Annotated in this window: 54 protein-coding genes and 1 tRNA gene (2 of these 55 running past the window's edge); 24 read left to right on the forward strand and 31 right to left on the reverse strand. The window is 62.6% G+C overall.

The genetic code is table 11. The annotated features are described in order from the left end of the window. Nucleotides 1-1,092 carry the 3' portion of an MlaD family protein gene (locus TM49_RS15125; RefSeq protein ID WP_045682488.1) on the forward strand. Its footprint begins 279 nt before the window's first position, so only the last 1,092 of its 1,371 coding nucleotides appear in the window; the start codon falls outside the window, past its left edge; the stop codon is at nt 1,090-1,092. Nucleotides 1,093-1,369: 277 nt separating this feature from the next. Then, nucleotides 1,370-1,978 carry an ABC-type transport auxiliary lipoprotein family protein gene (locus TM49_RS15130; protein WP_045685307.1) on the forward strand — a complete coding sequence of 203 codons (609 nt, stop codon included), beginning with the start codon at nt 1,370-1,372 and terminating at the stop codon, nt 1,976-1,978. A 134-nt stretch (nt 1,979-2,112) separates the two neighbouring features. Here the strand turns inward: TM49_RS15130 and TM49_RS15135 are convergent, their stop codons facing one another. After that, on the reverse strand, nt 2,113-8,538 hold the full coding sequence (locus TM49_RS15135) for an apolipoprotein A-IV repeat region-like domain-containing protein (RefSeq protein ID WP_045682490.1): 6,426 nt from the start codon (nt 8,536-8,538) through the stop codon (nt 2,113-2,115). A gap of 495 nt (nt 8,539-9,033) precedes the next feature. Between TM49_RS15135 and TM49_RS15140 the strand changes: the two genes are divergently transcribed. The 4 genes from TM49_RS15140 to folK all read left to right on the forward strand — a co-directional run bounded on the left by TM49_RS15140 (nt 9,034) and on the right by folK (nt 11,203). Next, a complete protein-coding gene (locus TM49_RS15140; RefSeq protein ID WP_045682492.1) occupies nt 9,034-9,354 on the forward strand; it encodes a 2Fe-2S iron-sulfur cluster-binding protein in 321 nt (106 codons plus the stop codon). 19 nt (nt 9,355-9,373) lie between these two features. Beyond that, nucleotides 9,374-10,222 carry a dihydropteroate synthase gene (gene folP / locus TM49_RS15145; protein WP_045685308.1) on the forward strand — a complete coding sequence of 283 codons (849 nt, stop codon included), beginning with the start codon at nt 9,374-9,376 and terminating at the stop codon, nt 10,220-10,222. A gap of 119 nt (nt 10,223-10,341) precedes the next feature. Next, complete coding sequence (gene folB, locus TM49_RS15150; RefSeq protein ID WP_045682494.1) at nt 10,342-10,713, forward strand: dihydroneopterin aldolase; 372 nt, start codon at nt 10,342-10,344, stop codon at nt 10,711-10,713. Beyond that, nucleotides 10,679-11,203: a 2-amino-4-hydroxy-6-hydroxymethyldihydropteridine diphosphokinase gene (folK, locus tag TM49_RS15155; protein ID WP_082074762.1), complete on the forward strand. Its 525-nt coding sequence runs from the start codon at nt 10,679-10,681 to the stop codon at nt 11,201-11,203. The genes folB and folK overlap by 35 nt, the downstream gene beginning before the upstream one ends. On the opposite strand, the gene TM49_RS15160 is transcribed toward folK, so the two are convergent. The 4 genes from TM49_RS15160 to TM49_RS15175 all read right to left on the reverse strand — a co-directional run bounded on the left by TM49_RS15160 (nt 11,204) and on the right by TM49_RS15175 (nt 14,983). Then, nucleotides 11,204-11,755, reverse strand: coding sequence for a hypothetical protein (locus TM49_RS15160; protein WP_144409576.1), 552 nt, complete (start codon nt 11,753-11,755; stop codon nt 11,204-11,206). Between the two features lie 85 nt (nt 11,756-11,840). Further along, nucleotides 11,841-12,908, reverse strand: coding sequence for a YcjF family protein (locus tag TM49_RS15165; RefSeq protein WP_045682498.1), 1,068 nt, complete (start codon nt 12,906-12,908; stop codon nt 11,841-11,843). Beyond that, nucleotides 12,905-14,380: a YcjX family GTP-binding protein gene (locus tag TM49_RS15170; RefSeq protein WP_045682500.1), complete on the reverse strand. Its 1,476-nt coding sequence runs from the start codon at nt 14,378-14,380 to the stop codon at nt 12,905-12,907. The genes TM49_RS15165 and TM49_RS15170 overlap by 4 nt, the downstream gene beginning before the upstream one ends. Nucleotides 14,381-14,473: 93 nt before the next feature. Next, nucleotides 14,474-14,983: a SixA phosphatase family protein gene (locus TM49_RS15175; RefSeq protein WP_045682502.1), complete on the reverse strand. Its 510-nt coding sequence runs from the start codon at nt 14,981-14,983 to the stop codon at nt 14,474-14,476. A 365-nt stretch (nt 14,984-15,348) separates the two neighbouring features. On the opposite strand from TM49_RS15175, the gene dksA reads away from it, so the two are divergent. Then, nucleotides 15,349-15,768, forward strand: coding sequence for an RNA polymerase-binding protein DksA (gene dksA, locus TM49_RS15180; RefSeq protein ID WP_045682504.1), 420 nt, complete (start codon nt 15,349-15,351; stop codon nt 15,766-15,768). 64 nt (nt 15,769-15,832) lie between these two features. Here the strand turns inward: dksA and TM49_RS15185 are convergent, their stop codons facing one another. Further along, nucleotides 15,833-16,192, reverse strand: coding sequence for a flagellar biosynthetic protein FliO (locus TM49_RS15185; protein ID WP_045682506.1), 360 nt, complete (start codon nt 16,190-16,192; stop codon nt 15,833-15,835). A gap of 438 nt (nt 16,193-16,630) precedes the next feature. Between TM49_RS15185 and cckA the strand changes: the two genes are divergently transcribed. Beyond that, nucleotides 16,631-19,225, forward strand: coding sequence for a cell cycle histidine kinase CckA (gene cckA, locus TM49_RS15190; protein ID WP_045682508.1), 2,595 nt, complete (start codon nt 16,631-16,633; stop codon nt 19,223-19,225). 93 nt (nt 19,226-19,318) lie between these two features. Here the strand turns inward: cckA and TM49_RS15195 are convergent, their stop codons facing one another. Next, nucleotides 19,319-21,307, reverse strand: a complete 1,989-nt coding sequence (locus tag TM49_RS15195; protein WP_045682509.1) for a bifunctional 2',3'-cyclic-nucleotide 2'-phosphodiesterase/3'-nucleotidase — start codon at nt 21,305-21,307, stop codon at nt 19,319-19,321. A gap of 203 nt (nt 21,308-21,510) precedes the next feature. Here TM49_RS15195 and TM49_RS15200 point away from each other — a divergent pair, with 203 nt between their 5' ends. After that, entirely contained in the window at nt 21,511-22,092 is a 582-nt protein-coding gene (locus tag TM49_RS15200; RefSeq protein WP_052699870.1) for a GNAT family N-acetyltransferase, read from the forward strand. A gap of 4 nt (nt 22,093-22,096) precedes the next feature. Here the strand turns inward: TM49_RS15200 and TM49_RS15205 are convergent, their stop codons facing one another. Then, a complete protein-coding gene (locus TM49_RS15205; RefSeq protein WP_045682513.1) occupies nt 22,097-22,591 on the reverse strand; it encodes an Lrp/AsnC family transcriptional regulator in 495 nt (164 codons plus the stop codon). 219 nt (nt 22,592-22,810) lie between these two features. Between TM49_RS15205 and TM49_RS15210 the strand changes: the two genes are divergently transcribed. After that, nucleotides 22,811-23,458, forward strand: a complete 648-nt coding sequence (locus tag TM49_RS15210; protein ID WP_045682515.1) for a PadR family transcriptional regulator — start codon at nt 22,811-22,813, stop codon at nt 23,456-23,458. An 85-nt stretch (nt 23,459-23,543) separates the two neighbouring features. Here TM49_RS15210 and TM49_RS15215 read toward each other — a convergent pair whose 3' ends face one another. The 7 genes from TM49_RS15215 to TM49_RS15245 all read right to left on the reverse strand — a co-directional run bounded on the left by TM49_RS15215 (nt 23,544) and on the right by TM49_RS15245 (nt 30,506). Beyond that, nucleotides 23,544-24,110 (reverse strand): GNAT family N-acetyltransferase, encoded by a 567-nt coding sequence (locus TM49_RS15215; protein ID WP_045682517.1) that lies wholly within the window; start codon nt 24,108-24,110, stop codon nt 23,544-23,546. Between the two features lie 2 nt (nt 24,111-24,112). Continuing rightward, nucleotides 24,113-24,964 (reverse strand): 3-mercaptopyruvate sulfurtransferase, encoded by an 852-nt coding sequence (gene sseA, locus TM49_RS15220; protein ID WP_045682519.1) that lies wholly within the window; start codon nt 24,962-24,964, stop codon nt 24,113-24,115. A 35-nt stretch (nt 24,965-24,999) separates the two neighbouring features. Further along, nucleotides 25,000-25,722: an alanyl-tRNA editing protein gene (locus TM49_RS15225; protein WP_045682521.1), complete on the reverse strand. Its 723-nt coding sequence runs from the start codon at nt 25,720-25,722 to the stop codon at nt 25,000-25,002. A gap of 10 nt (nt 25,723-25,732) precedes the next feature. Next, complete coding sequence (locus TM49_RS15230; protein WP_045685312.1) at nt 25,733-26,764, reverse strand: cysteine synthase A; 1,032 nt, start codon at nt 26,762-26,764, stop codon at nt 25,733-25,735. Between the two features lie 99 nt (nt 26,765-26,863). After that, nucleotides 26,864-28,288 (reverse strand): cryptochrome/photolyase family protein, encoded by a 1,425-nt coding sequence (locus TM49_RS15235; RefSeq protein WP_144409577.1) that lies wholly within the window; start codon nt 28,286-28,288, stop codon nt 26,864-26,866. 60 nt (nt 28,289-28,348) lie between these two features. After that, on the reverse strand, nt 28,349-28,984 hold the full coding sequence (locus tag TM49_RS15240) for a DAK2 domain-containing protein (RefSeq protein WP_045682525.1): 636 nt from the start codon (nt 28,982-28,984) through the stop codon (nt 28,349-28,351). 181 nt (nt 28,985-29,165) lie between these two features. Next, complete coding sequence (locus TM49_RS15245) at nt 29,166-30,506, reverse strand: L,D-transpeptidase family protein (RefSeq protein WP_045682526.1); 1,341 nt, start codon at nt 30,504-30,506, stop codon at nt 29,166-29,168. A gap of 144 nt (nt 30,507-30,650) precedes the next feature. On the opposite strand from TM49_RS15245, the gene TM49_RS15250 reads away from it, so the two are divergent. From TM49_RS15250 to TM49_RS15265, 4 genes are all read left to right on the forward strand, one after another. After that, on the forward strand, nt 30,651-31,487 hold the full coding sequence (locus tag TM49_RS15250) for a DUF4432 family protein (RefSeq protein ID WP_045682528.1): 837 nt from the start codon (nt 30,651-30,653) through the stop codon (nt 31,485-31,487). A gap of 65 nt (nt 31,488-31,552) precedes the next feature. After that, nucleotides 31,553-31,891: a protein tyrosine phosphatase family protein gene (locus TM49_RS15255; RefSeq protein WP_045682530.1), complete on the forward strand. Its 339-nt coding sequence runs from the start codon at nt 31,553-31,555 to the stop codon at nt 31,889-31,891. Between the two features lie 84 nt (nt 31,892-31,975). Then, complete coding sequence (locus tag TM49_RS15260) at nt 31,976-32,320, forward strand: RidA family protein (protein ID WP_045682532.1); 345 nt, start codon at nt 31,976-31,978, stop codon at nt 32,318-32,320. A gap of 130 nt (nt 32,321-32,450) precedes the next feature. Continuing rightward, entirely contained in the window at nt 32,451-33,167 is a 717-nt protein-coding gene (locus tag TM49_RS15265; protein ID WP_045682535.1) for a ribonuclease T2 family protein, read from the forward strand. Nucleotides 33,168-33,170: 3 nt separating this feature from the next. Here TM49_RS15265 and TM49_RS15270 read toward each other — a convergent pair whose 3' ends face one another. Then, nucleotides 33,171-33,476 carry a BON domain-containing protein gene (locus TM49_RS15270; RefSeq protein ID WP_045682537.1) on the reverse strand — a complete coding sequence of 102 codons (306 nt, stop codon included), beginning with the start codon at nt 33,474-33,476 and terminating at the stop codon, nt 33,171-33,173. Between the two features lie 196 nt (nt 33,477-33,672). Between TM49_RS15270 and ettA the strand changes: the two genes are divergently transcribed. The 3 genes from ettA to metF all read left to right on the forward strand — a co-directional run bounded on the left by ettA (nt 33,673) and on the right by metF (nt 37,678). After that, complete coding sequence (gene ettA, locus TM49_RS15275) at nt 33,673-35,322, forward strand: energy-dependent translational throttle protein EttA (protein ID WP_045682539.1); 1,650 nt, start codon at nt 33,673-33,675, stop codon at nt 35,320-35,322. Nucleotides 35,323-35,748: 426 nt separating this feature from the next. Next, nucleotides 35,749-36,753, forward strand: a complete 1,005-nt coding sequence (locus tag TM49_RS15280) for an ArsR/SmtB family transcription factor (protein ID WP_045682541.1) — start codon at nt 35,749-35,751, stop codon at nt 36,751-36,753. A 4-nt stretch (nt 36,754-36,757) separates the two neighbouring features. Next, nucleotides 36,758-37,678 carry a methylenetetrahydrofolate reductase [NAD(P)H] gene (gene metF, locus TM49_RS15285; protein ID WP_045682543.1) on the forward strand — a complete coding sequence of 307 codons (921 nt, stop codon included), beginning with the start codon at nt 36,758-36,760 and terminating at the stop codon, nt 37,676-37,678. 58 nt (nt 37,679-37,736) lie between these two features. Here the strand turns inward: metF and TM49_RS15290 are convergent, their stop codons facing one another. Beyond that, nucleotides 37,737-39,617 (reverse strand): ABC-F family ATP-binding cassette domain-containing protein, encoded by a 1,881-nt coding sequence (locus TM49_RS15290; RefSeq protein ID WP_045682544.1) that lies wholly within the window; start codon nt 39,615-39,617, stop codon nt 37,737-37,739. Nucleotides 39,618-39,649: 32 nt separating this feature from the next. Continuing rightward, nucleotides 39,650-40,171: a DinB family protein gene (locus TM49_RS15295; protein ID WP_045685314.1), complete on the reverse strand. Its 522-nt coding sequence runs from the start codon at nt 40,169-40,171 to the stop codon at nt 39,650-39,652. 178 nt (nt 40,172-40,349) lie between these two features. Here TM49_RS15295 and TM49_RS15300 point away from each other — a divergent pair, with 178 nt between their 5' ends. Continuing rightward, nucleotides 40,350-41,018 (forward strand): glutathione S-transferase family protein, encoded by a 669-nt coding sequence (locus TM49_RS15300; RefSeq protein ID WP_045682546.1) that lies wholly within the window; start codon nt 40,350-40,352, stop codon nt 41,016-41,018. A gap of 106 nt (nt 41,019-41,124) precedes the next feature. Continuing rightward, a complete protein-coding gene (gene ndk / locus TM49_RS15305) occupies nt 41,125-41,547 on the forward strand; it encodes a nucleoside-diphosphate kinase (RefSeq protein ID WP_045682547.1) in 423 nt (140 codons plus the stop codon). Nucleotides 41,548-41,608: 61 nt separating this feature from the next. Here ndk and TM49_RS15310 read toward each other — a convergent pair whose 3' ends face one another. From TM49_RS15310 to TM49_RS15335, 6 genes are all read right to left on the reverse strand, one after another. Continuing rightward, on the reverse strand, nt 41,609-42,316 hold the full coding sequence (locus tag TM49_RS15310) for a DJ-1/PfpI family protein (RefSeq protein WP_045682548.1): 708 nt from the start codon (nt 42,314-42,316) through the stop codon (nt 41,609-41,611). A 100-nt stretch (nt 42,317-42,416) separates the two neighbouring features. Further along, on the reverse strand, nt 42,417-42,872 hold the full coding sequence (locus TM49_RS15315) for a molybdenum cofactor biosynthesis protein MoaE (RefSeq protein WP_045682549.1): 456 nt from the start codon (nt 42,870-42,872) through the stop codon (nt 42,417-42,419). A gap of 3 nt (nt 42,873-42,875) precedes the next feature. After that, nucleotides 42,876-43,130: a molybdopterin converting factor subunit 1 gene (gene moaD / locus TM49_RS15320; RefSeq protein WP_045682550.1), complete on the reverse strand. Its 255-nt coding sequence runs from the start codon at nt 43,128-43,130 to the stop codon at nt 42,876-42,878. After that, nucleotides 43,127-43,723 carry a CDP-diacylglycerol--glycerol-3-phosphate 3-phosphatidyltransferase gene (pgsA, locus tag TM49_RS15325; protein ID WP_045685316.1) on the reverse strand — a complete coding sequence of 199 codons (597 nt, stop codon included), beginning with the start codon at nt 43,721-43,723 and terminating at the stop codon, nt 43,127-43,129. Before pgsA ends, moaD begins: the two co-directional genes overlap by 4 nt. Before the next feature lie 93 nt (nt 43,724-43,816). Then, nucleotides 43,817-45,838, reverse strand: coding sequence for an excinuclease ABC subunit UvrC (gene uvrC, locus TM49_RS15330; RefSeq protein ID WP_045682551.1), 2,022 nt, complete (start codon nt 45,836-45,838; stop codon nt 43,817-43,819). Beyond that, nucleotides 45,835-46,599 carry an SDR family oxidoreductase gene (locus tag TM49_RS15335; RefSeq protein WP_045682553.1) on the reverse strand — a complete coding sequence of 255 codons (765 nt, stop codon included), beginning with the start codon at nt 46,597-46,599 and terminating at the stop codon, nt 45,835-45,837. Before TM49_RS15335 ends, uvrC begins: the two co-directional genes overlap by 4 nt. A gap of 326 nt (nt 46,600-46,925) precedes the next feature. Between TM49_RS15335 and TM49_RS15340 the strand changes: the two genes are divergently transcribed. Beyond that, nucleotides 46,926-47,570, forward strand: coding sequence for an outer membrane protein (locus TM49_RS15340; RefSeq protein WP_045685317.1), 645 nt, complete (start codon nt 46,926-46,928; stop codon nt 47,568-47,570). 61 nt (nt 47,571-47,631) lie between these two features. Here the strand turns inward: TM49_RS15340 and TM49_RS15345 are convergent, their stop codons facing one another. Both TM49_RS15345 and TM49_RS15350 read right to left on the reverse strand, forming a co-directional pair. Continuing rightward, nucleotides 47,632-48,087: an RNA polymerase sigma factor gene (locus TM49_RS15345; RefSeq protein WP_045682555.1), complete on the reverse strand. Its 456-nt coding sequence runs from the start codon at nt 48,085-48,087 to the stop codon at nt 47,632-47,634. Between the two features lie 103 nt (nt 48,088-48,190). After that, nucleotides 48,191-48,571 carry a COG4315 family predicted lipoprotein gene (locus TM49_RS15350; protein ID WP_045682557.1) on the reverse strand — a complete coding sequence of 127 codons (381 nt, stop codon included), beginning with the start codon at nt 48,569-48,571 and terminating at the stop codon, nt 48,191-48,193. Between the two features lie 136 nt (nt 48,572-48,707). Between TM49_RS15350 and TM49_RS15355 the strand changes: the two genes are divergently transcribed. Next, entirely contained in the window at nt 48,708-49,835 is a 1,128-nt protein-coding gene (locus TM49_RS15355; RefSeq protein ID WP_045685319.1) for an ATP-dependent DNA helicase, read from the forward strand. An 87-nt stretch (nt 49,836-49,922) separates the two neighbouring features. Then, nucleotides 49,923-50,675 carry a pyridoxine 5'-phosphate synthase gene (locus tag TM49_RS15360; RefSeq protein WP_045682559.1) on the forward strand — a complete coding sequence of 251 codons (753 nt, stop codon included), beginning with the start codon at nt 49,923-49,925 and terminating at the stop codon, nt 50,673-50,675. 16 nt (nt 50,676-50,691) lie between these two features. Here TM49_RS15360 and TM49_RS15365 read toward each other — a convergent pair whose 3' ends face one another. Next, a complete protein-coding gene (locus TM49_RS15365) occupies nt 50,692-51,573 on the reverse strand; it encodes an SDR family oxidoreductase (protein ID WP_045682561.1) in 882 nt (293 codons plus the stop codon). Nucleotides 51,574-51,714: 141 nt separating this feature from the next. Here TM49_RS15365 and TM49_RS15370 point away from each other — a divergent pair, with 141 nt between their 5' ends. Together TM49_RS15370 and TM49_RS15375 are read left to right on the forward strand one after the other, a co-directional pair. Beyond that, a complete protein-coding gene (locus TM49_RS15370) occupies nt 51,715-52,131 on the forward strand; it encodes a winged helix-turn-helix transcriptional regulator (protein ID WP_045682563.1) in 417 nt (138 codons plus the stop codon). Nucleotides 52,132-52,371: 240 nt separating this feature from the next. Continuing rightward, nucleotides 52,372-52,743, forward strand: a complete 372-nt coding sequence (locus tag TM49_RS15375; protein WP_158498647.1) for a DUF4189 domain-containing protein — start codon at nt 52,372-52,374, stop codon at nt 52,741-52,743. Between the two features lie 435 nt (nt 52,744-53,178). Here the strand turns inward: TM49_RS15375 and TM49_RS15380 are convergent, their stop codons facing one another. The 4 genes from TM49_RS15380 to TM49_RS15395 all read right to left on the reverse strand — a co-directional run. Beyond that, nucleotides 53,179-53,637, reverse strand: a complete 459-nt coding sequence (locus TM49_RS15380; protein WP_425283249.1) for a GNAT family N-acetyltransferase — start codon at nt 53,635-53,637, stop codon at nt 53,179-53,181. A gap of 77 nt (nt 53,638-53,714) precedes the next feature. Next, nucleotides 53,715-53,789 (reverse strand) — tRNA-Asn (locus TM49_RS15385). Nucleotides 53,790-53,939: 150 nt separating this feature from the next. Continuing rightward, complete coding sequence (locus TM49_RS15390; protein ID WP_045682566.1) at nt 53,940-54,599, reverse strand: hypothetical protein; 660 nt, start codon at nt 54,597-54,599, stop codon at nt 53,940-53,942. A 49-nt stretch (nt 54,600-54,648) separates the two neighbouring features. Continuing rightward, nucleotides 54,649-55,587, reverse strand: partial view of a mechanosensitive ion channel family protein gene (locus TM49_RS15395; RefSeq protein WP_082074764.1) — the final stretch only. It continues 996 nt past the right edge of the window; 939 of the gene's 1,935 nt are visible here — the last part of the coding sequence; the start codon falls outside the window, past its right edge — the gene reads right to left on this strand; its stop codon occupies nt 54,649-54,651.

Here is a 55,587-nt window from a genome sequence, read left to right on the forward strand (position 1 = left end):
GACACCACCAAGGCGAAGCTTGAGCTGCAGGGACTGACGGGCACTGGCTATATCGAGCTTTCGGCCAACGGTCAGGATGGCCCGAATATCCTGCAGCAAGCGCTGGAAGACGACAAGCCGGCCGAGCTGACGGCCGACAAGTCCAGCCTGTCGAACCTGCTCGCAACCGCCGACCAGATCATGCAGCGCATCGACAGCACGGTGACCGATGTCCAGAACATCGTCTCGGACGTCCGGTCGCCGCTCACCGACACCATTTCGAACATCGATACGTTTACGAAGGCGCTCGCCGACAATTCCGATGGAATCGGCAAGTTCCTGGCCTCCGTCGGAGACCTGTCCGATACGGTCGTATCGCTGACCCAGAAACTTGACCAGACGATCTCGACGATCGACGGCGTGGTCGCAGCGATCAATCCCGAAGACATCAAGAACATCGTTGCCAATGCCAACCGGATTACCGACAACGTCGCCAATGCATCCGGCAATTTCGACGAGATCGCCGCAAACCTGAACAGCGCGGTCGAGACCTATGCCGGCTTCGCCAAGAAGGCGCAGGATGCGCTCGACAAGGTCGACACCATCATCAGCTCTGTCGATGCCGCCAAGGTGGGCTCCTCGGTCGATGATTTCTCGGCGACGATGGCGGATGCGCGCGCGGCGGTGCAGTCGATCAAGGAAGTGGCCGACAGCGTCAACGCGCGCACCGAGAACATCGACACCGCAATCGACAATGTCAGCGAGATCGCAACCAAGCTCAACGACGCCTCGACCCGCGTGAACACCATCCTGGTGAAGGTCGACAAGCTGCTTGGCTCCGACAACGTCAATTCGCTTTCTGATCAGGCCCGCGATACGCTGGCGGCTGTCAAGGATGCGGCTGAGACGCTGCAGGCGCGGATCGGACCGATCACGGCTAATCTCGAGGAATTCTCGGGCTCGGGCCTGCGCGACGTCCGTGGCCTGGTTTCCGATACGCGGCGAACCGTCGATACGCTCAACCGCACCATCGAATCGCTCAGCCAGGATCCGCAGCAGCTGCTCTTCGGGCCGGAGGGCGTGAAGACCTACGACGGCCGCAACCGCTACTGATGGCGAACGCTGGCCGGTTCCTGGCGGGCCAGCCGGCGATTTCGCCAAAGGGGTTGAGATTTTGACGTTTTTTCTATTGAGTGGCTAAAACGCGACTGTCCGGAAGGGACTGCTGTCCTATGTATAGCGTAGGCCAGGCCTTGCCCTGGCATCACGCACCGCCTTGGCGGTCGGGATCATCATGGTGCTGTCGCGTTGCCTCCGGCTTGGTTGATGAAGCCTGTCGGTTTTTGAGTTCGGTATGCCGGGAAGGGTATTGGTCATGATGAGTGCGGCGATGGATAGGGCGAAGGGACTGGTGCTGCCGGTGCTGGGTCTCGGCTTTGCGCTTGCCGCCGTTACCGGCTGCGCCCGTGCACCGCGCGATACATTCGACCTGACGATGCAGACGACGGCGCTGACGGCAGAGGCCGCACGGCCGGCGGTCCGCACCCAGCTTCTGGTGCCAACGCCGAGCGCCATCGAAGCGCTCAGCAACCGCAACATCGTCGTGCGTCTCGGCGGCTCCGAGTTGCGCTATCTCGGCGGCGCCCAGTGGAGCGATCAGCTTCCAGCCGTCATCCAGTCCCGCCTTGTCGCGGGGCTTGAGAACACCGGCCATTTCGGCGGTGTCGGCATTCCGGGGCAGGGTCTGGCCATTGACTACCAGGTCGTTGTCGAAATCCGCGAATTCGCGATCGACGCCGTAGGCCCGGGCGCTGCCAATGTGGTGCTGTCGGTGAAGCTGCTTGATGACCGCAACGGCGTCGTGCGCGCCCAGCGGCTGTTCTCCGCAAGCGTTCCCGTGAACGCGTCAGGCTCCAACGGCACGCTGGTTGCGGCGCTGGACGAGGCCTTTGCCAGGACCCAAAGCGAGATCGTCACCTGGATCGCCGGCATCCTTTAAGCGAACGCCGTTTACACGGCTGCGGGTTTCCTGCAGCCGCCCGCCTATGTTCGGCCGGTTCCGGGTATTCCAGATTTTCTTGAGATCAGATGTCGCGCCGAGGCGTCCCGACGGGGACGCCTCTGACAACGACTTTACTTAAGCCGCCCGGATGCGTGGGCGAGCATGGTGTAGACCTTGCCGGTATCCGACGTCAGGTAGGCCTGCACGCCGGCGCGGTCGCGACCGTTTTTCATCACGTCTGAAAGCAGCTTTTCGAAGTCGGCGATGTAGCGGTCGACCGCCGTGCGGAATTCGCGGTCGCTTTCATACTTCGACTTGATGTCGTCGAAGGTCCGCTGGCCCTTCAGGGTGTAGAGCCGACGGGTGAAGATGTCGCGTTCGCCCTGCTGGTAACGGCGCCACAGCTCGACCGAAGCGTCGTGATCGATGGCACGGGCGATGTCGACCGAGAGCGAGTTCAGCGATTCGACCACCTGCTTCGGCTTGCGATCGGGCGCTGTCGGCTGGGCCGGGCGGCTTGCCGCGCCGCGGGCCGATTGGCCGGCTTCCTCGCGGGCCGCAGCGCGCAGCAGGTCGCTGATCCAGCCTTCGCCGCCCTGGGCAGCTGCCGGCTGGGCACGGGTCACGGCCTGGCGCGTTTCGCGGGCAGTGGCCGAGCCGGCCGTGCCGCGAAGGCTCGGAATGTCGTCGTCAACCTTGGGCATGGCAGCGGCGAGGGATCCTGCCGGCGGAGCCGAGAACGGGCGGATGGCCTCGCTGCGCGGCCGTTCTGCCGCGGCCGGCGCCGGCTTTTCGGCCGGTGGCGCGACCTGAGCGCGCGTGGCGCCTATGATCGAGGAAATGTCCTGCAGAGCGCGCACCTGATCTTCAACGGCGCGGCGCATGGCGGCAGCGCTTTCGCGTGCTTCCTCGGGCATTTCGTGAATGCCGCGCTTGACGGCATCGCGGGTGTTGTCGAACTCGGCGCGGATCTCGGTGGCGACACGTTCGATCTCGCGGGTTGCGCCGGCAAAGCGTGATGCGGCGTCTTCCACGGAACTGCGCATCGTCTCGCTCAGGCGGGCGGACATGTCCTCGGCCTCGCGGTTCGTCTTGTCGATCGTTGCCGTGATCGTCGCGGCAACCGCCTTCAGGCCGCTCTCGATCTCCTTCGAGCGTTCGGCGAGACCGGTGGAGAGCTCGCCCAGGGCCTGCTGGCGCTCGTCGAGCGTGCCCGCGAGGCCGGACTGGGCCTGATCGATGAGGTTCGAGGCGCGATCGAGGATACCAGCATGGCTCTCGATTTCGGAGACGAGACCGCGCACGAAGCTGAGCGCGTTCTGGCTGGAGGCATCGAGCCGCTCAACCTTGCCGTCGAGAAGCGCGCTGGTCTCGGACATCGCCTCAGCCGAGCGCTGGGCCGTGTCGCGCACGGACCGCGCGGTGGCGGAGAGATTTTCGTCAAGCGTCGACAGGTGCGAGGCGGCCTCGTCGACGACGCCTGCAAGTTGCTGATGGCTTTCGCCGAGGCGATGGCCCAGCGCCTGCACGTGGTTGGTGAGGTTCTGGCTGTCGCTGCGGAGCTGCTCGCTGCTGCGTTCGGTCGCAGCGGCGATTTCGGCGGCAGCCTCGCGGCCGGTTTCCCCATAGCGCTCGATCAGCGGACGCGCCTTTTCATCGATCAGCGCGTTGAGTTCGGCAGTGTGGCCGGAGAGCATCGAATTCATGCCGCGAGCGCGTTCGTCAAGCGCAGCGTTGACGGCCTGGCTGCGGGCTGCGATGGCGCGGTCGACGGCGCCAAGCGTTTCCTCAAGCGCGGCGAACTGGCCGCTGAGGCTGTCGCGCAGCGACTGTGCGCGCTCGGTCATCATCCGCTCGTTCTCGGCCAGGCTTTCCGACAGCGCATCCGCCGCACCGGAAAGGCCGACATTGATGCTTGCGCCGCGCTCGGCGAGCAGGGTTTCCGCCTCGCTCATCGTGTCGCGGATGGCAGCGATCTGGTTGTCGATGCGAGCGCTGGTCGCCGTGATGATTTCGGAGATACGGGCGCTGTTTTCGCTGGCGCTCTGGCCGGCAGCCTCGGCCTGGCTGGTGAGTTCACCCTGCAGGGCACGGGCGCGTTCGAAGATTTCCGAGCTGCTGGTTTCCAGGCCGGCACGGACATTGGCGTATGAGGCTTCGACCTGGCGGGTGAAGGTCTCACCGGTCACCTCGAGCTTCTGGCGCATGTCCTCGGCGTCGCGGTTCATCGCGGCGGCGGCCTCGGAAATGGTCTCGCGCAGACGACCGGCGAGGTTGCCGGCCTGGCGGTCCATCGTGCCGTTGACGTTTTCGAGGCCGGCATCGATGGCGCGCTCGAACTTGCCGAAGCGCTCCTCGATACGCGCGCTGCCATCATCGAGGGCGCCGGCGATCGCATCGCGGCGGCTGTCGAGCGACTGGGCCAGGCGATCTGCGGCTGCGGCACTGGCGTCATCGATGCGTTGCGCCTTGGCGTCGAGCATGCCGGAAAGCCGCTCGTCGAGCTGCTCGCCGGAAAGTGCGAAGGAGTTCTCGTGCGTCAACAGGGTCTCGTGCAGTCGGCCGGCAACGTTCTCAGCGGTGGCTTCGAAGCGTGTGGCATTGTCGTGCAGGACCTCCGAGATGCGACGCTCGGCCTCTTCGCCGGCGACGCGCATGCGATCCGCGGTGTCGTTGCCGGCGCGCTCGAAAGCGCTGCGCTGCTCGGCAAGCGAGGCCGAAAGCCGGCCCTGCAAGGCACTGCCGGACTGTTCGATCTCGGCGGCGTAGCGAGAAAGCGTGCCGTCGAGACGCTCGCCGGTTTCGTTGGCAAGATTGGCGAGGCGGTTGGTGCCGCTCTCGATCTCGCCGGCATGGCGGCCCAGGCTTTCGTTGAGGGCGCCGAAGGAGGTTTCCACCCGGCCGGTCATCGCATCGGCGGACTGGTTGATCAGCCCGGCAGCGCGGGTGACCTTGTCGGCAATCGCGCCGGCGGAATCGCGCAGGCTTTCATCCAGGCGGACACTCGACTTCTCGATCGTGTGGCGCAGCGAATCCTCGCGCGTCTCCAGCGACATTTCGAGCAGGCTGGAGGAGGCGGCAAGCGTGGTGGCAATGTTGGTGCCAGCCTCGGAGAGGGTTTCGGAAAGCGTCGAACGGCCACTCTCGATGGCGTCACCGAGCTGAACGGCGCCCGCGCCGAAGCTTTCTTCCAGACGACGGTGACCGTCGGCGTAGATATCGCGCAGGCTCGCCTCGCGGCTGGTGAAGGTCGCGGTGATGCGGCCGTCAAAGTCGGCAAACTTGTCGTCGAGCGTGGATGTACGGTTGTCGATGGCGCCCTCGAGCCGCTCGGCGGCCTGATCGTAGGCGCTGGCGAGCCGGCTCTGACCATTGTTGACGGCGCCCTCCAGCCGCGACGTCTGTGCCTCGATAGTCTGGCCAAGGGTTTCCTCGGCGGTCGAAAGCGTCGCGGTGAGAAGGATTGCCTGCTCGTTCAGGCGTTCGCCGAGGCGGTCTGCTGCCCCGGAAAGAACGGTGTTGATTCCGTTCTCGCCATCGCCGATCTGGGCATTGAAGCGCGCGAGCTGGGCGTCGAGCCGTTCGGAGGCGTTCGAAAGCGAGCCGGTGAGGCGCTCATTGCCGGCCGTGAAGGTACCTTCGAGACGCGACGTCTGTGCCTCGATGGTCTGGCCGAGGGTTTCCTCGGCTGTCGAAAGCGTCGCGGTGAGCAGGATCGCCTGCTCGTTCAGACGCTCGCCCAGACGGTCTGCTGCGCCGGAAAGAACGGTGTTGATGCCGTTCTCGCCATCGCCGATCTGGGCATTGAAGCGCGCGAGCTGGGCGTCGAGCCGTTCGGAGGCGTTCGAAAGCGAGCCGGTGAGGCGCTCATTGCCGGCCGTGAAGGTACCTTCGAGACGCGACGTCTGTGCCTCGATGGTCTGGCCGAGGGTTTCCTCGGCGGTCGAAAGCGTCGCGGTGAGCAGGATTGCCTGCTCGTTCAGGCGCTCGTTGAGCCGGTCGGCGGCGCCGGACAGCACGGTGTTGATGCCATTCTCGCCGTCGCCGATCTGGGCGTTGAAGCGCGCAAGCTGGGCGTCGATGCGCTCGGAAGCGTTGTCGAACGAACCGGCGAGGCGTTCATGACCGGTCGAAAGCGCGCCTTCCAGCCGCTCCGTATGGGATTGCAGGGTCTGACCGAGGGTTTCTTCCGCAGTCGAGAGCGAAGCCGTCAGCAGGATCGCCTGTTCGGTGAGGCGCTCGTCGATGCGCTCGGTGACGCCGGTGATGGCGGCAGTGATACCGCTCTCGCCCGTGCCGACGCGCTCGTTGAAACGCTCGAGCTGGGCTTCAAGCCGATCGGATGCACCGGAGAGCGAACCCGTGAGGCGCTCATGACCGCTCTTCAGCGTTTCATCGAGCCGCTCGGTCTCGGACTTCAGCGTCGCGCCGAAGGTTTCCTCGCTGGCGGAGAGGGTTGCGGCAAGCATGATCGCGTGTTCGTTCATGCTGTCTTGCAGGCGGTCGGCTGCGCCGCTGATGGTGGCGGTAATGCCGCTCTCGCCGTTTCCGACCCTGTCGGTGAAATCGGAAAGCTGGGCATCGATGCGGTCGGCTGCGCCGGAGAGCGAGCCACCGAGACGCTCATGGCCCGCACGCAACGATTCCTCAAGGCGCACCGTGCCGGCCTCGAGCGTCTGGCCGATGGTTTCTTCGCTCGTCGAAAGCGTCGTCGCCAGCATGATGGCCTGGTCGTTCATACGCTCGTTCAGCCGCGAGCCTGCATCGTCGAGAGCGGAACTGATCGTTGCTTCGCCGCTGGTGATCTGGGCGCCAAAGCGCTGCAGCCGCTCATCAAGCCTGGTCTCGGCATCGCCAAGAATGCCCGAAAGCGCGCTCTTCTCAGCACCAAGCGTCGCACCGAGGGTATCGGTGTGGCTGGTGATCGTCTGGTCGAGCATCTCGGTGCTGGCCGAAAGCGTCGCCGCCAGCGTCAGCGTATGGTCGCCCATGCGTTCGTTGAAGCGGTCGCTGGCTTCCGACAGCATCGCATCAATGCTGGCTTCGCCTTCGCCCAGCGCCTGCTGCATGCGGCCAAGACTGCCGTCGAGGCGCGATTCGATAGTGTTGCCGCTTTCCTCGAATCGGCTCGCAAAGCCATCGAGCGTGCTGTCGAGGCTGGCGCCAAGGCGGGAAACGGTGGTTTCGATACGCTGATCGACGGCGGCACTGCGCTCCTCGAACTGGCGGGCCATCGCCTCGTTGGTCTCGCTGAGGCGGCTGGTGAAGCGCGCTTCGGTTTCACCGATGGTCGCCGACAGGCCGGTGGTGACGCGGTCGAGCGCCTCCGACATGGTCTTTTCGCTCGAAGAGGCGGCCTCGAGCAGCGCTTCGGAGCGGCGGCCAACGGTTTCCGAAAGGTTCTCACCCGTTTCGGCGAGAGCGGCCGTCAGGCGTTCGGTGTCGTCGTTAAGGCGCGAGGCGGAGCCGTGGAAATCCTCGATCAGGGTGCGACCGCGTTCTTCGAAACGGCTGGAGAGGTCGTTGAAGCGCTTGTCGAAAAGCTCGGTCAGTTCGCCGTAGCTGCGGTCGAATTCCCCGCGCAGCGTGGTGGTACGCTTCTCCAGGAGCTCGCCGATGTTCGAGGCGGCGCGGCTGGCATTCTCGTCGATGATGGCGGCCCGGGTCTCGATCATCTCGGCAACGCCGGCGCCGGCGGTCGTGACCTTGCGGGTCAGATCGTCCATCACCGTACCGATTTCGCTCTTGAGCTGGTCGTTGGTGCCGAGGATCGATGTGCGGATGCGCGCGGCGTGATTGACCACGGCCTCGCGCTCGGCGGAAAGCTCCTGCACCAGGTTGCGGATGCGCAGCTCGTTTTCGGCGTAGCTGCGTTCCAGCGCATTCACCTCGGAATGGACGAGGTTTTCCAGTTCGGAGGCGCGGGCGATGGTCCGCTCGATGCCTTCGTTCATGGCATAGACTTCGCTGCGCACAGCCTGGCTGACGCTGCGGACCTGCTGAGCGGCATGCTCGTCCGGTTCCGACAGACGCAGCGCGACCTCGGCCATCGAGCGCGCGGCTTCCTGCATGTCGCGGGCGCGGGCGAGCATCATGTTGAAGGCATAGATGACAAAGACGGGCGCAAGCGTCAGCGTGGCCGCGACCCCGATGCCCTCGATCCCAAGGATTTCGGCGAAGGAGCTTGCATTGAAGATCTTCGAGCCGAGAACGACCAGGGTGCCGGCAATGCCGAGGCCGAGCCAGCCGGCGGACATGATCGTTGAGTTGCGCAGCGCTTCCATGGTGGAGCGGCGTTCGAAGGCGCGCAGCACGCGCTGGTTGGAAAACCGGCCAGGATCGTTGGCGGGCCGGAATTCCGGCGATTTCGGGCGGGCCGCGGTGGCGCGGTCGTTTTCCGGGCGCGGCGGACGGGCAGGGGTGTCTGCCGGGCGTTCCGCACGGGTTTCCGTCGCCGTCTTCTCACCAGCGTCGCCGTCGACATCGGGCGCCAGCGCATCTTCGAGTGCGTTGATTGCCTGCTCGTCGAGCGAAGAACCGCTTACTTGTTTCGCCATGGTACGCCTCGTGCCACACGGCCCGCTTCGCCACATTCCTGTCGCGAAGGCGGACCTGATACTCTCTCAATGGTTCAAACCGCGAAGTGTCCCCGCGATTCCCGCCAAAGCCCCTGAAATAGACCCCAAATGCCTTGCCGTATCGGCCTTTTCTCGCTCACAATCGTGTCGAGAGGCAGGCAAATGTCTTCTTTTTCAAAGGATTACCCACATTTTTCATCGCATATTCGCTTTTGCCATACAACACGCTCGGCCGCGCCGCCTGCTTCTGTCCCCCGCCAATGGTGGACGACGCGGCCAAAATGGCCTGCAAAAAGCAATCAAATTCCGGCGTTTAGCGAATATTAACCATAATGCGCCTTTTCACCCGCTTTGCAAATCGACCGCCGGCGGGGCAGGGGGCAGGTAAATCGATGGTGATCCCGCCGATATTGACTGAGGCGCTGGAATGAACGAAACACCGGGCTTCGGCAGACGAATGCAAGGCTTCCCGACATGCTCAAACTCAAGTTCATCGGCAATGACGAGACGGTCTATGACCTCGAGGTCAGCCCCGGCTCCAGCGTGATGGAAAATGCCGTGCGCAACAGCGTACCCGGCATCGAAGCCGAGTGCGGTGGCGCCTGCGCCTGCGCCACCTGTCATGTCTATGTCGATCCAGACTGGATGGCGAAAGTTGGCGAGCCCGAGCCGATGGAAGAAGACATGCTCGACTTCGCCATCGATGTCCGCGCGAATTCGCGGCTTTCCTGTCAGATCGAAATGCGTGACGAGCTTGACGGGCTGACCGTGCGCATTCCCGAACGTCAGGGTTGACGCCGCGGTGGACCGTCTGATGCCGTCAGTTTTCGCCCCCCGCCGATTGCGACTTGCGCACGGACGCACGCTGACGCTCGGCCCGACCGGCGTCCTGATGGCGATCGTCAACGTCACGCCGGATTCCTTTTCCGATGGCGGCCAGTTCGTGAGCGTCGACGAGGCCGTTGCCTTCGCGCTCGCGGCGGTGGCAGACGGTGCTTCGATCCTCGACATCGGCGGCGAATCGACCCGGCCCGGCGCGGACGCGGTCTCCGCCGCAGAAGAACAGGCCCGCATCCTTCCGGTGATATCGGCGATAGCGCGGAAGACCGATGCGCTGATCTCCGTTGATACCTATCGGGCCGAGACGGCGGAGATGGCGATCTCGGCCGGTGCGCATCTCATCAACGACATTGCGGGAGGCACGGCCGAGCCGGATATACTGCGGGTGGCGGCCAGGATGGGAGCCGCCTATTGCCTGATGCACACCAGCAGGCGCGCCGACAAGCGGGCCGATCCGCTGGAAGATCAGCTCGCCTTCTTGGAGCCGGCGCTTGCCGCTGCGCGAGCGGCTGGCATTTCCGACGACCAGCTGCTGATCGATCCCGGTTTCGGCTTCGGCAAGGACGGCGCGGAAAATCTCGACATCATGGCACATCTCGATGTGCTGCACCGCCTTGGTCTTCCGCTCCTCATCGGCACATCGCGCAAACGCTTTGTCGCGACGCTGAGCGGCGGCGATAATCTCTCCCGCGACTTCGGAACGGCGGCGACCACCGTGATCACCCGGATGGCCGGCGGCGCGGTGTTCCGCGTGCATAATGTCAGCGCCAACCGGGCGGCACTTGCTTTCGCTGACGCGATGATCGCGCGTGAGGCCGACTGAGGCCGTTATTCGGAAGGCTTCGCATCCATCAGGTTGCGCATGGGCCAATGGCGGCCTAGAACTGGCCGGCTCGGAAGCCGCACCCGCTTTCTTAACCTTCGCGTCCAGGGAGACCAGCGATGAACGGCCGCTACACCATCGTGCTCAAGAATTGCGCCTTCTTTTCCACCCATGGCGTGATGCCGGAGGAAGAGACGCTCGGCCAGCGCTTCTATGTCGATGCGACGCTGAATATCATCGATGAAAATGCCGTCCTGAACGATGACTTCTCCGCCGCCGTCGATTACGGCGAGGTCTACAAGGTCATTTCCGAAGTGGTGACGAAGCGTCGCTTCCGGCTGATCGAGGCGCTTGCCCACGCGATCGCTGTTGCTGTCTGCGACCGGTATGCGCCGATCCGCTCGGTCGAGATCGTCGTGCGCAAGCCGTCCGCCCCGGTGCACGGCCTGCTCGACTATGCCGAGGCGCGTGTCAGCTATGACGCGGGTTGAGGCTACTCTCAGCCTCGGTGCCAATTTGGGCGATCCAAAGAGCACGATGGCGGCCGCGCTCGTGTCGCTCGACGCCGTTGCGGATGTTCGTGTCAGCACGGTGTCTCGTCTTTACCGGACGCCGCCCTGGGGGCCGGTGGAACAGCCGCCTTTCATCAATTGCTGTGCGCTGGTTGCCACGACGCTCGCCCCCGACGCGCTGATGCAGCTATGCCTTGACATCGAGAAGAGGCTGAAGCGTGTCCGCGACGTCCGCTGGGGGCCACGCGTGATCGATATCGACATTCTGACCTATGGAGCTGAGGTGATCGATACACCGCTCATCACCGTGCCGCATCCGCGCATGACCGAGCGGGGTTTCGTGCTGGTGCCACTCGCCGAGATCGCGCCCGAACTGCGTGTGCTGGGCCGCACGATCCGGGACTGGCTCTCTGCGACGGATGTCACGGGGATCGAGCTGCTCACCGATGACGGGCACTGGTGGCGATAGCTATTTGATGGCGCCGACAGCGAGCGCGTCGGTTTCACGTTTCAGCGAAAGGCCAATGACGGGCACGAAGCGGGTGCCGCCCTTGATCAGGAGCGTGATGTTGAAATTCTCCGCATCCAGCAGGTTGGCGACTAGCGCGCCGGTCACCTTGTCGCGTTTCAGCTGAATCACCGCCTTGCCATCCTCGATCACACCGTCCGTCACATCGAGGCCTTCGCCTTCGCTGCCGTCCAGGAACTGGCCGCGATAGGTATCGCCTTCGCGGATGAAGACGGCGGTGACGGGGTGGGAGAACATGCCGGTGCGGCAGCGACCGTCGAGCCGGAAGCCGGTCCCGCCATCTTCGAGCGGCAGGCCGTCGAGCTCGCAGCGGAAGCGGGTGCCCTTCATCTTGCCCTCGACGATTTCACCTGGGCCAGACCACTTGCCGGCGACGTCGTTGAAGAAATCGCGATCGGCACGGTCGTTCGCCGTGGCGGATTGCGCCGATGCGCAGATGAGCGCGGCGAAGAGAGCAGCGGTGCTGATGAGGCGGGCATCGGAGCGAGGCATCGTGCGGTCATCCATGGTTGTGGAAGCCGCAGGATGGGGCGGAATGGTTAATGTTCGGTTTCGGCGGCGAGATCCGCCCCGCCGTTCAGGGTTTCGACAGATCTCGCTTCGTGCCGGGACCGAGGTCGGAGATGAAATCGGCCATGCTCGGCCGCTTCAGCGCGTTGAACGGCATCGGCCGGCAGAGATCCATCGCGGCAATCCCGATCCGCGCGGTCATCAGGCCATTGATGAGGCCTTCTCCGAAGCGGGCCGAGAGTTTCGAAGCAAGCCCGTGACCGAGCACCTGCTGCACAAGACTGTCGCCGACAGCGATGGAGCCGGTGACCGCGAGGTGGGCGAGCACGTCGCGCACAAGCCGGAACAGGCCGAGCGAACCCGGCCGGCCGCCATAAAGCTCTGCCATGTTGCGCACCAGCCGGATCGATTCATAGAACACATAGATAAGGTCGACGGCGGCCCGCGGGCTGATGGCGGTGACCACCGAGACCCGCTTCGAGGCGTTGAGAATGAGTGCCCTGGCCTTGAGGTCAAGAGGCCCCATCATCTCGCGCTCGCAAAAGCCAATCAGTTCCGGTGCGTCGACCACTTCGTCGTCCAGCTCGGCAAGCCGCTTGCGGCCGCGCGCGGTCTCGGCCTTGCCGGCGAGGAAGGCGGAAAGCTCTGCCGCCGCCTTGCGCGCTTGCCTGGCGTCGTTGCCGGCTTGGGCTTCGGCGATTTTCACCTTGATATGCTGGATCGCGCCCAGCCGCAGGATCGCGATCGTCTCGCGCGCGGCAACCACAAGTCCGGCGAAGACACCGACGCCGACGGCGCCGAGGGCGAGCCAGCCGAGCCAGGGGGCACGGGCGAACAGGCTGCGCACCAGGTCGTCGATCCAGAGCCCGAGCGCGAGCGTGAGCACGATGCTGAACGCGGCCATGGCGAGTTTGGTGAAGGAAAAGCCGCGCTTCTTCATCACCGCAACCGGCGGATCGAGCTCGTCGGCGGCTATCTCGGTGTCACCTCTGAGAAAGGGATCTTCGTCATCCGGTGTGACATGAATGCTTGGATCGTCGAAGTGCCGCGGCTGCCGCGGCGCCTCCTCGTTGCGATGCGGCCGGTCATCGCCGACATCGAAAGCGGCGGGGCGTCGGGGATCGTTGGTGCTCATGCCAGCCGGTCTCCCAGAAGGAATTGCAGGGCGCGGTCGAGCCGGATATGCGGCAGCGAAATGCCGTCCTCGGCATCGATGTTGATCTCGGGCGGGCGGAAGCGCACGGCGTTGACGTCGGCGAGTTCCTTCGGCGCCGCACCGCCCTTGCGCAGCAGCCGGAAAAACGCTTCGGGATTGGCGGGAAGGTCGCCGGGAAAAATTGCGGTTTTTCGTTTACCGTCAAATATTTCGGAGCCGATCTTCTCACCGGATATTGGTGTCCCGACGATGACGGGCAGGGTGGCTTCGCCGCTTTCGACGGTGGCCTCTCGCGTCGCCCGGACCGAGGCGATCGCCATCACTTCGATACCGGCGCCCGAGGCACCGATAGTCTTTGCGGCGTTATCGACCAGGCGGCGGGTGAGCTTCTCCAGCCGGTCATGGCTTTCATGGTGCAGGTGATCGGCCTTGGTGGCGGCGATCAGCACCTTGTCGATCCGCCGGCGCACCAGCGACGAGAGGAAGGAATTGCGGCCGGGTCGGAAGCAGGCGAGCACCTCGGTCAGCGCCCGCTCGAGGTCGGCGACCGCCTCGGGACCTCTGCTCAGCGCCTGCAGCGTGTCGACCAGCACGATCTGCCGGTCGAGCCGGGCGAAGTGGTTGCGGAAGAAAGGCCTGACGACGACCGATTTGTAGGCCTCGTAGCGTCGTTCCATCTGGGCGGCGAGAGAGCCGCGCTTCGGCTTGTCGGACCCAAGGCCAGGCAAAGGCGCGAAGGTGAGGGCGGGCGAGCCCTCGAGGTCGCCCGGCATCAGGAAACGTCCCGGCGGCAGCGTCGAAAGCGAGTGCTCGTCGGCGCGGCAGGCGGTCAGGTAGGCAGCGAATCGCTCATGCAACGCCTTCATGGTTTTCTCGTCCGCCGGCGCATCGTAGTCGAGCGATCTGGCAAAGGTGAGCCAGTCGTTGGAAAGCTTCGCCCGCGTTCCCGCCATTGCCTGCTCTTCTGTCTCTTTCGAGAAGCTTGCGAAATCCTGTCCGAGCAGCGGCAGGTCGAGTAGCCATTCTCCTGGATAATCAACGATATCGATGGAAATCCTGCCACGGGAAAAGAGGCGGTTCCAGCGGCTGGCACTTTCATATTCGAGCGTCAGCCGAAGCTCCGAAATGGCGCGCGTCGAATCGGGCCAGATACGGTCGTCAACGAGCCGGTCGATATGGGTTTCGTAGTCGAAGCGCGGGATCTGGTCGTCCGGCTGGTCCTCGAGGCGGACCGTCGAAAGTCGACCCGAACGCATCGCTTCGAACATCGGCAGCCGCCCGCGATGCAGCAGGTTGTGAACCAGCGAGGCGATGAACACGGTCTTGCCGGCGCGCGAAAGCCCGGTGACGCCGAGGCGCAAGGTCGGCTGCACAAGATCGGCGGCACGGTCGGTGATGTTGTCGAGCGTCAGTCTGGCATTGTCGCCGAGCGACGTATGGATGGGCGTCAAGTCTGGCTTCCTCGCGCATTTTCAAGGGTGCGGCTCGGGAAGCGGCACCTTGTTGATGCAATATAGGCAAGGCAGGCCGGGTATGAAAGGCAATCAGGGGGCGAGGAATTCGGTCAGATGCCATGAAGGGGCGTCGCCGCCTTCACCGGTGCCCGCATAATCGAGCACGGCAACGCCTGACGTCGGGTAGCCATAGGGGCAGGCCTTATTGAAGGCCTCGTAGCCGACCAGCATCAGCAGGGCTTCCTCGATGCCGGGATTATGGCCAACGATCATCACTGCGGCGGCGTCGCACTCTTCAATGGCTTCGAGATAGGTGATGGGAGCCGCCTGATAGAAGTCATCGAGGAACCGGCAGGTCGGCGAGCGGCCCAGCGCGCGGTAGGCGGCATCGGCCGTCTGCCGGCAGCGCATGGCGGATGAAGAAAGGATCAGGTCGGGCACGAATCCGTTCTGCTTCAGTCGCTTGGCCATGGCCTCGGCATCATCTGCTCCGCGCTTGGACAGCAGGCGTTCGTAATCACGAATGTTCGGCTCCGGCCACACGGCCTGGGCGTGCCGGACAAGATAGATCCGTTCGGGTGGCGGGCTGATTGTCGACATCTTTCTACTCGAGGCGGCGCGTCGCTGTTCTGCTGCGGGCTGAACATGCCCTTAGCATGAATGTCGCGCAAGCCCTTCCGGTTTTTTGGCTCGGGCGGCGGTCTGCGGGCGCTTTTTAGGTTTTCCACAATGATCATTTATGCGGCGCCCTCGGCCGTTTGCGAAACGATTTTAGCGCTTGATGAGCGCGGTTGCGCGGAATCGGCGTGGATTTCGCCCCGGTTGCGGCAAAATTGCATAAAATCCAGTCGCGGGGCCTATTTTTTTGACAGTTTTGTAACTGCTTAATTTTCAATCATAGGCTTGAATCGCGATATTTGTTTGGGATATACACCGCGCGTGGGGTGTTGTTCAGGAGAATGGCTTTGAACAAGAACATTGATCTTAGTAGCTATGTTCTCTCCGATGACGAAGAGTTCATGAATCCCAACCAGCGGGCCTATTTCCGCGCAAAACTGATCGCTTGGAAAAACGACATTTTGCGTGAGGCGCGTGAGACGCTCGAAAATCTGGCAGCCGAAAGCGCGAACCACCCGGATCTTGCCGACCGGGCTTCCTCCGAAACCGACCGTTCCATCGAATTGCGAGCACGCGATCGTCAGCGCAAGCTGATCTCCAAGATTGACGCGGCGCTGCGCCGAATTGATGACGGAACTTACGGTTACTGCGAGGAGACGGGTGAGCCGATCGGTCTTCGCCGGCTTGATGCGCGTCCGATCGCGACCTTGTCGATCGAGGCGCAGGAGCGCCACGAGCGACGCGAAAAAGTCTATCGCGACGAATGAACATCAAAAGGCCGCGTCAGTCACCTGACGCGGCCTTTTGATTTGCATCGTTGCCTTTGCGGCTTCAGGCCTGAGGGCCACTGGTTTTCGGTGTGGCTGTTTCGGCCGGCTGGCCTTCCGCGCGCGGATGGCGGGCGCCGATCGGTGCGGGAATCCGTGTTTCCAGCAACAGATCGTTCGGGCCGCCGATCATCACCAGATGTTCGACATTGTCGCGTCGGATCAGCACGATGCGTCGACGCGCATCGACGGCTGCGGCATCGACGACGAAGAGCCGCGGCCTGCGGTTCTTGCCGCCCTTGATGAATGGTGACGGCGGCCGGTGGCGCAGCAGGAACCAGATGGCAAGCACGGCCAGGATGATGACCCCGATCGCAAGCGTCGGGAAATCGAAAATGGCTCCGCTCCAGTCCAGGCTTCCCATCGCTATTCCTCTTCTCTTTCATGCGGCGCTCATCCTCGGGGAGGTGCGCAACCGCCAATGCCATCGTGCTTCTTCGAATTTACCACCGCCTGCCCGTGTGGCACGGGCGAAGCATGTATGGTCAGAGTAGCACGTGTTTCTTGCCGATTTGTCAACTCGCGGCGCTGCGAGAACACCGTCCGCTCACCCGAACGCGCCTTTGCGGGCCGAATTGCGGCACAAAACCCAATCTTAAGCTTTTGAACCTAACATTGCGGCTCCAGATTGGCATGTCGCGGGCATTGCCCGGCCTGAAAAGGGGCGCTAAAGCGATCAGGCACGGTTTCCCGGCGAAACCGCGACAAACAAACGACATCGGGCGTCGCAGAGGGGCGCAAACGGCACGACCGGGCGATCCCGACGGTTCGGTCACGACCGGTCAGATAAAACGAGGGTTTGATGGCAGACGAGGGCGGAAAGAGCTTCGAACCGGCGATTCAGCGCGGCTTGCGTGCCGGCACTGTCGGCCGGCTTGCCATGGTGCTGCTGATCCTGGCGGCAATCGTGGCGCTCGGCTATCAGTATCGCGGCTACCTGCCGGCGGACTGGCTGATGGCGGCGCTCGGCTTCTTCGCGATTTTCGGCGTTTTCTTCGTGCTGGCGGCGCTGCTCGGGCTCGTGCGGTTGTTCCCCTCTCACGCCACCAACGATTTCGCCGGTCCCTTTCTCGATCGGTATCCCGAAGCCGTTCTCATCACCGATCATCGCGATCGCATGGTTTATGCCAATGCGGCCTATGCGCGGCTGACCGGAGACGAGGCGACGCCGTCCGGTCTTGAAACGCTGCTCTCGGAAGAGCCGGAAGGCTCCGAGGTGCTCTATCGTCTGAGCCAGATCGTGCGCGGCGGCGTCAACGGTCAGGAGGAATTCCGTCTGTCGAAGCCGCTTTCCGGCAAGAGCGACGGCAGCGCCCACTGGTATCGACTGCAGGCCCGATTCGTCCCGATCGCCGACAGCCGCGGTCGCACCCACAATTACCACATCTGGCAGATCTCCGAGATCACCGAAGAACGGCAGGAGCAGGAGCGATACTTCCGCGAACTGCAGAAGGCGATCGACTATCTCGATCACGCCCCCGTCGGCTTCATGACATCCGATGCCGAAGACCGGATCCGGTACATCAACGCCACGCTCGCGGGCTGGCTCGATATCGACCTTGCCTCCTTCGTGCCGGGCACGGTGGCGCTGTCCGATCTCGTTGCGGGGGATGGCAATGCGATCCTTGATGCGCTGCAGGCGGGCCCCGGCGAACGGCTGAGCGAGACCCTCGACGTCTCCATGCGTCTTGCGTCCGGCCGGAACTTTGCGGTTCGGCTACTACACGACGTCTCCGGCGGACGTGATGGCCGCCCTGGCGAGAGCCGCACGGTGGTGCTGCGCCGCGAGGATGCGGACGAGCGCTCATCCGGCACGGGCGGGGAAGAGCGTTTCTTCAACGACACCCCGATGGCGATTGCCATCGTAGATCGCGCCGGCCGGCTGACCAGCACCAATACCCGCTTCCTGTCGATGTTCGCCGACAGCGTGCGGCGCGAGGATGTCGGCCGCGGCATGAAGATCGCCTCGATCATCGACGACGCCGACCGCGAGAAGATGAACGAGGCGCTCGCAGAGGCGGCCGACAGGCATGCCGAGATTGCCCCGTTCGAGGCGCGCCATGCCTCGGCCGATGACCGCCACTTCCGCTTCTTCGTGCATGCCGCTGCCGGCGCCGATGCGATGGCGCTGGTCTATGTCATCGAGATCAGCGAACAGAAGGCGCTCGAGGCGCAGATGAGCCGGACGCAGAAGCTGAATGCGGTGGCAACCCTTGCCGGCGGCATTGCCCATGACTTCAACAATGTCCTGACCGCGATCCTGCTCTCCGCCGACCACCTGCTGTTGCAGTCGCGTGCCTCCGATCCGGAATTTGCCGATCTCGTCGAGATCAAGCGCAATGCCAACCGCGCCTCGCTGCTGGTGCGGCAGCTGCTTGCCTTCTCGCGCCAGCAGACCATGCGCCCGGCCGTCGTCGACCTCACGGACGTCATCGATGAGATGCGGTTCATGATGGTGCGGATGACAAGCGGCTCCGACATCGAACTGGTGACCGATTTTTCCCGCGACCTGTGGCCGGTGAAAACCGACGCCGCGCAGTTCGGCCAGGTGATCACCAATCTCTGCGTCAATGCCCGCGACGCGATGCCGGACGGTGGCACGCTGACGGTCAAGACGCGCAACCTGCCGGCATCCGAAGTCTCTGACCTTGGCCTGCGCGAAGTGCCGGAGCGCGATTATGTGCTGGTCGAGGTCAAGGATACGGGCACCGGCATACCGCCCGAAGTGCTCGACAAGATCTTCGAGCCCTTCTTCACCACCAAGGACGTCGGCAAGGGCACCGGCCTCGGCCTCGCCATGGTCTATGGCATCGTCACCCAGTCCGGCGGTTACCTGCATCCGATCTCGGAAGTGGGCAAGGGCACGAGCTTCCTCATCCTGCTGCCGCGTCACGAGCGCGGCGAGGCGGTCGAGCAGGCGGAGACACCGAAGGATCATAAGGGCCAGCCGATCGCCGCTGCCTTCACCGAGGCGAACGAGGGTGATGCCGAAGCGCCGCGCGAAGAGGATATGGATCTGACCGGCCAGTCGGCCGTGGTCCTTCTCGTCGAGGACGAGGACGCGGTGCGCCGGTCCGGCAAACGCATGCTGGAAATGCGCGGCTTTACCGTGCACGAGGCCGATACCGGCGTGCATGCGATGGAAATCCTGAAGAAGCTCGACGGCGCCGTCGATATCGTCGTCTCAGACGTGGTGATGCCGGCGATGGACGGCCCGACGCTGCTGCGGGAGGCCCGCAAGGACTATCCGGAGCTGAAGTTCATCTTCGTCTCCGGCTACGCCGACGATGCTTTCGCGAAGAACCTGCCTGACGACGCTAAGTTCGGCTTCCTGCCGAAGCCCTACAACCTGAAACAGCTTGTCGCGGCCGTCTGGGAGATGCTGCGCGAGGGCTGAGGCGCCGATCGCAGCTTGCGGTGCTTAGCGCACACCAAAAAGGGCGACCCCGCAGGGCCGCCCTTTTGCATTCGGGGATCGCTATCGGCGAGATCAGAGAACGACGCGGTAGAGCGCAAAGCCGTTCTCGCCGTCGCCGGCGGTCTCGATCTTGGCGCCCTTGACGTCGTCGATGTACTGGGCGGCGCGTGGGCCGGTCTCGAAGACGGCGGTGGTGCCCGGCATCGGATCGAAGGTCCAGTTGAAGTCGGCGGTCGGGTTGATCGTGCCCTGTTCGACGATATAGCGGACGATGACGTCGCGATTGGTATCGGGGCCGACGAAGATCACGACATCGCCGTTGATGCCGGGGAAGTTGCCACCGCCACCGGCGCGGTAGTTGTTGGTGGCGACAACGAATTTCTGCTCGGGGTCGATCGGCTTGCCGGCATAGGAGAGGTCGACGATGCGATGGCTGTCGGGATTGGCAAGCTCACCGCCCTTCGAATACCGCGCCGGCTGTGACAGGTCGATGCGGTAGTTCACGCCGTCGATGACATCGAAATTGTAGGACGGGAAGTCCGGGTTGAGGAGCGGTGCATCCTGTGCGCCGTCGGCCACCTGGTTGAACATGCCGGCCGACATTTCCAGCCATTCCTTGACCTGTGCGCCGGTGATCAGCACGGCGCGCGTGGTGTTCGGGTAGAGGTAGAGGTCGGCGACGTTCTTGATGGCGACGTCACCGGCGGGAACTTCCGTATAATAGTCCGGACCACCGCGACCACCGGCCTTGAAGGGGGCGGCTGCGGAGAGCACCGGATAATCCTTGTATTCGCCGTCCTTCAGCATGTCCTTGGTGTACCAGGTCTGGGCCTGCGACACGATCTGCACCGAGGGGTCGTCGGCGACCAGAGCGAAATAGGACTGCAGCGGCGCCGCGGTCTTGCCGACGGGGGTGCGGACATATTCGAGCGTCGCCTGGTGATCGGCTTCCGCGGCGGCAACGACCTCCGGGTCGGACTCGACGTCGGCGACCACCTGGCGATCCTCGTTGCGGTGGTAGATCGGGCGTGCCTCGACCGTGAAGTCGGCAATCGTCCAGCTGTCGCCATCCTTTTCGAGGAGCAGGTCGACGAGGCCCATATGCGAGCCCCAGAACCCGGCCATCACGGCCGGTTTGCCCTTCAGCGTGCCCTTTCCGATGTCGGCGCCCTCGACGCCGGCGAAATCGTCGGAGCCCGGGAAGACGAGGTGCTGGTGACCGGTGAAGACGACGTCGATGCCGTCGACATCGGCGAGATAAAGCGAGGCGTTTTCCATCATCGGCGCGGGGCCGGTACCATCAATGCCGGAATGCGACAGCGCCACGATGATATCGGCGCCCTCCTGCTTCATCACGGGTACCCAGGCCTCGGCTGCTTCGACAATGTCGCGGGTGTTGGCCTTGCCCTTCAGGTTCTTCTCGTCCCAGACCATGATCTGCGGCGGCACGAAGCCGATGAAGCCGATCCTGACGGGGCTTTCATTGCCGTCACCGTCCTTGATCATCTTTTCCTTGATGATGTACGGCTTGAACATCAACGCGTCTTTGGTCGGATCGTCGGCGAGCTCGCCGGACGTCAGATTGGCGCAGACGTAAGGAAAGTTGGCGCCGCTCACGACCTTGTCCATGAAATCGAGGCCATAGTTGAATTCGTGGTTGCCGAGCGTGCCGGCATCATAGCCGAGCACGTTCATCGCCTTGATCACGGGGTGTACATCGCCGACCTTCATGCCGCGCTCATAGGCGATGTAGTCGCCCATCGGGTTGCCCTGCAGGAAGTCGCCATTGTCCATCAGCATCGAATTGGTTGATTCGGCCCGGATGCCATCGATGATGGTCGCCGTGCGCGCGAGGCCCATCGTGTCGTTCGGTCGGTCGGCATAGTAGTCGTAGGGGAAGACATTGACGTGGATGTCCGTGGTCTCCATCAGCCGAAGATGCGCCTGGTTGGCGGCGGCCCTCGCCGAGAAGGGATGCAGCATGACGAGGGCGGAGGCTGCGGTCATGCCGCGCAGAAGGCTGCGGCGCGAGATCGGCGGTAGAGCGGGATTCGGGTTCATGCGTCGGCTCCGGAGTTCTGGAATATCAGGCTGGTTTGCACCGCGTGTGTGACAGGCGATTGACACAGCCCATGGTATGAGCTGCGACTTTGTGACAGGCTAGCTCATCGGGTGGAAAATCCAAATGGCTTTTCGCGCGGAGGAAGAAATCGCCATGCGCCGGCCGGGCGAGAGCTTGGCAGGCGTCATGAAGGAGGGTGGCATTGGTCGGTAGTTTCACAATTCGGGATGCAAGGCGGGAGGATGCGCCGGACATCGTTAGGCTCATCAACATTGCCGGGCACGGCCTGCCGCTCTGGTGCTGGAGCCGGCTCGATGGCGGTGGTGAGGATGCCTGGCAGGCAGGCCGCGATTTCGTCGCGCGCGAGGACAAGGCGATCTCCTGGAAGAACGGCACGGTGGCAACGCTCGGCTCGGACGTTGCCGCGGTGCTGATCGCCTTTCATCTCGACGGCGACGCGCCGGGCTATGGAGCCGAGCGCGACCATCCGGTCTTTGCGCCGCTGAAAGCCCTGAAGGTGAGGGCGGCCGGTACCTTTCATCTGCATGTGCTTGCAGCCTACGCCGAGTATCGTGGCCGCGGGCTCGGATCTATCCTCATCGACAAGGCTGAACGGCTGTCGCATGGCCGCGATCTCAGCCTGATCCTCTCGGATGCGAACGGGCCGGCGCGTCGCTTCTACGCGCGGTTGGGGTTTGAGGAGGCCGACCGTCTTCCGATCGTCACCACGGACGACTGGCAGGCGGAAGGCGAAAACTGGCTGCTCCTCGTCAAGAAGGGGTGATCGTTCACCCCGCCGCGCCAGGCGGTTCGACGGTATCGTCATCGACGCCTACATTGAAGCGTTCGATGATCGGCCGCAGCGCGAAGGACGAGTTGATCTGCACCACATGCGGCAGGGCGGAGAGCCAGTCGCGGTGGATACGCTCGTAATCCTTGAGGTCCTTGGCCGCGACGCGCATGACATAGTCATATTCGCCCGAGACCATGTAGCAGACGATGATGTTGGGGCAGCGCTTCACCGCTTCCTCGAATTCGGAAAGCGTTCGGGCGAACTGGCCGGAAAGCGAAATGTGCACCAGCGCCGTCATCTTGTAGCCGAGCGCTTCCGGTGAGATTTTCGCGGTGTAGCCCTCGATCACGCCGCTCTTTTCCAGTATGTCGAGCCGGCGTGAGCACGCCGATGGCGACAGCCCGACGGTTTCGGCCAGTTCCGCATTGGTGATGCGGCCGTTACTCTGCAGCGCCCGCAGGATGGCACGATCAATGTCGTCGAGTTCCATCTTTCGAACTCCCTTCGATTTTTTCTCTTTATCGTCGAGCAATATACGAATTTGCGTCCGATACAAGGTGTTTTCCGCAAGGAAACATCAATCCGGCGGTGTGCGTTACCGATCCTTATCTGTCGCAAAAATATGATTTAGATATATCGAAACCACTTGCGGATCTGAGAAGTCGGACTATGTTTAGATATATCGAAAACATAACGGAAGGATTGTCACATGCGTGGCAGATTTGAACATTTCGACATGCGGGAGTTTCTCGCCATGGGGCGGGGCCCAGGCCATCGCCATGGGCGCGGCGGACCCGGCGGGCGCGGTTTCGGCGATGATGACGGCAATGGTCGCATCGGTCGCTTCCTCGGCCAGGGGCGCATTCGCGTGCTGGTGCTGCAGTTGATCTCGGAGGAGCCGCGGCACGGCTACGAGATCATCAAGGCGATCGAGGAAATGAGCGGCGGCTTCTATTCGCCGAGCCCGGGCGTCATTTACCCGACGCTCTCCTATCTCGAGGAAGGCGGCTATGTGGTCGCCGAAAGCGAGGGCAACAAGAAACGCTACTCCATCACCGAAGAGGGCAAGACCTACCTCGACGAACAGGAGCCGGAAGCGGCGATGGCGGTGAAGGCGCTGCAGATGGTCGCCGAGCGGCTCAAGTTCCGCCAGAAGAAGTGGGACCGCGCCAGGGGCGGCGGCAATCTGCCGAAGAGCGTCGAAGCGGCCTTCCTGAACCTCCGCGAGGTGGTCGACCGCAAGCTGGAAGAAGACGAGGCTGCCGCCGGTACCATCGTGCGCGCTCTGCTCGACTTCGCCGAAAAGCTCGAAGACGACGACCTCCCGTCAGGCTTCGCGCCGCCGCGGGAAAGCTGAAGCGGGAAGCAAACATCATCGATCTCTCCCCTTGGGGGGAGATCGATGATGGCAAAGTTCTGCCGGCCCTCTTCGGGCGCCCAACCTAAAGCTTGCGTGCAAACGCCAGGAGCTCGGCGTCGCTCAGCGGCGTGATCTCGCTTTCATAGGTCGAAACCGGGGAAAAGCCGAACTGCTGGTAGAGCTGGAGTGCGCGCGGATGGTCGAGATTGTTGGTCTCGGTCACAACCTTTTCCGGCTTGTCGGACCAGATCGCCTTCAGCCCCTGCAGCAGGAACCATTTGCCGACGCCGAAGCCGAGCGCGCGCTCGAACAGGCCGAAATGCACCAGTTCGGTGATGCCGTCGTCCTTGCGATGGTATTCGTAGAAGCCCGCCGGTGCGCCCTCCAGGTAGAAGACGGTGATCGTCGTCCGGTCGTTGTGGATGGTTTGCGAGAGTGTCTCGTCGCTCATCCGCAGTCTGTCGACCCACTCCCAGCGCGTGCCCACCTGGCGGTAGAGAAAGCGATAGAAGGGCAGCGGAATTTCCGGCACGCGCATCAGCGCGATATGCAGGCTCGACGGCGCGATCATGTGCGCTTTCGGCGGCGCCGTCATTTCCAGGCGGGTGACATGAACACGGAGCGGGCCGGGCTTCTCTTCTTCCTGCATACTCAGGCCTTTCCGGTCACAATGGCGGTATCGTCGCGGCTGCCCCATTCCGACCAGGAACCGTCATAGAGCGTGTTGTCGGCGTGCCCGACGCTTTCAAGCGCGAGCGTGATGATGGCGGCCGTGACGCCGGAGCCGCAACTGGTGACGACGGGGCGGTCGAGATCGATGCCGGCCTCGTCGAACATGGCGCGAAGCTCTTCCACCGTCTTGAACTTTCCATCCTTCGAGAAGCTGCCGGCGGGCAAGTTGCGGGCGCCGGGCATATGGCCGGAGCGCATGCCAGGGCGAGGCTCAGGTTCGACGGCCTCGAAGCGGCCGGCGCCGCGCGCATCGGCGATCTGGCGTTTGCCGGAGCCGACGATGTCGCGCATGGCCTCGAAGGAGGTCACGCGTTCGTCGCGGAAAGCAGGGATGAAGGTCTTGGCCGGTCGCGCCGGCGTCTCGGTTTCGAGGGGGCGGCTCTCGGCCTTCCAGCCGTCGAGGCCGCCGTCGAGAGCGTAGACGTCCTCGGCGCCCATGATCCGCAGCATCCACCACACCCGCGGCGCGGCGAAGAATCCGGGGCCGTCATAGACGACGATGGTATCGCCTTCCCCAATGCCGAGCCGGCCCATTTCAGCGGCGAAGAATTCTGGTGCGGGCAGGGTGTGCGGCAGGCCGGATTCCTTGTCGGCGATCTCGTCCTGATCGAAGAACACGGCGCCGGGAAGATGGCCGGCGGCATATTCCGCCTTGGCGTCGCGCTGATGGGCGGGCAGGTACCATGACGCATCGACGACGGCAAAGCCGGGCGAACCGAGACGCTCGGCGACCCAGTCCGGCGACACCACGAAACGGCTTTTCGAACTCATCTTGCAAAACTCCTCAACATGACCCCGGCCTCGTCTCACGCACCGAAGCGGATACGGAAGCGCCGGTTTTCACGGCCTTTCTTTTCGATCTTGCCGATATGAACCGCGCCGACGGCGGCGGTCGAGCGGACATGCGTGCCGCCGCAGGGCTGGCTGTCGACGGCAGCGTCTTCGCCGATGCAGATCAGCGAAACCCGCCCGAGCCCCATCGGCGGTCGGACGTTCTTCGACTTGACGATGTCCGGATTGGCGGCGAGGTCCGCATCGGTGATCCATTGCACATAGATCGGATGATCCTCCTCGACCAGGCGCATCATCGCGGCTGTCACCGCCTCCTTGTCGATGGTCTCGCTCATGTCGAAATCGACGCGCGATTCGTCCTCGCCGACGGACGCCCCCGTGATTGGACAAGGACAGACGACGGAAAGAAGATGACAGGCGGTATGCATGCGCATCAGCTTTTCGCGGCGCGGCCAGTCGATCTCGAGCGTCAGGGCATCGCCAAGGGCGGGCGGCGTTTCGCCGTCCGCCGGCACATGCAGGATGGTGTCCTTGGCTGCGCCGTGGCGGGTGATGTCGAGCCTGATCGAGCGGCCGTCAGCGCTGTGTGCGACGCCGGTATCCCCCGGCTGACCGCCGGAGGTGGCGTAAAAGCAGGTCCGGTCCGTTTCGAAGGTTCCGTCTTCATGCACTGCCGTAACCACCGCATCGCATTTCTGGAGATAGAAGTCGTCGCGGTAGAGGGCATCAACAGGCATGGAACACTTTCTATTCGAACGGGACGGCAATCTCCGTGTTGGCGGCGATCCAGCCCGGAATGGGCAGCCCCTTTTCCCTGAGGAAGGTGGGGTTGAAAAGCTTCGACTGATACCGGTTGCCATAGTCACAGAGTACGGTGACGATGGTGTGGCCGGGACCGAGCGTGCGCGCCAGGCGGATAGCACCGGCTATATTGATGCCCGATGAACCGCCAAGGCACAAGCCCTCGTGCTCGACGAGGTCGAAGATCAGCGGTAGTGCCTCGCTGTCGGGGATGCGGAAGGCGAAGTCCGGGGTGAAGCCTTCGAGGTTGGCAGTGATGCGACCCTGGCCGATGCCCTCGGTGATCGAGCCGCCTTCGCTCTTCAGTTCGCCGTTGGTGTAGTATTCGAAGAGCGCCGCACCATCAGGATCGGCGATGCCGATCTTGATGTCCTTGTTCTTTGCCTTTAGCCCCATCGCCGTGCCGGCGAGTGTGCCGCCGGAGCCGACCGCGCAGATGAAGCCGTCGATCTTGCCGCCGGTATCGCGCCAGATTTCCTCGGCGGTGGTCTCGATATGGGCATCGCGATTGGCGGTATTGTCGAACTGGTTTGCCCAGATCGCGCCGTTCGGCTCGCTCTTTGCCAGTTGCTCGGCAAGCCGGCCGGACAGTTTCACGTAGTTGTTGGGGTCGCGATAGGGCTTGGCCGGCACCTCGACAAGCCTGGCACCGAGAAGCCGGAGCGCATCCTTCTTCTCTTCGGCCTGGGTTTCCGGAATGACGATGACGGACTTGTAGCCAAGCGCATTGGCAACCATGGTGAGGCCAATGCCGGTGTTGCCGGCCGTGCCCTCGACGATGGTGCCGCCGGGCGCGATCAGGCCGCGCCTTTCCGCGTCGCGGATGATGTAGAGCGCCGCGCGATCCTTGACCGACTGGCCGGGATTGAGGAATTCGGCCTTGCCGTAAATGTTGCAGCCCGTGGCCTCGGAGGCCGCCTTCAGTTTCACCAGCGGGGTGTTGCCGATCAGGCCGATCACCGAATCAGAGGTGTTCATGGTCATAATGATCCTTTTTGCTGCCTTTCTTTGAGCGCTTCGCCCGCGCGTCGGCAAGGCATGACATTTCACGCCGCGCCGGTTTTGCGCAAAGGCTTTTCAGCCCTTCACCGCTTCGAATGCCGAAAGCGCGCGCTTGCGCGCCTGCTTGTGATCGACGATCGGCTTCGGATAGTCCTTGCCGAGCATGATGCCTGCCTTGTCGAGGACGTCGTCGGGCGCATCGAAGGGGGCGTGGATGTGCTTTGCCGGCATCTTGGCAAGTTCCGGCACATAGCGGCGCACATAATCGCCCTGAGGATCGAATTTCTCGCCCTGCAGTACCGGGTTGAACACCCGGAAGAAAGGTGATGCATCGGCGCCGGAACCGGCCACCCACTGCCAGTTGGCCGGGTTGGACGCCGGGTCGGCGTCGACCAGCGTGTCGCGGAACCACTTCTCGCCCTGGCGCCAGTCGATCATCAGGTCCTTGATCAGAAAAGAGGCGACGATCATCCGGACCCGATTGTGCATGATGCCTTCGCGCCAGAGCTGGCGCATGCCGGCGTCGACAATCGGGTATCCGGTCTGCCCGCGGCTCCAGGCACGAAAGCTTTTCTCGTCGCTTTTCCACTCAAAGGCATCAAAGCGGTCGTTCCAGTTCTTGTCGGCAAGATCGGGTGAGTGGAAGAGCAGGTGGTGGCAGAAGTCGCGCCAGACCAGCTCCTGCAGGAATTTCTTCCGGTTTTCTCCCGAAAGACCCTTCGTTCCGTCAACGGCATGCCAGACTGTCGCCGGCGAGATTTCGCCGAGCGCAAGGTGCGCGGAGAGCATCGAGGTCGCTTCCTTCGCCGGCTGGTCCCGGCCTGCGGCATAGTCGTCAGCGACGGCATCGATGAAGTGGGCCAGGCGTTCGCGGGCGCCGTCTTCTCCGGGCGTCCAGATCTCGCCGAAGGCCGAGGCCCAGTCGGGCTTTCCCGGATAGAGGTTCCAGTCCGCGAGGTTTTCCGAAGCCGGGGGCTTGGCCACCGTCGTCAGCTTCTTTGGAGCATCGGCCGGATCGGGCACATGCACAGTCTCGACGAAGGCCTTCCAGAAAGGCGTATAGACCTTGTAGGAACCGCCGGTCTTGGTCATGAATTTCGATGGTTCATGCAGGATCTGTCCGGCAAAGCTTGCGACCTCGATGTCGTCACCGAGCAAGGCCTTCTTCGCCGCCGTATCGGTCTTGATGCCCAGCGGCTCGTAGCGGCGGTTCCAATAGACGGCGGTGGCGCCGGTCTCCGCGATCAGCGACCGCAGCACCGCGAGCGGCGCGCCGCTCTTGAGCAGCAGTGGCGCGCCGCGTTTCTCATAAGCCTCTCCAAGCCGCGCAAGCGAGCGCTCCAGCCACCAGGCCTGGGCACCGCCAAGGGGGCCGTTGCCGTCATCCTCGCGGATATAGACGGGGATGACGGGACGGTTATCTTCGCAGGCAGCGAGCAGGGCGCGGTTGTCGGCGATGCGGAGATCCTTGCGGATCCAGAGAATGGCAGGCTTTGGCATGGTTTCGGGCAGTCCGTTTCAACTGCCCATGATCTAGGGCGCACCACCGAAAAGTGGAGGTTACTCCTCTTCGGCGAGCGCGTAGCGCATCGCGCGAATGACCAGAACCGCCGATGCCGCGCCCGCATTCATCACCTTGTCCGGATGGCCGAAGGGCAGGGCGTCGGAGGGGCTACCGTCATGCTCAGGCTCTGCACCTTCAAGCGCTGCGCCGGCGGCGGCCCAAAGACAGTCGTTGAGGCTCTCTCCCGCGTTTTTAGCCGCGCGGTAGGCATCGAGCGCCGGCTGCCAGGCATCCACCATGTTCTTGTCCGGATCATGGGCCTCGCCGTGGGCGAGGATGCCGCCGGCCATCGCCTCGAAGGCGCGGTCGAAATCGCTCTCCTGGATGACCTTGCGGCCCGGAAGCGTGCTGCCGGCGCGGCGGAAGGCCGAGGCATAAAGCCGCGCCGAATGGGAATCGATGGTCAGAAAGGTCTCTGCCGCCATGTCGAAGACGCCGGCAGGCGTAATTCCGTTGGGATCGAGCGCGGCGAGTTTGCGCTCCATCGCGGTGAAGGCCGCCGTCATGACTTCGCCGTGATCGCCGTCACCTGAAATCGTGTCGAGGCGGCTCAGCCACAGGGCGTGGCGGGAAACGGAAACGGCTATTTCTGAAAACATGCCGATAATGTCAAAGGAGGTGATGTCGCTCATCTTCTTCGTTTGGTTCGGGAGGAAACCGGTGGGCCTTGGCCCGTCAAAATCGCTAAAATCGGAGTATCTGACGCTCAAAAAAGGCGAGGTCTTCTTGTAAAACCTACCCCATGAAGAAGGATTTGCGAAGAGACATTAGGTCAGTTGCACGTAAAAGATGATACCGCCGCGTGAACGGGCTTCAGTCGACGAATTCGACGGTTACCCCGGGCTTGACCATATGCGCGAGCTCAGTCGCATCCCAATTGGTCAGTCGCACGCAGCCGTGGCTCGATGTCTTGCCGATCTTTTCCGGATCCGGCGTGCCATGAATGCCGTAGCTCGGCTTGGAGAGCGCAATCCAGACATTGCCGACCGGGCCGTTGGGGCCGGGATTGATGGTCAGTACGCTGTCATTGTTGCCCTGCTTGAAGTTCTTCTTCGGGTCGTAGGTGTAGGTCGGGTCGATGGCGATCCGTTCCACGCTCACCGTGCCGGAAGGCGAGGGGGTATCCGAGGAGCCGATCGTTGCCGGATAGGCGGCAATCAGCGCGCCGGCCTCGTCATAGGCGAGAACCTGCTTCTTGGCCTTGTCGGCGATGATGCGGGCAACGCTGCCTTTCTTGGATGCTCCGGGATTGACCACCTTCACCGTCGTGCCCGGCCGGTTGAAATCGGCATCCGGATTGAGCGACTTCAGCAGCCGTTCGTCCATATGGAACTTCTCCGCCAGCATTTCGGTCACGGAGGTGTAGGACATGGCCGAAAGCTGGGCCTTCTCGCCGTAGTCGCTCGGGATGCTGGCGACATAGGGGCCGGCCGCATCCTCGGCGGTGATGGTGTAGGTGGTGATCGGCAGGCCACCATCGAGCGACAGGGATGCGAGGATCTTCTCGCTGTCCGCGTTCGGGTCGAGCGTCGTGCCGGTCGCTTCCTCGTAGGCAGCAAGCGCCTTCTGCACGTTGTCGCCCATGCGGCCGTCGATGACGCCCGGCGAGAAGCCGGCGCGATCGAGATAGACCTGCAGCGCCGCGACGTTCATGTCGAGCTTGGCGGGCGCAATGGCCTGGCGGGTTTCGCTGGTCTGCGGCGCGGCCTGCGGCAGCGGCTCGCCGCCGAAGTTGCCGGAAGCGGAGCCATTCCAGCCGCCATTGCCGTAATTGTCATTATTCGGATAGGTGTAGGCCCCGTAGCCGCCCTGCGGAACCTGCCAGCGGGCATTGCGCGAATCGCGCTGCCAGCCCCGGCTCTCCGGTGTCTGGCCAGGGGGCTGGCGACGAACCTGCTGATAATCGCGGGCCGTCATCTCGGTGGCCACAAGGTCGCCATTCGCATCGAGCAGCGTCTGACGACCATAGGCATCGCGTCCCATGACGACGCTGCCATATTCCGGGATATAATCGAGGAGCGTGCCATCAGGGCGCACGAGAAAGATCTCGACGCCGTTTCGGTAGATCGGCTCGTGCGCGTCGGCTGGGGCCAGCGGAGCTGCCACCGCCAGAAGGAACGGAATCGTGTACAACGTTGCTTTTCGAATGGTCATGGTCGTTTTGCTGCTGTTTTCCGAGCGCCCTTTCGCCTAGTTTCGCTTTCGACAGGCTGTCGTCTAAGGGCTGAACGTCCGCTGAACGCGCTTGTTTCATTAGGCCCAAATCATGGTTAAATTTAGCTTTACGGCAGATGCGAGATGATTGATTTTTTCACCCGGAACGGTCCGAGGATTGCCCTCGACCCGACCTCCGTCATGGATATCGGTGCCTGCGTCGTCGCAGGGGTCGATCTTTCCCCCAAGCGCGCCATTCCGGATGACGGCGATCCGCGCATCGATCATTCGCTCGAAGGTTTCCTGTTCACCTGCGGCCCGGACCATATCCGTCATCCCGAGCCGATCGAGGGGGATGAAGACCGGTTCTTTCCGCTGCATGGCTCGGCTTCGGCCAGCCCGGCCATCGTCAAATCATTCGAGACCGGCGACGAGGGCGCCGAGTGCGTTGCCGCAATCCCGGTGAAGACGGCGAATGGCGGCGACATGCTGATCGAGCGTGTCTGGACCATTGATGCCGACACCGGCGTGTTGTCGCTCACCGATACCGTGATCAACAAGAGCGATGTGCCGCTGCCGGCGATGATGATGTATCATATCAACTTCGGCGCGAAGCACTTCGACGACGGCGTCCGACTTGAAAGTGCGTCGCTGGAGGAGGGGAGCTTGCCCTGGCGCTTCGGCGAGGGCGAGCACGGCATTTTCTGCGTGCCTGCCGTGGCCGAGGATGCGGACTGGTCCGCAGTCCGGCTTGGGCCCTTCGAAGCGTTGGGCGGACGTTCCTTCCACCTTGCGACCGACACCCGGACACTGCCCTTCCTGCAGATCTGGCGCAATCAGCAGGAGCCAGCGCACATTCTTGGCATCGAGCCAGCCTCGCATCGCTGGACGAGCCGTCGCAAGCTTCTCGAGGCCGGCGAACTTGCGCTGCTTGCCCCGGGCGAAAGCAAAAGCTTCGCACTCAGAATCTGGTTCGCCTGAGGCGAACCTTGCAATATCGCGCGCTTCGCCTACCTTCGGGCCACAATCAGAGAAAGGGTCCCGCTATGGATATCCGTCAGATCGATGACAGCTACGCCGTGACCGGCCAGATTACCGCAGACGAAATTGCCGAGATCAAGGAACTTGGCTACCGCTCGATCGTGTGCAACCGCCCTGACGAGGAAGAGGCTGGTCAGCCGTCCTTCGCCGAGATCTCCGCCGCAGCCGAAGCCGCAGGTCTGCACACCGCGCATGTGCCCGTCGGCGGCATGGGGCTGACGCCGGATGCTGTCACCGGCATGGTCGATGCGCTGGACGAGATGGAAAAGCCGGTGCTCGCCTACTGCCGCTCAGGCGCCCGCTCGACGCGCATCTATGAGGCCGCCGAGCGGCTGCGCGGCTGACACCGCCTTTGGTCTTCTTCCTCCGCAGTCCGCATATCAGCGGGCTGTGATATCTTTATATTTAACATTGAAAAGAGCGCATAAATGTCTGTAAAATACGTGAATTCCGGTCCTTTGATGTCGGCTGCCGTTGTCCATGGCAACACGGTCTATCTCGCCGGCCAGACCGGCAAGGGCGCAACGGTCACCGAGCAGGCGAAGGATTGCCTGGCCAAGGTCGATGCGCTCCTCGCCGAAGTCGGTTCCGACAAGTCGAAGCTTTTGCAGACGCTCGTCTATCTGAAGGACATGTCGGACTTTGCCGAGATGAATGCCGTCTGGAAGGATTGGGTCGTTCCCGGCCATACGCCGGCGCGCGCTACCAGTCAGGCCGACCTTGCCGCACCGGAAATTCTCGTCGAATTCACCGTTACGGCCGCTCTCGACTGATCAGCGGCAGCATTTGCCGCCGAAATGGCCCGGAGCATATCCGGGCCATTTTTCCGTGAAATGTATTAAAACTGTGCGGCCGAAAGGCTAGTCTGCGTCGGAATTATATCAGGGAATCGGGGGGGCGAGCATGAAACTGAAGGCAGCAATAATCGGAATTTCGCTGACGGCAATGGCGGCGGTGCCGGCGATGGCCCGCGAAACCGCAGCAATCCTGGCCGTCAGCTGGCAGCCGGCCTTTTGCGAAGGCCATCAGGACAAGCCTGAATGCAAGAGCCAGACGGACAGCCGTTACGATGCCGGCCATTTCTCGCTGCATGGCCTCTGGCCGCTTGGCGACAATTATTGCGATGTCGCGGCAGACGTCCGCGCCGAAGACGAGAACGGCAACTGGAATGCCTTGCCGGCGCTGTCGCTCAGCGATGGTCTGCGGGAAACGGTTGCGAAGGTGATGCCGGGCACGCAATCCAATCTTCAGCGCCATGAATGGGTGAAGCACGGCACCTGCACCCGGTTCACGCCGGAAAACTATTTCCAGACGTCGGTCGACCTTCTCGAGCAACTGAACGGCTCGGATGTCGCCAAGCTGTTTCAATCGAGCATTGGCAAGGAACTCTCCGCCGACGAGATCGCCAAGGCTTTCAACGGTGCTTACGGGCGCGGTGCCAAGGATCGCATCAAGATCAGCTGCGTCACCGACGGTGATCGGCAGTTGATCGACGAGATCACGATCGGCCTCTCCGACAAGTATGCGCCGGGAACGTCTCTTGAGGACCTGATACAAGGGGCCGGCAGCACCTCGATCGGCTGCCCCGGCGGCATCGTGGACGCCGCCGGGTATCAGTAAGGATCAAAGGGAGCGGCTCTCGCCCTCGGCGTTGAGCTGCTGGTCCTTCACCCTCAGCACATTGCGCACCCGGTCGATACCTTCGACCGCAAGCGCGATTGTCCCGGCGGTGGCGATTTCCTCTTCGAGCGCCACTTCGCCCATCAGCCGCGCTTCACTGCCGACGACCGCGACCTTGACTTCGGTGGCGTCCACCAGGCCCGAGGCGGCAAGGGCCGAGGCCACTGCGTCCTCCTTGCGGGCCTCAGCGTTCCATTCCTCGGTGTTTTCGACCGGCCGGCCGAAGAAAGCGGGTTTCTTCTGAAGCATTGTCATATCCTTCCAAAAGATCGTCTTGGCAAATCAACGTCTGGGGCGCTGAAATGTTCAGCCACAGGTGCGTGGTCCAGAAAATCGATCGTGAAAGTGGCATTTGGCCGTGCTTCCATTGTTTCCGGAGCGGCTTTCGCATAAATAGCGGCCCAAGCATCCGCCGAAGCATCCATTGACGGGAAGCAGGAAAGACATGGCACGACAGTTCATCTACCACATGGCCGGGCTCAAGAAGGCCTATGGCGCCAAGAAGATTCTCGAAGACATCCATCTGTCGTTCTACCCGGACGCCAAGATCGGCATTCTCGGCCCGAACGGCGCCGGTAAGTCGACCGTCTTGAAGATCATGGCCGGCCTCGACAAGGAATGGACGGGCGAAGCCTGGCTCGCCGAGGGCGCGACACTCGGTTACCTGCCGCAGGAACCGCAGCTCGATCCCAGCAAGACCGTGTTCGAAAACGTGATGGAAGGCGTCGCCCACAAGAAGGCGATCGTCGACCGCTACAACGAACTGATGATGAACTATTCCGACGAGACCGCGGACGAGGGCGCGCGGCTTCAGGACGAGATCGACGCACAGAACCTCTGGGATCTGGAAAATCAGGTCGAGATGGCGATGGACGCACTGCGCTGCCCGCCCGGCGACGCCAATGTCGAAAACCTCTCCGGCGGCGAAAAGCGCCGCGTCGCGCTCTGCCAGCTCTTGCTGCGTCAGCCCGACCTGCTGCTCCTCGACGAGCCGACCAACCACCTCGACGCCGAGACGATCGCCTGGCTTGAAAAGCACCTGCGCGAATATCCGGGCGCGATCCTGATGGTCACCCACGACCGCTACTTCCTCGACAACGTCACCGGCTGGATCCTCGAGCTCGACCGCGGCCGTGGCATTCCCTACGAGGGCAACTACTCGGCCTATCTGCAGGCCAAGGCCAAGCGTCTGGCGCAGGAAGCCCGCGAAGAGGGCAGTCGCCAGAAGGCGCTGTCGCGCGAGCAGGAATGGATTGCCTCCAGCCCCAAGGCCCGTCAGGCCAAGTCGAAGGCCCGTATCCGTGCCTATGACGAACTGGTCGCCTCCGCCGAAAACCGTCGCCCCGGCGATGCCCAGATCATCATTCCGGTCGGCGAGCGACTTGGCAATGTGGTCATCGAGGCCGAGAACCTGTCGAAGTCCTTCGATGGCCGCGTGCTGTTCGAAGACCTGTCGTTCAAGCTGCCGCCCGGCGGCATTGTCGGCGTCATCGGTCCGAACGGCGCGGGTAAATCGACGCTGTTCAAGCTCATCACCGGCCAGGAAAAGCCCGACGCCGGCGACATCCGCGTCGGCGACACCGTCGATCTCGGCTATGTCGACCAGAGCCGCGATTCGCTTGATGGTAGCAAGAATGTCTGGGAAGAGATTTCCGGCGGCAACGATATCATCAAGCTCGGCAAGTTCGAGATGAACTCGCGCGCCTATTGCGGCGCCTTCAACTTCAAGGGCGGCGACCAGCAGCAGAAGGTCGGCAACCTCTCCGGCGGCCAGCGCAACCGCGTCCACCTCGCCAAGATGCTGAAGTCGGGCTCCAACGTTCTCCTCCTCGACGAACCGACCAACGACCTCGACACCGAGACGCTGGGCGCGCTTGAGGATGCGCTGGAAAACTTCGCCGGCTGCGCCGTCGTCATCAGCCATGACCGCATGTTCCTCGACCGCCTCGCCACCCACATCCTCGCCTTCGAGGGCGACAGCCATGTGGAATGGTTCGAGGGCAACTTCGAAGACTACGAAGCCGACAAGATCCGTCGCCTCGGCCCGGAAAGCGTCAACCCGAAGCGGGTGACCTACAAGCGGCTGACGCGCTGATCGTCGAATTGCTATAGGGGCCGCCTTCGGGCGGCCTCAGGCTTCTGTCAAAACCAAAGGCGCTTCGGTTTTGTCTCCGGCGGACATTGCCGGAGCATCTAGTCCGCCTCGGCCGTCGAGCAAAAAAGGCTTAGCGAGCGCACGTCTCGCGGCCTGGATCCTCGGGTCAAGCCCGAGGATGACCCGGAGCGTGGGCGACGGGCTTTTGAACAGGTTGGAGCCCGCCTTTGAAGCGTCTCGGGCTGCTGACAAACCTATCCATTTTACGAGCGTCATCCTCGGGCTTGACCCGAGGATCCAGGCCGCATGCGGGCGGCCTCTGGCGTTTCGGCTCCGACTTTCGTCTGTGGTATGCTGCATCCAGGCTTGCGCGACTGTGCCTAATGATATAAACATATCTTTATATCTTGATGAAGGCGGAGCGGGATGGCGAAGTTTGGGCTGGAGACATTGGTGGATGTGCTGAAGGCGGTGGGGGAGCCCACGCGGCTGAGGCTGATCGCACTTCTCGCCGCGGGCGACCTGACGGTCTCCGATCTCACCGACATTCTCGGCCAGTCGCAGCCGCGCATTTCCCGCCACCTAAAGCTCCTCGGCGAGGCCGGCCTGATCGATCGCTATCAGGAGGGCGCCTGGGCCTATTTCCGGCTGAAGGAAGAGGGCGGGGCGGCGGGCCTGGTGCGTGAACTGCTGAAGCATGCCTCCGAGGATGATTCCGCGCTCCGCCGCGATGCCGCGCGGCTTGCGGCGGTCAAGGAGGCGCGCGCGGAAAAGGCGCAGGCCTATTTCGCCCGCCACGCCGGCGAGTGGGACGAGATGCGGCGGCTGCATATTTCCGAAGCGGAAGTCGAAGCCTGTCTTGTGAAGCTGATCGGCACCAAGAGGGTCGAAAGCGTGCTCGATCTCGGCACGGGCACCGGCCGCATGCTGCTGCTTTTGAAGGATGTCTACCGCCGCGCTGTCGGCGTCGACGCGAGCCGCGACATGCTTTCCGTTGCTCGCGCCAATCTCGACGCCGCCGGCCTGACGCGGGCCGTGGTGCGTTTCGGCGACATTCTCAATCTGCCTCTGGAGAACGAGGATTTCGATCTCGTCATCGTTCATCAGGTGCTGCATTTCCTGGAGAATCCAGAGGTCGCGATCCGCGAGGCGGCGCGCGTGATGCGGCCGGGCGGGCGGCTCGCGGTTATCGATTTCGCGCCCCACGATCTGGAGCACCTGCGCGCCGAACACGCCCATTTGCGGCTCGGCTTTTCCCATCAGGCGATGTCCGACTGGATGCGGGCGGCCGGCCTTGAGGTCGATCAGGTGGTCGATCTGCCCTTTGCGGGCGATGCCAAGCGGTCGCTGACGGTGACCGTCTGGCTCGCCCATGATCCGCGCGTGCTGATGGCGGCTGCGGACGAGAACACATTTTCGAGGAGTGTCTGAACCAATGTCTGAGTTGAACCCCTCGCGCGAACGCGCGATCGGCTTTTCGTTCGAGTTTTTTCCGCCGAAGACACCCGAAGCGGAGGCTGGCTGGTGGCGCGCGGTTCAGGCGCTGACGGCCTATGAGCCCGAGTTCGTGTCGGTGACCTATGGCGCCGGCGCGACCAGCCGTGCCCCGACCTTTGCCGCCGTCAAGCGCCTTCTCGACGAGACCCCGCTCGTCACCGCCTCGCACCTCACCGTCGTCAAGGCGACGAAGGCAGAGGTCGATGAGGTGGTCCACAGCTTCAGGAACGCCGGCGTGAAGCGCTTCGTGGCGCTGCGGGGCGATGCGCCCGGTGGCGTTGGCGCAGCCTATCAGCCGCATCCGGGCGGTTACGAAAACGGCGCGGCGCTGGTTGCCGGGCTGAAGGCGATCGACGACTTCGACATTTCCGTCTCCGCCTATCCCGAGAAGCATCCGGAAAGCGCCGACCGCGCCGCCGATATCGCCATGCTCAAGGCCAAGGCCGACAACGGCGCCGACCGGGCGCTGACCCAGTTCTTCTTCGAAAACGACACGTTCGAGGATTATCTCGGTGACGTCCGCCGGGCCGGCATCGAAATCCCGGTCGTGCCCGGCATCATGCCGGTGCAGAACATCCGCCAGCTGCGCAATTTCGCGGGCCGTTGCGGCGCTATCATTCCCGACTGGATGGCACGTCGTTTCGAGGGCTACGAGGATGATGCCACGGCCCATTTCGAGATCGCCGCAGACCTTGCGGCCGAACAGGTGCTCGACCTGCAGAAGCGCGGGCTTACCGAATTCCATTTCTACACGATGAACCGTTCGAAGCTGATGGAAGCGGTGTTCGAGCGGCTCGGCATCGGGCCGAGGATTGCCGGCGGCGTTGCGGGGGCAGAGCTGCGGTCCCCGGCCGTCTAGCGGGTTCGGAACTGGAAAATGTCGGCCGGCCCTGAGGGCCGGCCCCGGATTCTATGCCTCAATCGGCCATTCCGGCCTCGTATTCGGCGGAAAGCGTCAGCCATTCTTCTTCGGCCTTGGCGAGTTCCGCGACCGCGTTGGCGCGGGCCTGGAGCATCACCTTCGCCTTTTCCGGCGCCTTTGCGTAAAGTTTCGGATCGGCGAGATCGGCGTCGAGCTTGGCGACGATCTCGGTGATCTTGGCGGTCTTGCGCTCGGCCGTGTCGATCTTCTTCTTCAGCGGCGCCAGCGCCGCCCTGCGGTCGGCGGCGGATTTGCGCTGGACCGATTTCGACTTCGGCTCCTCCGGCTCGACCTTCGCGGACTTCTGCTTGCCGCCGGAGACGATCAGCGTGCGGTAATCCTCGAGATCGCCGTCATAGGTCTTCACCGTGCCGCCATGCACCAGCCACAGCCGGTCCACGGTCGCCTCGATCAGGTGGCGGTCGTGCGAGATCAGGATCACGGCGCCCGGATAGTCATTCAGCGCCTGCACCAGCGCGTTGCGGCTGTCGATGTCGAGGTGGTTGGTCGGCTCGTCGAGGATCAGCAGGTTGGGCGCATGGAAGGCCGCAAGGCCCATCAGCAACCGCGCCTTCTCGCCGCCTGACAGATCGCGGGCGGGCGTATCCATCTTCTCCGTCGCCAACCCCATCTGCGCCACACGGGCGCGCACCTTTGCCTCCGGCACGGTCGGCATCAGCTTGCGCACATGGGCGACCGCGCTTTCATCGGGCACGAGGTCGTCGATCTGGTGCTGGGCGAAGAAGCCGGTCGAAAGGTTGGGGGCAAGCTTCAGCGTGCCCGATTCCGGTTTCAGCCGGCCGGAAATGAACTTTGCGAAGGTCGACTTGCCGTTGCCGTTGGCGCCGAGCAGCGCAATGCGGTCGTCATTGTCGATGCGCAGGTTGAGGTCGGTCAGGATCGGCTTGCCCGGCGTGTAGCCGACGGCGCCATCCTCGATAGCGATGATCGGGGAGGCGGGTTGCTTTTCCGGCTCAGGGAAGGAGAAGCCCTGGACATGGTCCTCGATGACCGCAGCGACCGTGCCCATCCGCTCCAGCGCCTTGACGCGGCTTTGCGCCTGGCGGGCCTTGGAGGCCTTGGCCTTGAAGCGGTCGATGAAACTCTGCAGGTGCTTGCGCTGCGCCTCATTCTTGGCGCGCGCCTTCATCTGCAATTCGTCGGCTTCCGCCTTCTGCCGCTCGAACTGGTCGTAAGAGCCGCGATAGAAGGTGAGCTTGCGCTGATCGAGGTGGATGATGGCGTTGGCGGCCGTGTTCAGAAGGTCGCGGTCATGCGAGATGATGATGACGCTGTAGGGATAGCGGCGGATATAGTCCTCCAGCCACAGCGTGCCCTCGAGATCGAGATAGTTGGTCGGCTCGTCGAGGAGCAGAAGGTCGGGCTCGGAAAACAACACCGCAGCAAGAGCGACGCGCATCCGCCAGCCGCCGGAAAAGGAGGAGGCCGGACGCTTCTGCGCGTCCTCGTCGAAGCCGAGGCCGGAGAGGATGCTTGCGGCCCGCGCTTCTGCCGAATGCGCGCCGATATCGACGAGCCGGGTCTGGATATCGGCAATGCGGTGCGGATCGGTGGCGGTTTCCGCCTCCGTCATCAGGGCGGCGCGCTCCTTGTCGGCGGCGAGCACGATCTCGATCAGAGCGTCCTCGGTACCCGGCGCCTCCTGCGCCGCCTGGCCAATGCGTGCCTTCTTCGGCAGCGAGACGCTACCGGTCTCCGGCGACAGCGCGCCGGTCAGCACCTTGAACAGCGTCGACTTGCCGGCGCCATTGCGGCCGACAAGGCCCGCCCTCATGCCATCGGGGATGGAGACGGAGGCGTTTTCAATCAGCAGGCGTCCGGCGATGCGGACGGAGAGGTCGGATATGGAAATCATGACCGCGGTTTTGTCTGAAACCGCGGGACTTTTCAAGCGGCGGCTTGCGCGAACGGCTTTCCTTCATCGGTTCGCAGGAAATAGATGAGATCGAGGGCCAGAGAGGGGCGGTCGAGGACGGTCAGCATCATGTGGATCTGGCCGCGATGATGGGTCTGGTGGTTGAAGAAATGGGAAAGCGTGATCGCGTAGCGGTCGGTGTAGAGCTGGGGCGGGTTGCCGCGCTTGTAGGAGAACGTGCCTTCGACGGCGTCTCCCAGCCCGCCAATGAACGCCACGATGTCGGCGTCAGTCTGTTCCCGCGCTGCCCGCAGTCCGGCGAAATCGTCGTAGAGAATGGTGTCGAGCGCGCCCGGCGCGGGGTTCTCGCCGGCAAAGCGCGCCAGCCACAGCCGGTCGGCAAAGAGAACGTGGTTCAGCGTCTCGTGAACCGAGCGAAAGAACGCGCCGAGATCGCGGCGATACTCCTCATCGGAAAGTGTAGCGGCGGCGTCATAGACAAGGCGGTTCGCCCAGGTGTTGTAGGCGGCAAACATGCGGTAATGCGACGACATCATAGTCCCTCCATTCTGGGATCATGATAATCCCAAGCTGATGCAGGGCGCTCATGAATTCTGCAGATGGTGACATTCATTGTGCTGATGCAGCGTCATTTGCCAGGGCAATATGCCCCCTGCTGCTTGAATTTGATCGGAATGCGCGACACTCTTTGCCCACAACAGGGAGTTTACCATGAGCCGTATCCTCTATTCGCTCTGTGGCGCCGATGCCTCGGCGCCGTTTTCCCCGCATTGCTGGAAGGTCGTTCTGGCGCTCAGGCACAAGGGGCTGGAGTTCACAGAAAGGCCAGTCGGCTTCACCGAAATTCCGAAAGTCGAGAACGGCTTCTCGAAGACGGTGCCAATTCTGAAGGACGGCGACGCCCTGATATCGGACAGCTTTGCGATCGCGCTTTATCTGGAGCAGACCTATCCGGACGCACCTTCCCTGTTCAAAGGCGAGGGCGGGCTTGCCATGGCGCGTTTCGTGGAAGCCTGGTCGCTATCGACGCTCCATCCCGCCGTGACACGGATTGCGCTGAAAAACATCCACGACCGGTTGGCGCCCGCCGACCAGGCCTATTTCCGCGAAAGCCGTGAGGCGCGCCTCGGCGCCACGCTGGAAGAGGTGGCGACCGGCCGCGAGGCCGCCATTGCGGCCTTCCCGGAGAAACTAACTCCGCTCCGCAATATGCTAAAATTTCAGCCGTTTATCGGCGGAAGTGAACCTCTTTTCTCAGATTATATCGTCTTCGGTGCGTTCAAGTGGGCGAGCCAGACAGGCAATACCGAACTGCTGGATCCGAACGATCCCGTGACCAACTGGTACGAGCGGGTGGAGGCTTTCACCGAAAAAGGCTGACGGAAGGGCGAAAACCTGGACATCACGGTTGTTCCGACGCTTCCATTTTGCCGAAAAGCCCTCTATACAGCGGCGAAATTTCCCCGAATGCCAGAGGACAATTGATATGGCTATTGAACGCACTTTCTCGATGATCAAGCCTGACGCCACCAAGCGCAACCTGACCGGCGCCATCACCAAGGTCTTCGAGGACAACGGCCTCCGCGTCGTTGCTTCCAAGCGCGTGTGGATGGCAAAGCGCGAGGCCGAGGCCTTTTACGCCGAGCACAAGGAACGTCCCTTCTTCGGCGAACTCGTCGAATTCATGTGCTCGGGCCCGACCATCGTGCAGGTTCTGGAAGGCGAAAACGCCGTTCTGAAGAACCGCGAGATCATGGGCGCCACCAATCCGGAAAAGGCCGACGAAGGCACGATCCGCAAGACCTTTGCCCTCTCCATGGGCGAGAACTCGGTTCACGGCTCCGATGCTCCGGAAACCGCCAAGCGCGAAATCGGCTTCTGGTTCTCCGAAACCGAAATCGTCGGCTGAAGCCATTCATTCCGGCATTTCTGCCCCTTTGAAACCCGCGGTTCTGCCGCGGGTTTTTTCGTCAGCCCTTGCGGGCGTTGAGGCGTTCGGCGGCGCGCTCACTGGCGGAGCGGCGGCTCGACTGGAACATGTGCAGGCGAGCGCGGACGCTGTCGACGATCTCCGGCGGGGCGGTCTTCGGCGAGCCGCAATTGTAGGGCGGCTGCGGGTCGTATTCCATCTGCAGCTGGATGCGCTGCGCGGTCTCGCGGTCGCTCAGTTCCTCGACCACCTTCAGGGCGAAGTCGATGCCGGAGGTCACGCCGGCGCCGGTGATCCGGTTGCGGTCGATGACGACGCGCTCTTCCACCGGCGTCGCGCCGAAGAGGGAGAGATGATCGAGCGAGGTCCAGTGGCTGGTGGCCTTGTAGCCCTTCAGCAGACCGGCAGCCCCCAAGACCAGCGAACCGGTACAGACCGAAGTGACGAGCTTGCAGCCCGGCGCGATGCGGCGCAGGAAGTTCAGCGTCTCGTCATCATCCATCAGCGCGATCTGGCCGGGGCCGCCCGGCACGCAGATGATATCAAGGCTCTCACACTGGCCGAAGGTCATGTTGGGCAGGATCCTGAGGCCACGATCGACGATGACCGGGTCGAGGTTCTTCCACAGGAGCTTCACCTCGACACCCTGCATCCGGTTCAGCACATCCGCGGGGCCGAACAGGTCGAGCTGGGTAAAACCGGGATAGAGGATGAAGCCGACTGTGCAGGACGCGGCGCTGGCTGGCATGATGGTTCTCTTTCGGTGTGGAGCATCAAATCGTTTTGAACAAGGATAGTGCTTCCGTTCTGAAGGGCAAGGTCGACGATAGACGGCAATCGCGACGTTTTTATTGCCAGCGTTTGCGGGCGGTCTCGTCCGCCTCGCGCGCGTCGACCCAGCCGCCGTCACCACCCGCAGCAAGATGCTCCTTCTTCCAGAAGGGGGCGACGGTCTTGAGGAAGTCCATGACGAAACTGGCGCCGTCGAAGGCGGCCTGTCGGTGACTTGCCGCGGCGATGACCAGCACGATGTTGTCACCGGGCAGGATGCGGCCGTAGCGATGAATGGCGGTGATGCCCAGAAGGTCGAAGCGGCGCACGGCCTCTTCCGAGATCCGCGTGATTTCGGCTTCCGCCATGCCTGGGTAATGCTCAAGCTCGAGCGCGGACAGCTTGCCCTTTTCATCGCGACAGTGGCCGGTGAAGCTGACGGTCGCGCCGATGTCGGTACGGCCTTCGGTCATGGCCCGCAGTTCGGCGGTGATATCGAAATCATCGGGCTGCACCCTGACGGTGACGGTCATGGCTCAGCCGCCCGTCATTGGCGGAAACAGCGCGATTTCCCGCGCCGCACCGAGCTTCTCGTCATGTTCGGCATGGACCTTGTCGAGGGCAACGCGGATGACGTCGGGCTCGCAGAGCGCCACGGCGTAGTTGTCGCCGCGGGCTTGTAGGAAGGTCAGAAGATCGCTCACCTTCTCGATATCGTCGGGAAGGGCGATTTCTTCCTCGGCCGTGCCGATGCGTTCGCGAACCCAGGCGAAATAGACGAGCTTGGTCATCGTTCGGCCTCCACGACATGTTTCAGCCCGGCGCGGAAATAGTCATAGCCGGTATACATGGTCAGCGCGGCCGCGACCCAGAGCAGAACAATGCCGGACTCTGTCGTGTACGGAAATACCTTGTCGCCGGCCGGACCGGCGAGCAGCAGGCCGATCGCGATCATCTGGAAGGTCGTCTTCCATTTGGCGATGCGGGTGACCGGCACGGAGACCTTTAGGCCCGCGAGATATTCCCGAAGGCCGGAGACCAGCACCTCGCGGCAGAGAATGATGATTGCCGCCCAAAGCGACCAGCCGGCAATGGTGCGCTCGACATCGGCGGCGAGCAGCAGCAGGCAGGTGGATACCAGAAGCTTGTCGGCAATCGGATCGAGCATCCGGCCGATATTCGAGGTCTGATTCCAGGCGCGCGCCAGATAGCCATCGAAGAAGTCGGTAATCGAGGCGATCAGAAAGATCGTCAGCGCCGCCCAGCGGGCGAAATCGGAGCTGGAGAGCTTTCCCTCAAGGAAAAAGCACAGCACGATGAGCGGCACGGCAAGAATGCGCCCATAGGTCAGGAGATTGGGGAGATTGTAAGCTTTCGATGCCATGGCGTCTTCCGTCCTGTCGCATCTCGCCGGATCGGGGCCGATGCGCTTTCCGTCACACATAAACCTTTGACGCGCCGCCGCAAGCGGTGCGCGTCAATTTGCGCCACCTTCGTGGAAATGATCATAGATCAATTTCGCCATGGCCTCGGAAATGCCCTCGACGGTGGCAAGGTCGCTGAGGCCGGCGCGCGAGACGGCCTTGGCCGAACCGAAATGCTGCAGCAGCGCACGCTTGCGCGAGGGACCGATGCCGGCAATCTCGTCGAGCGGGTTCTTCACCATTTCCTTCTTGCGCCGTGCCCGGTGCGAGCCGATCGCGAAGCGATGCGCTTCGTCGCGCAGGCGCTGGATGAAATAGAGCACCGGATCGCGCGGCGGCAGCGAAAAATCCGGCTTTCCATCCATGAAGAAACGCTCGCGTCCCGCCTCGCGGTCGGCGCCCTTGGCGATGCCGATCGCCGTCACCGCCTGGCGGATGCCGAGTTCATCGAGAATGGCGCGCACCGCCGTCATCTGCCCCTGGCCGCCATCGATGAGGATGACATCGGGCCAGGCGGGGAAGGGGGCATCGTCATCGGGCTCCGGCGCTGCGGCGTGGTCGGGGATGCCATGTTCCTTGATCAGCCGCGTGAAACGGCGGGTCATGACTTCGCGCATCATGCCGAAATCGTCGCCAGGGGTGATCTCGGTCGATTTGATGTTGAACTTGCGATACTGCGCCTTCACGAAGCCCTCGGGCCCCGCGACCACCATGCCTCCGACGGCATTGGTGCCCATGATGTGGGAGTTGTCGTAGACCTCGATGCGGCGCGGTGGCCGGTCGAGGCCGAAGGTCTCGGCAAAGCCTGCGAGCAACCGGGACTGCGTCGCGGTTTCGGAAAGCTTGCGGCCGTGGGCCTCGCGAGCATTGGCGAGCGCATGGTCCACCACTTCGCGCTTCTCGCCACGCTTCGGCACGGAGATCGACACCTTGCGGCCGGCGCGTTCGGAGAGCGCGAGCTGCATCAGGTCCAGCTCCTCGATCTCCTCGGAGAGGAAAATATTCCGTGGAACCGGCTTGTCGTCGTAGAACTGCGCCAGGAAGGCGTTGAGGATTTCGGCGCCGGAAAGCGACGGGTCGGTCTTCGGGAAATAGGCGCGGTTACCCCAGTTCTGGCCGGTCCGGTAGAAGAACACCTGGATGCAACAGAGCCCGCCCTCATTGTGGACAGCGAAGACATCCGCTTCCTCGATGCCGGCCGGGTTCACACCCTGGTGGCCGAGAACATGCGACAGGGCCGAAAGCCGGTCGCGATAGATCGCGGCACGCTCGAAATCGAGCTCTTCGGCGGCGCTGTTCATCGCTGCGGCGAGTTCGGTGTGAACCTGCTTGCTACGGCCGGAAAGAAACGCCTTCGCCTCGTTCACCAACTCGGCATAGCCGTCAGGCGAGATCTCGCCGGTGCAGGGCCCGGAACAGCGCTTGATCTGGTAGAGCAGGCAGGGCCGCGTGCGGCTTTCATAGACGCTGTCGGTGCAGGAGCGGATCAGGAAGGCGCGCTGCATGGCGTTGATGGTGCGGCCGACGGCGCCGGCTGAGGCGAAGGGGCCGAAATAGTCTCCCTTGCGGGCGCGGGCGCCGCGATGCTTGAACAGCGCCGGCGCCTCGTGATCGCCGGTGATCAGGATATAGGGAAACGACTTGTCGTCGCGCAGAAGCACGTTGAAGCGCGGACGCAGGCGCTTGATCAGGTTCGCTTCCAGCAGCAGCGCCTCGGTTTCCGTCCGCGTGGTGACGAATTCCATATGCGCCGTCTGCGTGACCATGCGGGTGATGCGGTTCGAATGGCCGCGCCCCTGGGCGTAGTTTGTGACGCGTTTCTTCAGCGAGCGGGCCTTGCCGACATAGAGCACGTCGCCATTGGCATTGAACATGCGGTAGACGCCGGGGCTGTTCGGCAGATGCTTGACGAACTCGGCGATCAGCTCCGCGCCCTTCAGCGCGTGCTTTGCGACTTCGCCGTCATTCCAGACGATCTTCTCCGTCTCCGGCAGCGCCATGGGCGCTTCGGTGACGTCGTCATCGTTGTCGTCGTCATAAACAATGCCACCATCGAGCGGCGTCTTCTGCGTCATTCGTTGATACCTGTCACATCCGGCGTTTCCCAGGCAAGATGCTGGCCGCCGTCTAGCGCGATCATCTGACCCGTGATCGAGGGTGTTTCGTAGAGATAGCGAATCGTTGACCCGACTTCGCGCGGATCGGGGCCGCGCTTCAGGATAAGGCCATCGATCTGCTTTTGGAAATCCTCCTCGCTCTGGCGCGCGTTCCTAAGCGTCGGGCCCGGGCCGATCGCATTGACGCGCACTTTGGGTGCGAAGGCCTGTGCCATCGTCTGCGTCGCCGTCCAGAGCGCGCTTTTCGAAAGCGTATAGGTAAAGAAATCGGGCCTCAGCGCCCAGACACGCTGGTCGATCATGTTGACGACAAGCCCGTTTCCCTCCACCTGCCGGGCAAAGCGGCCGGCAAGCGTTGCCGGTGCCTTGACGTGGACGGCGAAGTGCCGGTCGAAGGTGTCCATGTCGAAATCGCCGGCGCTGTCGGCATGAAACACCGAGGCGCAGTTGACGAGGAGATCGAGCGGCCCAAGCGCGGCCTGCACTCGCTCGACGAGGCCATCGACGGCGGTGGGATCAGTGAGGTCGGCCGCGAGCGCAACTGTCCGCACGCCCGATTTCGACATTGCGGCGGCCAGCGTTTCGGCCTCCGCAAGGGATTGATTGGCATGAATTGCCACATTGAAGCCGTAATTGGCTAGGTCTTCGACGATGGATCGCCCCAGTCTTTTTGCCCCGCCGGTGACGAGTGCGGTCTTGATCGGCCTGTTCTGCTGCATTCTCGAGTCCCAGAGATCGGTTACTTGAGCCATATAGGGTGTTTAACAATCTTTCGCCAACGGGCGGAGGCGGGTTTTGCTGACCGGAAACGACGATAGAAGTTATAGACGCTAAGTTAACGTCTGTTGTTTTTATAATTTAAATTCATCTTAACCAAAATATACACGCCATTATCACGAATTAATCGACAGTTAACCAGCAATTTATCTGTCGTATATATAGTATTGATAAGCAGTAACCATAGTCCTATTTCATTCCTATGCGCAATCTTGATGCGAAGAACGCACCTCAATGCGTTTCGCTGGATATCGTTAAGGAGAATAACATGCGGAACTTGAACAAAACGCTGACGGCAGCCACCATGCTGGTGCTGGGTGCGGGCGCGGCTCAGGCCGCAGATGCAATCGTAAGCGCTCCCTATGAGCCGAGCCCGGTTACCTATGCTGCGCCGGTCAAGGTCAGCAACTGGAGCGGATTCTACCTCGGTGGCGCCGCCAACTGGGACTGGGGTACTTTCCAGAAGGGCGATTTCGACGCCGACGGCTGGGGTGGCACGCTGTTCGGCGGCTACAACATGCAGTCCGGCTCGATCGTCTACGGCGTTGAAGCCGATCTGGCGACCTCCAATCAGCATGAATATGTCGACCCGAACCTGAAGATGGAGCAGGGTGTCAACGGCTCGCTGCGCGGCCGCATCGGTTATGCGATGGATCCGGTCATGGTCTACGGCACGGGCGGTCTTGCCGGTTCCAAGCTGCAGGCCAAGCAGGGCGGCGACAAGGACAAGCAGATGGCCTGGGGCTACACGCTCGGCGCTGGTGTCGAGGCGATGGTCACCGACAACATCTCGGCCCGCGTCGAATACCGCTACACCGACTACGGCGATCAGGACTTCAACCTGAATTCCGGCCGCTACAAGCGCGGTTTCCAGGAGAACACGGTCAAGGTCGGCCTCGGCGTCCATTTCTGATCCTGTCAGAACAATCGATTGCGAAAACCCGCCCTCGTGGCGGGTTTTTGCGTTGGAGCTGTCAGGCGTTCCCGCGCTCCGAGGCTTCTCCGACCAGGCCTTCGGCGAGATGTCGCTTGGCGCGGTGCAGACGCGACATCACGGTTCCGAGCGGTATGGAGAGTTTCTCGGCGATGTCCTCATATCCATAGCCCTCGACATCGTGGAGCAGGACGACCTCGCGGAAGTCCGGCGCGAGCGCTTCGAGCGCGTTTATCAGCCTTGCGCGCATCAGGGCATCCGGCTGGGGTTCTCCCCAATCCTCAATGCCATCGAGCGCCAGGAGCGGCAGGGTGTCCCGATGCCGCCGGGCGTTGGCATTGAGATGGAGCATGATGGTGTAAAGCCAGCCGCCGATATTTTCACCATGCCACTGATGGTGCCGCTGCAGGGCCATCAGCACGGTATCCTGCAGCAGATCCTCGCCATCGCTTGCCGAACCGGCCAGTGCTGCCGCAATGCGTCGCAGCCGCGGCATTGCGGCGAGGACCTCGGCCTCGAATTGCGGATCCGGCGCCGCGCAACAAGTTTGCCGCACCGGACGCAGGCGGCCATGGCTGACGCCTGGACCGACACGTGCGTCAGGCCGGGCGGGCGACCTGCCAGTGGCCGGCGGCGTCCTGGCCGGTCGTGTCGCCGGGCTTCTGGTCCTGAGCCCGGAAATAGAGGGGTTTGCCATTCAAAGCCCACTGTCGTTGACCATCCGTCCGCACCACAAACGTGTAATGTGCGAAGGGTTGCGCGGCTGAATTGGCGATATATGGTGGCCAATTTGCGGCACATGGCCCGTAGCAGGCGGATACGTCCCGTGCGTCCTGGTCATAGGTGTAGAGCGTCCTGCCGTTCTGCCCGGCGAGGACGGGGCCGCTGTTGCTGCTGACGGTCTGGAAGGTATTGGTGCCCGCATGGGCCATGCCGGTGAAGGCCACGAGCACGGCTGCGGCGAGGAGGGTGGTTTTCATTTCGATGCTATCCGTTCTGTTGGTATGTCGCGCTCATCGCGACACGTCACCGGATAGACACGCGAGGACCCGGTTTTATTCCCCGCCTCACGATTTTGTGTTGCCCTTTGCCGGCGAATCCTGCCAAGTCGGCGCCATGGAATTCTCACCGCAACAGGATGAAGCGCTGAAGGCGGTCTCGCACTGGCTGAAGGAAGGCCGTTCGCCGGTGTTCCGGTTGTTCGGCTATGCCGGCACGGGCAAGACCACGCTTGCGCGCTATTTCGCAGAGCATGTCGATGGCGATGTGCTGTTCGCCGCCTTCACCGGCAAGGCCGCCCAGGTGCTGCGCTCGCGCGGCGCCAGCAACGCCCGCACGATCCATTCGCTCATCTACCGCCCGAAGGGCGAGGAGATGATCGAGGACGAGGAAACGGGCAAGACCTCGGTCGCGCCAATGTTCTCGATCAACCGCCAGAGCCCGCTCGCCAAGGCAAAGCTCATCATCATCGACGAATGCTCGATGGTTGATGAGAAGCTTGGCCAGGATCTCGTCTCCTTCGGAACGCCGGTTCTGGTGCTTGGAGACCCGGGCCAGTTGCCGCCGGTCTCCGGAGGCGGCTATTTCACCAACCACGATCCGGATTTCTTGCTGACCGAAATCCATCGCCAGGCCCGCGACAATGCGATCATCGATCTGGCCATGCGGGTGCGCGAAGGCGCAGAGATACCGCACGGCGACTATGGCGAGGCGCAGGTCATCTCCCGGCACGACGTGACGCAGGATCTGGTGCTGGGCGCCGACCAGGTGCTTGTCGGAACCAATCGCACGCGACGGCGCTACAATCAGCGCCTCAGGGAACTGAAGGGCTTCACCCAGGCCTATCCGCAATCCGGCGACAAGCTGGTCTGCCTCAGAAACGATCCGTCGAAAGGGCTTCTCAACGGCTCGCTGTGGAAGGTGATGTCGTCGTCAAAGGAAACCGTCAAGCCGGGCATAAACCTGCTCGTCAATCCGGAAGAGGATGATCCCGACAGGGGCGCGGCACGGATCAAGCTGCTGAAGGCCGCCTTCGAAGACAGCGAGACGGAAATTCCGTGGTCAACGAAGAAGCGTTTCGATGATTTTGACTACGGCTATGCGCTCACCGTCCACAAGGCGCAGGGTTCGCAGTGGAATAATGTGGTGCTTTTCGACGAAAGCTGGGCCTTCCGGGACACCCGGGAGCGGTGGCTTTATACCGCGATCACCCGCGCGGCTGAGCGATTGACGATCGTAAGGTGATAGTGGTACAAAATCGCGCAAATACAGCTATTTGGTGTTATTTCTTGCCAGATAGAAACATGTTTTGAGGCAGGGAAAGGGGCGCCAATGACCGCGCGGCTGTCTGTCAATCTCAATGCGGTGGCGCAATTGCGCAACCGTCGCGACCTTCCCTGGCCGAGCGTTCGGCATCTGGGCAAGATCGCGCTCGAGGCCGGCGCCTATGGCCTTACCGTGCATCCGCGTCCTGACCAGCGGCATATCCGTTTCACCGATCTTGCGGTGATCCGAAACCTGATCGATGACGAATTCCCGCAGGCGGAATTCAACATCGAGGGCTATCCCAGCGACCATTTCATCGGGCTCTGTCTCGAGAGCGAGCCTGAGCAGGTGACGCTGGTGCCCGACAGTCCGAGCCAGTCGACGTCCGATCACGGCTGGGATTTCATTGCCGATGCCGGTGTGATCGAGCGCGCGGTGATCCGTCTGAAGAAGCGCGATATCCGCGTTTCGCTGTTTGCCGATGGCGATGCCAGCCGCAGCCAGCTCGAAGCGGCCCGCGACAGCGGCGCGGACCGGATCGAGCTCTACACCGGCCCCTACGGCGCCTGCTACGACGATCCGAAACGCGAGGTCGAGATCGCAGCGCGGCTGGGCGAAACCGCCGCGATCGCGGCCGAACTCGGCCTTGGCGTCAATGCCGGACACGACCTGACGGTCGAGAACCTGCCGGTTCTGGCGCAGCAGATCCCGCATCTGGCCGAAGTTTCGATCGGACATGGCCTCACCGCGGATGCGCTGGAATTCGGCATGGCCGAAAGCGTGCGTCGCTTCCGGCGCGCCTGCGGTGAGACTGTCTGAGGCGAAGGGCCCTCGTTCAGAAGGCCTTTGCGTTCTCTTCGAAGAACACTTCCAGCGGCTTCGGCTTGCGGCCTGTCAGCTTTTCGAAATCGTTGTTGACGATATCGAAGCGGCCCGAGCGGATATTTTCATCCGTGCTGACCATGAGATCGACCACGAAAGGCGGCAAACCCACGCCCGAAAGCGTCTCGCGGAGCGCATCCGAGGTGACGTGCCGGACCTCGAGCGGCTTGCCGGTGGAATCGTGCGCCAGTGCCGCGACCTCATCGATCGTATAGGTGGTCGGCCCAACCAGCGTATAGGTGTCCTTGCCGGATGTGTCTGAGAGCAGGGCAGCGGCGAGCGCGCGTGCGCAATCCTCATGGGCGATGTAGTTGATCCGCCCGTTGCCGGCCGCTGTCAGCCAGACGCCATGCTGGAAAGCGCTCGGCAGGCTCATGAACAGGTTTTCCTGGTACCAGGCATTGCGGAGCAGGGTGTAGTTGAGCCCGCTTGCCTTGATCGCCTGTTCGGTCCCCAGGTGATCGCCAGCAAAGCTGATGAGCGAATCCTCGGCTCCGGGCAGGGACGTGTAGACGACGTGCGTGGCACCGGCTGCCTTGGCGGCATTGACGGCGGAGGTATGCTGGGCCACGCGGTCGACTTCCGGGGCAAGGCTGTCAGTGGAGATGATGGCGACCCGGTCAGCACCGGCAAAGGCGGCCGCGAGAGTCTCAGGCGCGTCGAAATCCGCCTGGCGGACGGCAATGCCCTTTGCGGCATAGTCCGCAAGCTTGCTGACATCACGGGTGGTGGCGATGATTTCTGATGGCTTCTTGCCAGCCTGGAGCAGGAAATCGAGCGTTTCGCAGCCAAGCTTGCCGGACGCTCCGGTGACGAGGACGGTCTGGTGGTTCATTGGGTATCCTTCTGCCGAGCGGCATGAAATTTCTAAACGTAGTCTCGAAAAGAGATCATACTTCATCTAGGAAGATTGGCGCCGCTGTAAAGAAGGGTTTATAATCTCCCCTGGTTACACAGATGTGCGCAGGAGCCAGCCATGACCGACCCCTTACCCGCCTGGAACAGGGCGGAACTCGCCGGAATTCTCACGAATGGCCTGATCGAAAACTGCCCGGTCCGCGACGTGCTGAACCAGGTTTCGGGAAAATGGGCGACGCTGTTGCTGATGGCGCTTTCGGAGGGGCCGTTGCGCTTTGCCGAATTGAAGCGCTTCACGCCCGATATCTCGCAGCGCATGCTGACCAAGACGCTGCGCGATCTGCATCGTGACGGCTATATCACCCGCACCGTCTATCCGACCAAGCCGCCGAAGGTCGTCTACGCCCTGACCGAGACCGGCCGCTCCTTCCTGGATCCGTTTCAGGCGCTCGTCGCCTGGGCGCGCAACAACCACGCACAAATCCGCGCGGCGCGGCTGAGCTTTGACCGGGAGGAGGCGGAGACGCTTGCGTGAAGGTGGGCTGGCGAAACGAAAACACCCCGGCGCAGGGGAATGCCGGGGTGCTTATTCGGGGGTCACTTGAGGTATGCTATTTCAACGTCTAGCACGTTGCGATGTTCCAAATATAGTTAAGGATTTGTGAATTTCTATAGCCCGCCGATTCTGATTCGTTTTTAGGTTAACGGGCCAGTTCCCTCCGGGCCCGCGCTGTGCTTTCCTCAGAATGCGCGAAGGGGCGCGAAGGAGGGAATGATGAAAGCAACACTTGCAGCATTGATGATGGTTCTGTCGGCATCCGTCGCCTCGGCGGCCGACGACTGGAATGCGCTCGCCATCGACGACGACACCATGACTGTCGGCATGGCGGTCGACCAGCCGTCCAAGGAGGCGGCCGAGGCGCTGGCGAAGAGCGAATGCCTCAAGGAAGGCGCCAAGGGATGTGGCACGGTGGTCTCCCGCGAGGGCGGTTGCCTGGCGCTGTCGCGCAACGCATCGGGATCGAGCCTCGGCTACGGCATGGAGGACACCATCCAGGAAACCGTTGCGGAAGCGCTGAAGCAATGCGCAGATGGCGGAAAGTATGAAGGCTGCACCGTGCACAGCAACATGTGCGCCAGCAACTGAGCAAATCGGCTTGGTCAGACTGAAGTCCGGATAAAGAAACACCCCGGCATGGGAACTGCCGGGGTGTTTCCGGAGGTCATCGTGAACGTAGAAACAAGAGCGAGGCGCAGAGACGTGCGTGACCCGCATCACGATGAAGGAACAAGGGGCGTAGTGCCCCGTTACGCAACAGATAGGTTCGCGCGGTCCGAATGTCAATCAACTGATTAAACTCTTTTTCGACAAATTTGCTCAGCCATCCGGCGAGCGGTTTTTCCCGCGCTGGAAGAGAGGCCGAGGGTGACCGTTGATGGCCGCTGTGATGCTCGTCGCCCGCAGGAAACCGATCGCCTTTCTGGCGCGCGATTTAAGTTGAAAATGAATGAAGGGACCGCCGCCCGAAATTGCGAAAAATCATGGAACGATGGTTTGCGGATTTCGGGGAAGCGGAAACGCTTACAGCTTTTTCTGCAGAAAGATCCGGTCGCGGCCGGCAACGAAGTCCTTGAGACGGCCATACTCGACAAAGCCGTGGCGCTGATAGGTCTTCAGTGCCACCGGATTGAAGGTGTCGATATAGGCCGAATGGCAGCCACGCTTCAGCGCCTCGGCCTCGGCGGCCGCGAGCATGCGGGCGGCCACGCCCTGACCGCGGAGGCTTTCACCGACCCAGAGCCGCTGCACATAGAGCCAGCCCCAGGAGGTCATGCCGTTGATTCCCGCCGCAACCGCGCCGTTCCCGTCGCGCACCAGCACGGTCAGCAGCATGCGCTGCTGCGGCCCGACCTCGGCTTCGTTGAAGGTGGTCAGGTTTTGATCGATGACCGCGACATCGGCGTCGGCGGGCGTGGCAGTGACGGAAATTTCGAGCGGCATGGCACCAGAACCGGGAAAGGGAAGGCTGGCCGCGACCATATCGTGCCATCCCAAAATCACAAACATCATTCGCCAAGGGCGCGATGATGGCAGGTCGGAACGGTCTTGAAGAAAAGTGGCTCCCCGGGTCGGATTCGAACCGACGACCTATCGATTAACAGTCGAGTGCTCTACCGCTGAGCTACCAGGGAACATTCGCGCCGGATGGGCGCTGCGGTGTGAGCGGGTTAATACAAATGGCGGGACGATTTGCCAAGCCCTTTCTCGAAAAAAACATAGGAATTTTGTGGCGGCGGAAATCGAGCCGCTGCGATGACGCTCTGACGTCGATAAGGGGCGGTCTAGCGGCGTAAGATATTGCCGCCGTCGCCGTTGCGCTCGCCGCGTTGCAGATCGCGCATCGTCTGTTCGATTCCTTTTCGCGCGCGCCTGCCTCTTAACTGATGAGCGGAATAGGTTCGCGGGGACAACAGCAACCTGTCATCCTTTTTGATGACGTCGAAAATTCGTTCCGCCGCCGCGGGCTTGTCCTCCGACGTATAGGTGGCGACGATGACAATGCGGACGCTGTCGATGGTCTCAAACGCATCGAAATCGGGCGGCGACATCTTTCCAATGAGCTGGCGGAACGTACCGATATCGATGTGCTCACCGGACTGGAGCGGCCCCTGGAACAGTCGGGTTCGCGAGTCGGACGTATCTTCGTCATCAATGTTGAGGTTGCTCAGCGAATAGCTCAATTGCTTGCATTCACCGTCCTCCTCCTGAACGGTGAAATCGAGCAGGACCGCGTCGATATAGATCGGCCTTGCGCTCATGTTGGCGACCAGGCAATGACCATCAAGCGTCGGACCGGCGCCCCTGTTGATCAGGATTTTCGCCCGGCGCCCCTCACGGTAGCTGCCGAACAGCAGTTGCAGGTAGACCGCCCAGATGACAATGGTGGCAAGGCTACCGAGCGCGCTCAGCGCGCCCGAATATTCATTGATCCAGCTCCACATCGTTTCGCTCCTCTGGCCAAGGGCTACCGAACGGCGGAGGTGGGCTTTCTCAGGCCTCCGGCTCGCTTTTGACTTCCGCCCCCTGTTTTCCAACGGGATGCGGCGCGTTCGGTTCCGGCAAGTCGTCGCGGGACAGGTAGACGGTGGAGGAGGGGAAGGCGAAGCTGGCGCCATTGTCGTCGATGATATCGCGGATATTGATCAGCAGTTCTTCCTGTACGGCGAGGAAGACGTTGATGTCGGCGGCGGCGATATTGGCATAGATGTCGATCAGCATTGCCGAATCGCCATATTCCACCAGCCGCACGCGCAGCGGCGATTCGAGCACGCTTTCATGCGCTTCGAGCATCGCCCGGATACCGTCCATGACGCTGTTGAGCGTCGCCTTGTCGGTCTGGTAGCGCAGGCCCATCTTGTGGCGGAACAGAAATACGTCGCGTTGACTGAAATTGGTGATCTTGCGCTTCACCAGGTCGGCATTCGCGACGATGATGAGCGTCCGGTCAAGCGCGCGGATGCGGGTCGAGCGGATGCCGATCTCTTCCACCGTGCCGGCGGTGTCGTCGAACTGGAAGAAGTCGCCGACGCGCACGATCCGGTCGGCATAGAGGATCAGGCCGCTGATGAAGTTTTCCAGCGTCGGCTGGGCGGCGAGCGCGATGGCGAGGCCGCCTACACCGAGACCGGCGACAACGCCGTAGATCGGGATGCCGATCCGGGTCGCGCCATAGCCGAGCACGATGATGGCGACAACGAAGGAGACGACCCTGAAGCCGGTGCGTACCAGGCTGGCATCGAGGCTCGCGCGGCCGAGATTGGGGCTGCGGATCGTCAGAAGATAGATGGTCTGCAGCAACTGATAGGTGAGCCACGCGGCGGCCGACCAGATGACGGCGCTGATCGCGGTCGTGACGATCTGCAGCAGGTCGCCGGTGATGTTGATCTGCTCCTCGCACAGGAAGTGGAACAGGTTGGCCGCGAGAATTAC

Source organism: Martelella endophytica (assembly GCF_000960975.1).
Taxonomy (GTDB): domain Bacteria; phylum Pseudomonadota; class Alphaproteobacteria; order Rhizobiales; family Rhizobiaceae; genus Martelella; species Martelella endophytica.

Bases quoted from the DNA above. Each gene is read 5' to 3' on its own strand.
- TM49_RS15130 (WP_045685307.1), top strand. From the start codon at position 1,370: ATGGATAGGGCGAAGGGACTGGTGCTGCCGGTGCTGGGTCTCGGCTTT.
- TM49_RS15135 (WP_045682490.1), bottom strand. From the start codon at position 8,538: ATGGCGAAACAAGTAAGCGGTTCTTCGCTCGACGAGCAGGCAATCAAC.
- TM49_RS15140 (WP_045682492.1), top strand. From the start codon at position 9,034: ATGCTCAAACTCAAGTTCATCGGCAATGACGAGACGGTCTATGACCTC.
- folP (WP_045685308.1), top strand. From the start codon at position 9,374: ATGCCGTCAGTTTTCGCCCCCCGCCGATTGCGACTTGCGCACGGACGC.
- folB (WP_045682494.1), top strand. From the start codon at position 10,342: ATGAACGGCCGCTACACCATCGTGCTCAAGAATTGCGCCTTCTTTTCC.
- folK (WP_082074762.1), top strand. From the start codon at position 10,679: ATGCCGAGGCGCGTGTCAGCTATGACGCGGGTTGAGGCTACTCTCAGC.
- TM49_RS15160 (WP_144409576.1), bottom strand. From the start codon at position 11,755: ATGCCTCGCTCCGATGCCCGCCTCATCAGCACCGCTGCTCTCTTCGCC.
- TM49_RS15165 (WP_045682498.1), bottom strand. From the start codon at position 12,908: ATGAGCACCAACGATCCCCGACGCCCCGCCGCTTTCGATGTCGGCGAT.
- TM49_RS15175 (WP_045682502.1), bottom strand. From the start codon at position 14,983: ATGTCGACAATCAGCCCGCCACCCGAACGGATCTATCTTGTCCGGCAC.
- TM49_RS15185 (WP_045682506.1), bottom strand. From the start codon at position 16,192: ATGGGAAGCCTGGACTGGAGCGGAGCCATTTTCGATTTCCCGACGCTT.
- cckA (WP_045682508.1), top strand. From the start codon at position 16,631: ATGGCAGACGAGGGCGGAAAGAGCTTCGAACCGGCGATTCAGCGCGGC.
- TM49_RS15195 (WP_045682509.1), bottom strand. From the start codon at position 21,307: ATGAACCCGAATCCCGCTCTACCGCCGATCTCGCGCCGCAGCCTTCTG.
- TM49_RS15205 (WP_045682513.1), bottom strand. From the start codon at position 22,591: ATGGAACTCGACGACATTGATCGTGCCATCCTGCGGGCGCTGCAGAGT.
- TM49_RS15210 (WP_045682515.1), top strand. From the start codon at position 22,811: ATGCGTGGCAGATTTGAACATTTCGACATGCGGGAGTTTCTCGCCATG.
- TM49_RS15215 (WP_045682517.1), bottom strand. From the start codon at position 24,110: ATGCAGGAAGAAGAGAAGCCCGGCCCGCTCCGTGTTCATGTCACCCGC.
- sseA (WP_045682519.1), bottom strand. From the start codon at position 24,964: ATGAGTTCGAAAAGCCGTTTCGTGGTGTCGCCGGACTGGGTCGCCGAG.
- TM49_RS15225 (WP_045682521.1), bottom strand. From the start codon at position 25,722: ATGCCTGTTGATGCCCTCTACCGCGACGACTTCTATCTCCAGAAATGC.
- TM49_RS15230 (WP_045685312.1), bottom strand. From the start codon at position 26,764: ATGAACACCTCTGATTCGGTGATCGGCCTGATCGGCAACACCCCGCTG.
- TM49_RS15235 (WP_144409577.1), bottom strand. From the start codon at position 28,288: ATGCCAAAGCCTGCCATTCTCTGGATCCGCAAGGATCTCCGCATCGCC.
- TM49_RS15240 (WP_045682525.1), bottom strand. From the start codon at position 28,984: ATGAGCGACATCACCTCCTTTGACATTATCGGCATGTTTTCAGAAATA.
- TM49_RS15245 (WP_045682526.1), bottom strand. From the start codon at position 30,506: ATGACCATTCGAAAAGCAACGTTGTACACGATTCCGTTCCTTCTGGCG.
- TM49_RS15250 (WP_045682528.1), top strand. From the start codon at position 30,651: ATGATTGATTTTTTCACCCGGAACGGTCCGAGGATTGCCCTCGACCCG.
- TM49_RS15255 (WP_045682530.1), top strand. From the start codon at position 31,553: ATGGATATCCGTCAGATCGATGACAGCTACGCCGTGACCGGCCAGATT.
- TM49_RS15260 (WP_045682532.1), top strand. From the start codon at position 31,976: ATGTCTGTAAAATACGTGAATTCCGGTCCTTTGATGTCGGCTGCCGTT.
- TM49_RS15265 (WP_045682535.1), top strand. From the start codon at position 32,451: ATGAAACTGAAGGCAGCAATAATCGGAATTTCGCTGACGGCAATGGCG.
- TM49_RS15270 (WP_045682537.1), bottom strand. From the start codon at position 33,476: ATGCTTCAGAAGAAACCCGCTTTCTTCGGCCGGCCGGTCGAAAACACC.
- ettA (WP_045682539.1), top strand. From the start codon at position 33,673: ATGGCACGACAGTTCATCTACCACATGGCCGGGCTCAAGAAGGCCTAT.
- TM49_RS15280 (WP_045682541.1), top strand. From the start codon at position 35,749: ATGGCGAAGTTTGGGCTGGAGACATTGGTGGATGTGCTGAAGGCGGTG.
- metF (WP_045682543.1), top strand. From the start codon at position 36,758: ATGTCTGAGTTGAACCCCTCGCGCGAACGCGCGATCGGCTTTTCGTTC.
- TM49_RS15290 (WP_045682544.1), bottom strand. From the start codon at position 39,617: ATGATTTCCATATCCGACCTCTCCGTCCGCATCGCCGGACGCCTGCTG.
- TM49_RS15295 (WP_045685314.1), bottom strand. From the start codon at position 40,171: ATGTCGTCGCATTACCGCATGTTTGCCGCCTACAACACCTGGGCGAAC.
- TM49_RS15300 (WP_045682546.1), top strand. From the start codon at position 40,350: ATGAGCCGTATCCTCTATTCGCTCTGTGGCGCCGATGCCTCGGCGCCG.
- ndk (WP_045682547.1), top strand. From the start codon at position 41,125: ATGGCTATTGAACGCACTTTCTCGATGATCAAGCCTGACGCCACCAAG.
- TM49_RS15310 (WP_045682548.1), bottom strand. From the start codon at position 42,316: ATGCCAGCCAGCGCCGCGTCCTGCACAGTCGGCTTCATCCTCTATCCC.
- TM49_RS15315 (WP_045682549.1), bottom strand. From the start codon at position 42,872: ATGACCGTCACCGTCAGGGTGCAGCCCGATGATTTCGATATCACCGCC.
- moaD (WP_045682550.1), bottom strand. From the start codon at position 43,130: ATGACCAAGCTCGTCTATTTCGCCTGGGTTCGCGAACGCATCGGCACG.
- pgsA (WP_045685316.1), bottom strand. From the start codon at position 43,723: ATGGCATCGAAAGCTTACAATCTCCCCAATCTCCTGACCTATGGGCGC.
- uvrC (WP_045682551.1), bottom strand. From the start codon at position 45,838: ATGACGCAGAAGACGCCGCTCGATGGTGGCATTGTTTATGACGACGAC.
- TM49_RS15335 (WP_045682553.1), bottom strand. From the start codon at position 46,599: ATGCAGCAGAACAGGCCGATCAAGACCGCACTCGTCACCGGCGGGGCA.
- TM49_RS15340 (WP_045685317.1), top strand. From the start codon at position 46,926: ATGCGGAACTTGAACAAAACGCTGACGGCAGCCACCATGCTGGTGCTG.
- TM49_RS15345 (WP_045682555.1), bottom strand. From the start codon at position 48,087: ATGCCGCGGCTGCGACGCATTGCGGCAGCACTGGCCGGTTCGGCAAGC.
- TM49_RS15350 (WP_045682557.1), bottom strand. From the start codon at position 48,571: ATGAAAACCACCCTCCTCGCCGCAGCCGTGCTCGTGGCCTTCACCGGC.
- TM49_RS15355 (WP_045685319.1), top strand. From the start codon at position 48,708: ATGGAATTCTCACCGCAACAGGATGAAGCGCTGAAGGCGGTCTCGCAC.
- TM49_RS15360 (WP_045682559.1), top strand. From the start codon at position 49,923: ATGACCGCGCGGCTGTCTGTCAATCTCAATGCGGTGGCGCAATTGCGC.
- TM49_RS15365 (WP_045682561.1), bottom strand. From the start codon at position 51,573: ATGAACCACCAGACCGTCCTCGTCACCGGAGCGTCCGGCAAGCTTGGC.
- TM49_RS15370 (WP_045682563.1), top strand. From the start codon at position 51,715: ATGACCGACCCCTTACCCGCCTGGAACAGGGCGGAACTCGCCGGAATT.
- TM49_RS15375 (WP_158498647.1), top strand. From the start codon at position 52,372: ATGAAAGCAACACTTGCAGCATTGATGATGGTTCTGTCGGCATCCGTC.
- TM49_RS15380 (WP_425283249.1), bottom strand. From the start codon at position 53,637: ATGGTCGCGGCCAGCCTTCCCTTTCCCGGTTCTGGTGCCATGCCGCTC.
- TM49_RS15390 (WP_045682566.1), bottom strand. From the start codon at position 54,599: ATGTGGAGCTGGATCAATGAATATTCGGGCGCGCTGAGCGCGCTCGGT.